Here is a 57,671-nt window from a genome sequence, read left to right on the forward strand (position 1 = left end):
AACACGTTTACATCGATAATTTTAACTCAAGCACCCCAAATTGAGCCTCAATCGCCCGGTTTATTCCGAGATCCTATGAAGTGTTTTACATGCCTCATGATTATGGTGGAATAAGTTCTTTTCTTAACCGGCGACTTTCCCGGCGTGTGTTGCGGCGCACATGGTGGGTCGTCAACCCTGTGCTGTAAATTTTATGCGATTGCGTGGCTGCCGATTAATTGTGAAAACCAGGATAGTACAAAAAACTGCCCGGTTCGCGATTATAAGGAACTTCAGACACCTTATTTGGTGCAAAAGGAGCCTTCTGGCAAACTAACGAACCTGGATAAACTTATTTTATAGGAACCGTGAGCAATTAAACCAATTCGGCTGAAATAAGTTCGTCTAGTTTCCTTAAAATTAGCAAACAGCCTATTTTGAGAGAATAAGGTTTCTCAGTTTCGTTACAACCGCATATGCTGTAGAATTGTTCGACTTTACCGCCGACACGGACCCAACATCCCGTCATTCGACTTGGCACACATAATGGGCGCTGTTTTGCTCAATACGGTACGGTCCAAGCCCCGCCCTCGGTAATCGACACGACTTTTTATGTATCAGGTTTAATCTTCTTCCTCATCGTCATCGTCGTAAGTTAATTGAATATCGATGAACTGGACAACGATCTGGCAAATGGCTCCGGTTTCATCGTAGCCCCAATAGACAGGGTAAGCGCCATCGCCAAAACCGCTCTGAAAAATCGGCAAATGGTATTCGGTGCCGGGAATCTGCCAGTTCAGCCAATCGCCGCCCTCCCGTTGATATTGGGGATTCTGCCGGAAGCTCTCGGCAAACAGAGCGGCAAAATAATGATCGTATAGGTTTTCACCCGGATGTTCTTTATGCCAGTTTTCCTTAAAGTCGCAGAAAGCGTGATGGAGCTGCTTATCACAGATACATGCGAGACCGGCATCCACATTGAATCCGAAAAATTCGCCTTCGCCTAAGTCCGTAAGGTCTTCATATCCGATGAGAGCCTCTTCGAACCGAACCGCAGGCGCATCCGCAAATTTCACCCGAACAGCGGCATATCGGGCACAGTCCTCTTCGTCCGGTTTTACCACACAGACTTCGGTGCGGTAGGTTCCGGCGGGCACCGTTTGGAAATAAGGCTGTTCCTGACGATTTCCGAGGTAATACAGCGGATCACGAACCAGTATCTGGCCGGTAGGAATTGAGCAGGGCCCGATGTCCATGACCGCCAGCTCTTTGCCCGCCATTTCAGGAAGAGAGAAATAGGTGTTCAAGTCTACGGGACATTCCAGTATTTCGCGTTTCTGTTTCCATTGGGACAGCCATTCGTTCGTTGGCGCCATTATTCTTTCCCTCCCGAAAGTCTCTTAAAAAGGTTTATATGTAAAACCGCCTGCGCTAACCGCATATGCAAGTACCTTGAAAATCCGTCTATTCCACCGTCTGCTGGTGCCGTTGCAAGCGGTATGGCGCGTCTAACTGTATTTTATACAGGTAGATTCAAGCGAATAGGCGAAAATGATCAAACTAGCTGGAAAAACTACAGTTAGAATGGGCAATTTGGGCGAAACGGCTGTTTTTGCGCAAACTAGCTGTAGGTTTTCCATTTAGTATTCATACTTCTCCCGAATATAGAAATCTAACTGTATGAAATCCATTTAGAATATATGGAGGAGTCTTAAAGTTTCACCATTTTTCCATTAAATGTAAGTGCGATGCAAGAAAATCCCTATTAAACGGAAACCTGACGCACATAATCCTCACAAAATGGAATAAAATGGAACACCGACGCGTGTAATCACTATAAAACCGAATCTCGACGCACAGAATCGCCATAAAACGGAAACCTGACGCACGTAATCCCTAATAAACGGAACCTCGGCGCACAGAATCCCCATAAAATGAAAAACCGACGTACGAAATCCTCACTAATTGGAAATTCCGCCCAAGCATGTCCCCATCATACTTCCCCGCATAATTGCTTGATGCAGGAGACCGCTTCTTCCACCAGCTCCGGCAGAGAGACGGGCTTCACGCCCACGACATGCAGGTGACAGCGGTTGAAGGGGATGAGCACCTTGCGGGCGGGGCTTTCCGAGATGGCCTTGGCCATTAGCGGGGTCAGCTCGCCAAGCATCGAATTGGCCCCGATGATTCCTATGCCTCCGGCGATGATCTGGACCCGGGGGGCGTTGAAGACAATGGCATTCTCTCCCGAGGCGCCTTCATTGGCCCCCGCTTTTAACATAAGAGAGGTGGCCAGCGCATTCGTTCCCAGAGCAATGACGTGAATATCCGGCAGCTCCTGCTTCAGCTTCTCGACAAGGGCTTTGCCGATTCCGCCCCCTTGTCCGTCGACGACTGCAATTCTCATGGTTCCTCCAATAATTTCGAAATAGGTATGTATCTGTCCGGAGCTTTTGCTTCCTGCGCCATGTCCGCACAATAGAATACAGCCAAGGCTCAGTCATATTCCGGGCAGGGAGTCTAGGACAGATGCCTCCCTGTCAGTCAGGTTCCATACCGATTATATCAGAAGCGGGGGACGGCGTCATACGCTCCTTCGGGTGATTCACAAGCAAGGAGGAGAACAGGCGGGCGGTACAAGGATGCCGATATACCGGCTCCTCCGCATTCTTCACTTCCTCGACGATCTTCCCTTTGTCCATCACGAGGATTCGGTCGCACAGCTTCCGGACGGCCTCTAAATCGTGGGAAATGAATAGAAGAGCAAGCCCGCTCTCCCGATTGAGCTGCTTCAACAGCCGGAGCAGGGAGGCTTGGGAGGTCACATCCAGACTGGAGACGATTTCGTCGCAAATGAGCAGCTTCGGCTCAAGCAGCAGGGAACGGCAAATGCTGATCCTCTGCTTCTCACCGCCGCTTAATGAACGGGGATAACGGTTTAACAGCTCTGTACGGAGGCCGACCTTATCCATAAGGGCGCTGATTTTCCGATTTTTCTCGGCCCTCGTAAGAGAGTAATAATTGTCCAGCGGCTCACTCAACAAAGTTCTGATTTTAAGAGAAGGATTCAAGGAAGATGCCGTATCCTGAAAAATGAGCTGACAGCTTTTACGGAAATCCTTAAGAGCGGCCCCCCGCAGGGGATGGATCCGCTGGCCCTCGAAGAGGATGTCGCCTCCCGTCGGAGGCTCCAGCTTAACCAGAAGTCGGCTCAGCGTAGATTTGCCGCAGCCGCTTTCGCCCACCAAGCCAACTAGTTCCCCCTTGCGGATATGGAAAGTAACCCCGTCTACCGCTTTTTCCCGCCTCGCCGAAGGCCGAAACAAGGACAGGGACATGTCATTGCGATACATTTTCGTCAGGTTCTTCACTTCCAGCAGCATCGGCAACCACCTCCTCGCCGTAGGATGCTTGCAGCAGAGCCCGGGTGTACGGATGCTCGGGCCGGTCAAACAGGGAGAATACGTCATTCTGTTCAACGATCGTGCCGTCCTGTAGAACGAGAACATGGTCAGCCAGCTCGGCCACCACGCCGAAATGGTGTGTGATCAATAGAATGGCCGTGCCACAACTGTCCCGGATCAGCCGGAATTGCTGCAGAATTTCTTTCTGAATGCCGGGATCGAGAGCGGTCGTCGGCTCGTCTGCGATCAGCACCTCCGGCCGGGTCCAGATAGCCAGCCCGATCAGCATCCTCTGCAGCATGCCTCCGCTTAGTTGAAAAGGATACTGCTTGAGTCGCAAGGCAGGCTCCGATATATTCAGCTTCTCGAGGATGCGAATCATCTCCGCATAGAAGGCGGATTTATCCGCCTGACCGTAGCTGCGGGCATAAGAAAACAGCTGCTTACCCATTGGGATCGCCGGATTGAAGGAATTCATCGGGTTCTGGAAAATGGTGAAGATTCGTTTTCCCCGGATAAGATTCCGCTGTTCCTGAGGCAAGCGAAGCAGGTCCTCCCCATGAAAACGCACCTCCCCCGTGAGAACGGCTCCGGAAGGAACCTCCTGAACGAGCGAGAGGGCGGTCATCGTTTTGCCGCTGCCGCTGCGGCCCACGAGACAAACGATTTGGCCGGCTTTCAGGTCGAATTCAAGCCTGTTCAACAGGCGAACCTTCTGCCCGGACTTGCCCGGAAGCGTAACGGTTAAATTTTTAACTTGAAGAAGAACATCGTTGTCGTTCATAAGGCATCCTTTCCCGGTTATCCTCCCCTGTAGCCGAATTTTCTTTTTAACGATTCCCCGATGAAGTTGATGGACAGCAGGGTGAGGACGATCATCAGCCCGGGAAACAGCGCCACCCACCAGGCTCCAAGCAGAATATCCTTCTGTGCAAAGCTTAGCATATTGCCCCAGGAGGGCATCTCCGGAGGGAGTCCGATCCCGAGGAAGGTCAGGGAAACCTCGGTAAAAATCGCACCGGCACATTGAAACACCGTAATGACAAAAATCCCGGCCAAGCTGTTCCGCAGTAAATGGATACTAAAAATTTTCCAGGCCGGGGTTCCGAGCAAATAAGCCGCCTGCACGAAGCCTTGACCCTTCAGCTCCAGCACCTGGGAGCGGACCACTCTCGCCGCGGGCATCCATCCGGTCAAGCCGATGATTAAGATCAGGCTCCAGATTCCGCCTTGAACGAAGGCCTGCATGGCCAAAATAATAACCAAGGTAGGAATCGCCAGCAGAGCCTCAAGGATTCGCATCATAAACTGATCGATCCATCCTCCGATATAGCCGCTGATCCCACCGTAGACAACTCCTATTATGGAAGAGATAAGGACGGACACGAACGCCACAGCGAGGGAAGCCCTGCCGCCGTACAATAGTCTGGACCACACATCTCTGCCCAGATGATCCGTACCCAGCCAGTGGTTACTGTCCGGGGGAGAGAACACCGAATGAAGATCCACCTCGACCGGATCGTAACGGGTGAAGAAGGGAGCCAGCAGAGACAGCATCAATACGGCCAGCAGCAGGCCTCCCCATAAGTAAAGTCCCCGGCTATTGAACATCATTCGCGCCCAACCTCCTGAGCTTAGGGTTTAGGTAAAAGGAAACGAGATCCGTGATCAGGATACTGAGTACGACCAGGAGACCGATCAGCATAATGGCTCCCATCAATAGCGGATAATCCCGGGTTAGGGCGGATTTGGCGAGCAGGTCGCCGAGACCGGGCCAGGCAAACACCGATTCGAGCAGGACCGTGCCGCCGAAGAAGGAAGGGACGGTTAGTCCCAAGTAATTGACATAGGGAACGAGAGCATTGGTCACTATGCCGCGGACGATATCTTTAGTCCGCATTCCATTGACTCTGGCGGCGAGTACGTAGGGGCGGTTTTTCTCTTCGATCATTTTCTCCTGTAGAAAACGCGCATACAGTCCGGTATGGGTTACGGTCAATACCGACACGGGAAGGACAAGATGCCTGAGCCTGTCCAGGAAGCCTCCGCCTACCTGCAGGCTGGTCATTCCGGAGGAAGGGAGCAGGCCCCCGTAGACAGAGAAAATATAGATTCCCAGAATCGCCAACCAGAAGGAAGGGATGGAGGCGAAGAAGATGCCCGCCGTGGACAACCCTTTGTCCCAAAGTGAGTTTTCGTGCAGCCCGCCCTTGATCCCCCAAATCATGGAAAATAAAATGATCAGAGGCATGGAACAAGCGAACAAGAGAAGGGTATTCGGAAGCCGTTCCTTCAGAATGATAGAGACATCCCGGCCTTCCCGGTAAGATTTCCCGAGATCGCCCTGCAGGACCTGCCTAAGCCATTGGGTATATCGTTCATGCAGGGGCCGATCCATGCCGAAGCTCCGGTTCAGCCGTTCTCTCTCCTCCGGCGTCAGCTTCTGAGCCTGATTCCCATATAGGGCAAGAGCGGGGTCGCCCGGGATCGAGTCCATAATGAAAAATGAGACCACGCTCACAATAAACAGGACCAGAATCCCTTGCACCAGGCGACTGAGGAGAAACCGGTTAATCATGCAGGGTCCATTCCTCCAGGTTCCACAGGAATCCGGCTCCATGGTGCCCCAAGGTCTTGATCTTGATTCCTTTCACTTTATGATTAACCCCATACAGAGCATGCTGGTAAGCGATGAAAATATATGGAGGGTTATCGGCCAGAGCTTGCTGGAACTGCTTGTATAATTCCTCCCGCTTCGCGGTGTCCGCCGTCGTCCGGGCCTGCTCCAGCAGCTTGTCCACGGCCGGATCGGAATAAGAACCGTAGTTGGTTCCCGAGCCGATCTCGCTGGAATGGAACAGTCTGTACGTATGGTCATCCGCGTCGAAAGGGCTGCCCCAGCCGAGCATGAAAGCTTCCGTCTTCGAAATATCGATGACGCTCCAATCCAAGGCGGCCGCATTGACGTCGGCCCCGATTTTCTTCAATTGGGAAGCGAGGTAGGTCGCCAATTGGACGCGAACCGGGTCGGATGAAGGTGCCGTAATCGTAAAGGCCAGCCGCTTGCCGTCCTTCACCCTTATCTGATCGCTGCCCGGAATCCAGCCGGCTGCCGTCAGGTATTCATCCGCTTTGTCTAGATTGTATTCGTATTTTTCAATTTGTTCGTTAGCGAATTTATTCATTTGCAGGGGGGAATAGGCAGGCTCCCCGTAGCCGAGCAGGATTCCATCCACGACGGCGGCCCGATCGACAGCGTAATTTAAAGCTTTGCGGACATTGACGTCCTGAAACAATTCAAAGTTCATGTTGTACATCATGGCGCGGTAGTCGGCGGACGGAGATTTATAGATGGCAATCTTGTCGTTTTTGGACATTTTCTCGACCGCGCTAGGCTCCAGATAAGCCATGTCGACCTCTCCGGTCTCGAGCTGCAGCATTCGCACGCTGCTGTCCGGGACGAACTTGACGATGACCCGGTCGATGGAGGCCCTTTTGCCGTAATATTCGGGGTAGGCCTGCAGAGTGACGCTCTGGCCTCTATCCCATTTCACGAACCGGTATGGGCCGGTGCCGATAGGATTTTGATTGAAGTCGGCCGTATTCATATCCTGACCGTCCAAGGCATGCTTCGGCACGATGCCGATGGTCAGCTTGTCCAGAAGCGGCGGGAAAGGCTGCTTAAGGGTAATTTTCACTTCATGGTCATGGACGGCTTCAATGGAATCGATTTGGACAAATTCCGAGCGAACGACCGATTGAACCTGCTCATCCAGAATGCTGCTTATCGTGAAGACGACATCTTCGGCGGTCAGTTCCTGGCCGTCGTGAAACCGGATTCCCTGCTTAAGCTTGAATTGATACACGAGGCCGTCCGGGGAAATCTCGTAGCTTTCGGCCATATCGGGCTGGGGAGTGTTCGTTTCGTCGAAGCGCATCAATCCTCGGAAAATAAGGTTATTAATATCTACGGTATCCTCCAGCACCGGATTGATCTTGTCAAACTCCGTTTCCGCCGCGTAAATTAACGTGTTTCCTGCCGATTCTGCGGGGTCGGCTTTTCCGTTGGCGGGGTTGGCAGAATTTGCAGGCTTCCCGTCCTCCTGCCCGCAGGCCTGCAGCAGCATGGCTAGAGCCAGTAAAGCGATGACAATCCATTTACTCTGTTTTCTCACAGTCAGGTTGCTCTCCTTTGTGTTGTTTCTATCCAATTTTAAACAAAAACTTTGATGACATTAGGTAGCTTGTCAAAATAATGCCGTTTCCGACACGGCTGTAGCGGCAATCTTGAAAATAAGCCCACCCGTTTCCATTATTTGGATAACCCTGCGCACCGTTCCATGCACCGTCGTGGCCATCTAACGGGGTAATTCCGTACACCGTCATGGGCATCTACCTGGATAATTCCGCGCGCCGTAGTAGGCATCTACCTTGAAAATCCGTCTATTTTCATTTTCTGCTGATGCCGTGCAAACGGAATGGCGCATCTAACTGGATTTCCTCCATTTAGATTGTTCTGCTAGAGCGAAAGAACGGAAACTAAATGGAAAAACTACAGCTAGTTTGGACGAAAAGGGCGATTTCAGCAAAAAACCACGATTCTAAATGTACTTTTTCCATTTAGTTCAATCATTTTCGCCATTGGCTTGAATCTAACTGCATAAAATACAGTTAATTCTGATTCTCGGGGGGGTTCCTTTCAAGCCAGTCCAGGCCAGTCCAAATAAAAAGCCACGAATGGCCGTCGGTCCGCTTCTGCGGCTCCTCAACCTTCGTGGTATCTTTACAATCATTCAAGTCCAATAGTCCGTCGCAAGCCTTCGTGGCTTGATTATACCGATATTATAAAGGAGAAGAGGGGGATTGTCTATAAAATTTGGTCATGGTTGGCTCCGGCTGCTTGCCTGCCTCCCAGGTCTCGAAAGTGGGCAAATAAAGGCAATATGGCATTTATTTTCCCGTGTTCTGGCTGACTTGGCCAATTAAAAGCAAAAGTGCACTTATTTTTCCGAGTTTTAGAAATTTTGGCCCAATTAAAAGTAAAAGTGCATTTATTTTTCCATGTGTGGAAAGTCGCCTCGATTAAGGGGAAAAATGCACTTATTCCGGGCAAAAACGCGAAAAGCGGCCATATTAAAAGTATTTTTACATTTTTTCAACTGGAAGGGGATCTTCCTAAATACCATCTTGCCTCATCAGGGGTTTCGGTTATCGCGACCATCCGTTAACTCTGTTTTTTCGCATTATTCGTTAAAAAATTGACATAATACATTGAATAATTTCGTCCGCGAGAAGTTACCTCTTTTGCTCCCCCTCAGTCAAGGCTTCTAAGATCGATTTGATAGACTTCCTTGTCAGCCGAATTCTCGTCTGCTATGAATTCCAGCCGATAGGTGTCTAAATCATAAATAAAATAATAGCCGCCATAGGATTCGCTCCAATATTCCTCGTCAGGTTCTCCTAAAGCTTCCTTGACATCCTTCCCGTTCATTTGGATATTAAAAAGCTCCGGAGTGACGGAGATTTTATTAAGCACCGTGCCCTGCTGCAGCCGATTAGGCTCATGGGCACCGGAGCAAGAATCATGATCATAATAGAAAATAGCATCGATTGCAGGATGACCATACGAATATGTCCAGCATTCCTGATTTCCGATTCCCTCTTGTTCCCCGTATGTCTCCACGATTTCCTGAAAGGTAGACCCCAATGCGGTTCCCACATCTTTCATTCGTCCGTACAAAGCTTCTTCTTTAATGCCTGCTATAATTTCCTTTTCCTTATCCGGCACGACCTTACGCTCTGTTAAGTCCTCCGGGAGTGGTTCCCCTTCGGTAACCGGCACATGATTCCGGTTTAAAGTATTTTGCTGAGCTGTTTGGTATGCGGAATCTGGAAGCTCCACAGATGTCCCGGGAGCCATGCATGCTGTCATCAACCCGGTAATGATCACAACGAAGAATAGAAACTTAATCATATACAATCTCAACCCCATTCCATTCTTGCATTCGTTCGATGCTTCTATTGTTATAGACAATGTGAAAAACAGCTTAATCACACCGCAGACCTAAGATGTTTTCCAAGGCGACCTGCACCCTGCTTAAAATGGAATTGACAAAAAACACAAACTAAAAATATAATTAGGTTGCCTATTAAATTAGTTACGAAAATATTTAGTTACTAAATTAAATGGGCGGGACTAAAGTTTCTGCAGGATGATTTGGGGCGGCTCGTCACTTTGACATTGGGTCCGTGAGCGCCGGCCGCGTTTTTTTACCCGTCTATTTTTCAAGTGGAGGTGATCCTATGGAACCCGGAGAACTGACTACGGAGAGGAAGCTGCTACGGGCATTTATGAAATTTAAAAGAGCGGACTGGCATGAACGCTCTGTCCTCGGATATAAACCGAGCGAAATCAAGTTGCTCTTCTGCCTGAGATTTGGAAGGATCGAGGGGCTGGAGGAGATGAAGGTGTCGGAAATCAGCAGGCGGCTTCATGTCACCTCCCCTACCGTTACGCAATTAATCAACGCCTTGGAGGCTAACGGTCTGGTGGAACGGAACATCGACTCCACGGATCGGAGGGTGGTGCAGGTTCGATTAACCGAACAGGGGGACGAGGTAACCCGGAAAGCGAAGGAAGTGTTCGCTGCTTCTTTTCGCGGTTTGGTGGAGTTCTTGGGGGAAGAAGACAGCGAGAAGCTGGTGGAGCTATTGACCAAAGTGTTTGCCTATTACAATGAAAAAGACACGATTTTATCCCCATCGAAGGGAAGTGCAGAATAAATGCTGAGGCTGTTCAAACTGTTGAAGCCGTATCGTCTTCCGATCGCTCTAGTGCTGGTGCTTATTTTCATTCAGACCTTGTCGGAGCTCTACTTGCCTACGTTGATGGCGGATATCGTCGATGTCGGGATCGTTCATGGGGATACTTCTTATATCTTGAAGATCGGCGGTTATATGCTGTTAGTGGCGGCCTTTGGCGTGGTTTGTTCCATAGCTGCCGGGTTTTTGTCCTCCAAAGTTTCGGTTGGCTTCGGACGCCGGCTGAGGGGCAAGATTTTCGCCCATGTAGAGAGGTTCTCCCTGCAAGAATTCGATAAAATCGGAACCGCCTCGCTGATTACGAGGACGACCAACGATATTAATCAGGTTCAGCAAGTGCTGACCATGATGCTGCGAATGATGATCATGGCCCCAATGATGTGTATCGGCGGAATTATTATGGCGGTATCTAAGGACGCTCAATTGTCTTTGGTTCTCGTCTTCGTTATTCCCATTCTGGTAACGGCCATTGTGACTATCGCGGTTAAAGGTATGCCGCTGTTTAAAGCGATGCAGGTCAAGCTGGACAAGTTAAATCTGGTCCTTCGCGAAGGGCTGACCGGAATTAGGGTCATCCGTTCCTTCAACCGGATCGATCACGAGACCCGGCGTTTTGACGAAGCCAACCTGGATCTTACCCAGACCGCAGTTAAGATCAATCGATTAATGGCTTCCTTAATGCCTATCATGATGCTGGTGCTGAATTTCTCCACAATCGCCATCCTTTGGTTCGGCGGACTCCGGATCGGCAACGGGGATATGCAGGTGGGGGCGTTGATGGCTTTTATCCAATATGCCATGCAGATCATGTTCTCCCTGCTCATGGTTTCCATGATGTTCGTCATGATTCCCCGTGCCTCCGCCTCTGCGGCGCGCATTAACGAGGTGCTGGAGATGACTCCCGAAATCAAGGATCCCGAGCAGCCCAAGACGAGCCGGGGGCGGCAAGGATATATCGAGTTTAGGGATGTTACGTTCAGCTATCCGGGGGCGGAGAAGCCTGCGCTCTCCAATATTTCCTTTCACGCTAATCCGGGAGAGGTCACGGCGATTATCGGCGGAACCGGTTCGGGCAAATCGACGCTCATTAACCTGATCCCCCGTTTCTACGATGTGGACAGCGGGCAAATTCTGGTCGATGGGGTGGATGTTCGCGAGATGTCGCAGGAAAGTCTTCGGGAGAAGATCGGCCTCGTTCCGCAGAAGGCGCTGCTGTTCACCGGTACCATTACAGACAACATCCGCTACGGGCGGGAGACGGCTACCGATGAAGAGATCCGGCATGCGGCGAGGATAGCTCAAGCGGAGGAGTTTATAACCGGGATGAAGGACGGCTTCGATTCGGTCATCGCCCAGGGGGGAGCGAATGTGTCCGGCGGGCAGAAGCAGCGTCTGTCCATAGCTCGCGCCTTGGTGCGGAAGCCGGAGATTTATGCGTTCGATGACAGCTTCTCCGCGCTCGATTTCAGAACGGATGCCAAGCTTAGGGCCGCCCTTAAAGAAGAAACGACGAACTCCACCGTCCTGCTTGTGGCCCAGAGAGTCAGTACCGTTATGGATGCGGATCGGATTATCGTGCTGGATGAAGGGGAAATCGCGGGAATCGGAACTCATCGCGAGCTGATGGATACGTGCAAGGTCTATCGGGAAATCGTCTCTTCCCAGTTGTCAGAGGAGGAAATCGCATGAGCGGAGAACGCAGAGGACCCGGTCCGGGTCGGCCCGGGCATGGACATGGAGGCCCGCGGATAGGGATGCCGGTCGAGAAGGCCAGAGATTTCAAGGGGACGTTAAGAAGGCTGATCGGCTATTTAAAACCGCATAAATATTCGTTGATGTTTGTTTTCGCAGCGGCTGTGCTCAGTACGGTATTCAGCATTGTCAGCCCGAAAATATTGGGAAAAGCGACCACCGCCCTGTTTGAAGGCTTTATGGTGCCGGGGGCCGGGATCGATTTTGACTACATTCTGCAGATTCTGGTCGTCCTTGGGGGACTCTATCTGGTCAGTTCCTTGTTTGCATACATTCAGCAGTACATTATGGCCGGAGTGACGCAGAGAACCGTGTATGATTTGCGCAAACAAGTCAACGCGAAGCTTGCGCGGCTTCCTCTAAAATATTTAGATTCCCGGACGAACGGGGAAATTTTAAGCCGTGCCGTCAACGATGTGGATAACCTCAGCAGCACCATCCAGCAAAGCTTGACGCAGTTAATTACGTCGGTAGTCACCTTCGTGGGAGTCATCGTTATGATGCTGACGATTAGCCCGCTGCTTACTCTGATCGTTTTTCTGACTTTGCCTCTGAGCTTCCTGGTCACCAAGTCGGTCGCCAAACGTTCGCAAACCTACTTTAAAGACCAGCAGAAGTCACTCGGAGAGCTGAACGGCCACGTGGAAGAAATGTTTACGGGCCACCAGATCATCAGGGCTTTCGGGCATGAGGACAAGTCGGTGGAGAAGTTCGAGGAAATTAACGGCAAGCTGTACGAAGCAGGCTGGAAAGCACAATTTATATCCGGAATCATCATGCCGCTCATGAGCTTTATCAGCAATATCGGGTACGTGCTCGTCAGCGTGATTGGCGGCGTGCTCGTCACGAGACGGGCGATCGAAATCGGGGACATTCAGGCTTTCATTCAATATTCGAGACAGTTTGCCCAGCCTATCACCCAGTTGGCCAATATCGCCAACGTCATCCAGTCCACGATGGCTTCGGCGGAGCGGGTTTTCGAGCTTCTGGATGAAGAGGAGGAAGTGCCGGAAGCGGCAGATGCCATATCCATCACTGCTCCGCGCGGCGAGGTACAGTTCAGCAACGTCCGGTTCGGGTACAAGGAAGATGCCCCGTTGATCAAGAACATGAACATCGATGTGAAGTCGGGCCAGACCGTTGCGATTGTGGGGCCGACCGGTGCGGGCAAGACGACGCTGATCAATCTGCTGATGCGGTTCTATGAGCTGAACGACGGCCGAATCACGATTGACGGTGTCGATATTACAAAGCTCAAGCGCGGACATCTGCGCGGAATGTTCGGAATGGTGCTTCAGGACACATGGCTGTTCAACGGCACTATCAAGGAGAATATCGGCTACGGGCGGGCGGGAGCTACCGACGAAGAGATTGTCGCGGCGGCCAAGGCTGCTCATGCCGACCATTTCATACGGACTCTGCCTGACGGGTATGACACCGTTCTGAATGAGGAGGCCTCGAATATTTCTCAGGGGCAGAAGCAGTTATTGACGATTGCCCGGGCGATATTGTCCGATCCGGCTATTCTTATTCTCGATGAAGCGACAAGCAGTGTCGATACCAGAACGGAAGTCTATATTCAGAAGGCGATGAACGAGCTGATGAAGGGAAGAACAAGCTTCGTAATCGCGCACAGGCTGTCCACCATTCGCGACGCGGATACGATTCTGGTGATGAATGAAGGCAACGTCATCGAACAGGGCAATCACCAGGAGCTGCTGGAGCAGGGCGGCTTCTACGCCGATTTGTATAACAGCCAGTTTACCGGGGGAGCTAAGCAAGAGGCGGTATGAGGGGGCGCGGATAAGGTGTGGGGCTTGCGGGTCTAGCCGGAGCAACATGCCGTCGTCCGGCCGGTTGGTATCTGCGGGATAAAGCAGACGTCCCAGCCCCGGATTCGAGCGGTACAAGGCGAGGCTTCCGAGTCGAATGATCGTTCTTCACGGGGCTTCCTTGTGAGGGGACGCCTTCCGGGGTGAAAGGACCGGCAAAAGTGCAGGTCTTTCGAAGGTATTTGGCTGAAATCGCCTTTTTTGTACAAACTAATGACATGCAAAAGTGCAGGTGAATTTAACGATTTTGACTGGTTTTCGGCTTTTCGAGGTAAAAGACCTGCATTTTCGTTCGTCTTTCTCGCGATTTAAGGAAATGCAGCAAAAAGACATGCACAAATGCATGTCTTTTTGCTATATCTGGGCCATGGGGCGGCAATATGGATATAAGTTCCGAATTCTTGCTATCTGGAGGGCCGCAAGTAAAAACCGAGTTAGAACTTCAACCTCAGTCAAACTAAATTTCCGCAGGATTATAAGGATACTCTTGCCAATCTATTTATGTACAGGTAAAATACTTGTAGATATTACTGCATGATTGTCTTCTTCACCTTTTATAGGGAGGAGGGATACTTTTTAGAAGGCGGGTAATTTTGACCAAAAGAAATGAAAGCGCTTTACAACAAGACTTATACTCAATATACGAAATGTTGTACGACTCAAATGTCCACTATCAAATCCAGTGAAGGGAGATGTTGAATGAATGCTGCGCAGATGGACGGCGTTGGTGCTCATTGGCTTGTGCAGTATGTTGGCGGTGATGCCTGTTTTTGCAAATAGTTCGGAAAGTTTGGGGGGGATGCATAATGAATTGGCGGAGGGGAAAATTCCGCAATCGATCAAGATTGTTCCCCAAGCGCTTAACCTGAAGGAAGGAAAATCGAAGGAGGTCCGGGTCATCGCGAAATTTCACAAGGGAGGGAGCGAACAGGTTTCCGATGTCATCCTTACAGTCAGCGACAAGACCGTACTCTCCGTATCCGGCATGACTGTGCGGGCGCTGAAGGAAGGCGAAGCGACACTGAAAGCCACCTATCGAGGAGTGTCGGATGAAATCCGTGTGAGGGTTAAGGGCGCAGGTGCCGGGGAAGACCGCCGCTCTACCTATCGCTTTCAGTATGACCTGCCTGAAACCGCAGGAGCCGGACAATACCTTCAGGTCCCGGTTACTTTGGAGACAGAGGAGCTCGGGAAGGAAGGATACGAGGATGTGACTATTACCTTCGAGAAAATAGAAGGACCCGGCGATTTATTGTTCCGGGCAGAGGATAGCTCAGGAGTGGTTCATACCTTCATGAACAAGGGAGAGTGGGCGCCGGGGAAGGACCTTCCCGCACAATACCGCCAGACGGAAACCTGGACGCTGAAGTTTTCCAGGATAGGAACCTATACGTTTGTCTACCGGGTCGTTGATGCGGAAGGGGCGGTTATTGCGGAAACTCCGCAAGTGGTCGAGGTCACCCCTTATATGGAGGATTTAGGCGTACAGATTGCCAATCTGACCATCATGACGGGAGCGTTCGGACAGGACACAGCCGGTAAAGATGTCGGATATACCGTTATTGTAGGGGACCCTGGCCAATTCGCCATTGTCGATACGGAATCGGAAGAGGTCGTCCGAACCTTCGACCTTCCGGGGGCAACCGGATCGTGGTCTATCGTAACGGCAGAGGACGGCACGGTCTATATTGGCAGCTATCCGAACGGGCACCTCTATAAATATACTCCCGGCGCGGATCTAGTGGAGGATTTAGGCCAGCCGGTTGCAGGGACTACCGTCATTTACGGTATGATTCCAGGCAAGGATGGAAAAATCTATGGGGGAACTTACCCGGGCGGTAATTTGTTTCAATATGATCCTGCCAACGGAATGACCGATTACGGCCAGATGAAGCCCGGGGAGCAGTATGTTCGCGGTGTCGCTTACGATCGGGAGAAAGAATTGCTCTATGCCGGGGTCGGGGCCCATGCCGCACTGATCGAATTTAACCCTGCTACGGGAGCAAAAAGAAACCTGCTGCCCGATGAATATGCAAAATACAGCTTTGTTTACGATCTCAATCTGGTGGGCGGAAAGCTGTTCATCAAGCTGGATCCGGGATATAACATGGTTGTGCTGGATGTGGCTACCGGAAGTGTAGATGCGGAATTCACAGCCCACTCCCGGGGAATTATTGCCGATCCGACAAGAAATGTCGTCTACTACACTAACGGTGCCCATCTGTATGAGTATAATCTGGACACTAAGACAACCGGCCAGGTAATGATTGGGGGCCATCCCGCCGTGCTCGGCCAGACAGCGATCGGATGGAGCTTCGTCCGATTGAATGATCCCGATTACCCGGGGCCGACCTTATTCGGTTTCATAGGCAATTATGAAGGCAAGGCGTTCAAGTACAATTTGCAGACTCAGAAGCTGAAGGTCTTTACATTGCCGCTTCCGGCTCAGCCAACAGATATATTTAACGTCGCAGCAGGTCCGGACGGGAATATTTACAGCAACGGATACATTTCCGGAGGGGTGGGTATCTTCAATCCCGACACCAGAACGATTGTGCAGCAGACCGGCATTGGGCAGTCGGAGTCGATCTTGACCTTGGGGAATAAGATGTATTTCGGCGTCTACCCCGATGCGAAGATTTTCGAGTACGATTTGAGCCAACCGTGGAAAAGCAAACAGAACCCGCGTCAATTGTTTACCATGGGGAGCGAGAATCAGAATCGGCCGGTAGCCATGGCTGGGTCGGAGGAGCATCAGAAGCTGTTCATCGGATCTTCCCCGCATTACGGAATGCTGGGCGGGGCCTTTACGATTTATGATATCGCTACCGGGCAAGCGGACATCCGCCGCAACCTGATCCCCGACCAGAGCGTCATTTCATTGGCCTATAAGGACGGGAAAGTATATGGCGGTTCCAGCATCTATGGCGAAAGCTCGCAGCCCGTTGCTCAAGAAGCGAAGCTGTTTATATGGGATATCTCTGAAGGAAGAATTACCTTCGAAACGGTTCCCGTACCCGGACTTACGGCCATAGGCGCACTGCTGGTCGGTCCGGAAGGTCATATTTGGGGGCTTGCTCAAGGGACGCTGTTCATCTTCGATCCGGAGAAGCAAGAGGTGATCTACCGTGAAGAGAAATTACCAGGTCTGCATTATGAAAGGGGCGGAGTCCAGCTGGAGCTGGGCAAGGACGGATATGTATACGGGACGGCACATGGCAAACTATTCCGAATGGACCCGGCAAGCAAGGAGATGACCATTCTCCGGAATCAGGACTCGCATCGACTGGCTCAGGATGCTTATGGCAATCTTTATTTTAAAAATGGTCCGGCCGCCTCTTACGGCAACACTTTGTGGCGCTATACGGTTGAGGATCGTACCGTTTCGGTCACGAGCGTGACATTGGACCGCACGGAGCTTCATCTGGCTGCAGGGGAATCGGCTGTACTCAAGGCGGAAGTAGCCCCGGTTTTCGCCAGCAATCGGAACGTCATCTGGGAATCGGATAACATAGCAGTGGCGACGGTTAATGCTGCGGGCCAGGTGAAGGCGATGGCCGCGGGAACCGCGACGATAAAAGTGACTACTCAGGACGGCGGTCTGATCGCTGTCTGTCTGGTGTATGTAAAATAAAGGAAAGGGTGCGGGAAGATGGGATACATATGCTTTCCGCACGATTTTCCAGTGGCCCGCCATTGTGCGGTAAGTGCTGCCTTCGAATTGAACCTTCCTGTAAGCCTCGGGTTTGCAGGGAGGTTTTTTTCCGATACGCAGCATTGCGGCCATGTGTTCAGCGAGATGCAGCCGTATGATCCTGCGACGGCGGAGCAAGAAGCCATTGCTCTCGTTGAAATGATCCGCCAGTACTGGATGGATCGGGCCGCAGCGCTCGAAGCAGAATCACAAAATACAGCATCGGAAGAAGAAGCATCCGAAGACGATTCATCCGGCATCTTCAACGGATTCGTTCTGCTCAATTCGCCGGAATGCGATCTGGAACAAATCAAAGCAAATCTGCTGCAGGATTGGAACATCACTTGTCCGCCTCCGGAGGAAGAGGGGCAAGATGCCGCTAAAGAAAAAGGCGGAACCCTTGTTTTTGATGTAGACGGCTTCATGTTGGCGGTCAGCTTTGTCGATGCCCCCGTACCGGATGGCGAAGCCGAATATTTTGCCCAGGCCAACTATTTGTGGAAGGATGCCGTCGAAGTTACCAAAACACATGTCGCCCAGATCATATTGGCCGTCTTTACCCGGTCCGGTTCCCCGCTCGACAGCGCCAAACTGTACACGAAGCTTGCGGCCAGTTGTTTGAAACTTCCGAACGCCGTCGGAATTTACACTTCCGGTACCGTCTTTCAGCCCGAGCTTTATCTGGAATTCGCGAACCTTATGAAATCCGATGATATGCTGCCCTTGTTGAATCTCGTACATTTCGGCCTTATCAGAACGGAAAACGGTATGGGCGCATATACTTACGGACTTCGAGCCTTCGGCAAAGATGAGATCGAAATCCTGGACTCTCTCAAGCGAGTCCGAGTGAGCTGCGCGATTTTCTGATTGAGATTTCCGGATATATCCTGGAACAGGACGTTACGTTAAGGGACGGGGAAACCATTGGTTTCTCGGCTGAACAGAGGCTGCCGATTACCCGTTCCGCAGGCGTGTATGTCAACGGAGACAGTCTGAAAATACAATTTTAGTTCTAGCAACCCTATCCAGGCAGATTCAATGCTAAAGGACCTCAAATTCCGCAGTCTTGCGGGGGATGCGGTCCTTTCTGATTTTGGTTTTTAATTTCTCTTACTTTGTATTCTTGAATTAAATTACAGATTTGAATCAATAAATTTAAATTTTCGAGTAGTTACAGGATAATCTATATTTTTGAAGTAATCCCTATACTCTTCTACAACTGGGAAGGGGGCAGGTCGGCCATCTTTTTCGTCGCGCGCTGGCCAACCTGGCAATCAGATCTGAACCGCAGCTGGAGGCAAGCCGTACCGGAAGAACCTACTGCTGCCAAATTTCCAACTTCCGTCGGCGGAAGTAAACGGCGAGCGTAACCCTCATTTAACAGGCTATTTTTAGCTTACGTATTTTGCGTTATCGAGAACCTGACCTATAGTATTCAATTTCCGCCCAGACTAAGTACAAGATCCCCAAAATTAAACAACCTATTCCAATATTAATGCCCTTATCACCAATGAATTCATAAATCATCCTATTCGATAAATCGTAACTTTGATTACCTGAAATAGCGATAGCCCAAGCTAGTAAATTTGAACTGATGAAAATACAAGAAATGATTAAAAGTACAATACCTGTTTTTCGCTTGTCCATGATCCACCATCCTCAGTTAAAGTAATCTCCTTAATTATAAGTGTTTTATTAAGCCGAGTCGCGTATAATCAATATTTTTGAAAACATTTAAAAATCAAACAAGACATGCATAGCATGTCCCTGTTTGATTGGAAATTACATACTGTATAGATATTGTTGAATGATATAACCTATTGGTTTCCAAGCACTACCGGTACCTTTTTTTCTTGTGTCTGGAACCTCTAGGCCGCCATACATTGCACATTGCCATTCCTCAAAATTTTTCACTAAGTAGTTCGTGAATATTTTGACGTTTAACTTTTTACCGCTTGGAACGGGATCTGTAGGAAAGTCTCTTGATATTTCATGACCTTTAGCAACTTCGAAGCCGACTTTTGCTGAAATATCGCTGGTAGAAAAACCAAATTCAGTACTATACCCTGCATTTATAGTATCCTTTAAATTGTAAGTTATTCCGTTAGGTAACGGCCCATTCAACCAGTCACTATAGAGTGGTTGGTCTGCATAATATCGTTCTCCAACAGTAGTTACATCCCCAAACCAATATTTGATCCAGAGTGACATTGGTGTATTTTCGGGGGAACCTAGAGAATTGTTCAGTGTATTATTTTGCTCAATCGCTGGATCCGTATAATATACTGTAGTTTTTACTGATTCCAATTTGTATCCTTCTGGAACCTCAATATTATCTTTTTCAATAAATTTTTTTAGACTTTCTTCATCGTTAAGAATATACTCCTTTTTGACCGAGTCTTGATATTGCAAAGACCCAAAAAGGTTATTGTGTTCAAATGGTACATGGTTACCTGGAGCCTTTTCTTCTGCCGATACAGAACTCATCGAGAAGCTCAGAACAAGAAGTAAACTCATAAAAATAGATAAGATACGACCTGATTTCATGACGACACCTCCATAATATGATTTTTTACTACCGAGTAAATACTTTTACTAGAAACAGTCAGTATTACGATTTCAACCCTCCTTCTGAAATTTTAATATATGATAGCTGGCCAGCTTATCAACAGGTTTACATTGCGCTATTGCATTAAATTAGAAACAGTCGAGTTCTTGCACTAGGTGAATTATTTACTTCAATTTAATGACGCTTAGACCTAGTGGAAAATCACGGTAAATTTGAAAAAAATATATAAAATTTTTTGATTCGCACAAAACACTTTAAGAATGTCCCTTCTGTAAAGTGTTTTGTGGCAGAATGGTTTAATCAACATTGCTAAGGAGGGGCAAAAGTGAGACAGAACACTTTACGGAATAATGAGGCCAGACAAACTTCTATTTTCCAGAGCAGAAAAAGACAGCTTGGCGTATTGGATTGAACAATACGTGAAGCTTGCCATTCTTTTGGGAATACCCCATCGTTTTTCGTACATAAAGCTGTTAATCATATCAGTAAGGATTGAGCGACGTTTCGATCTATCAATTTAATTTCTTATGCTAAAGGATTCAAAGCCTTAGAAGAAGAGCATTTTCAAAGTTACATGAATTATTTTGGTATCGAAGCAATGAAGCATAAGGCCGAAGATCTTTTTACTTTGATTAAGGAAGTCAAGGGTAATGGCCTTATTCAACCTAGTTAAGTGATTTCTTTGTCGAATATTCTATTCCACAAATTATAAAAGGCGTTTTGGCCCGCAATATCGCCGGAAAGATCGAAATGCTAATTAAACTCACAGATAAGATAGGAACCAATAAGGAGATCGTGGCTTTTATCATAAACTTATTTAATATAAAGATTACGAACCCCAATAACCCAAATATAAAATATAAAAATATCACTCTCCAGTACTTCAATTCAGCGAAATCTTTGGCCATCTACTTGGAACAATTACACCGGGTCCAGTTACTACTCGTTAACCTAGGATAAATACTCAATAGGTCGAAGAAACGCCCATAAAGTTATTGGACAAGAGTTTGATAAAGTTACTGCTGTCATAAACCAACATTTTTTCTACGATGATACTGGTAAGTTGAGATCTAGGCGAGAGAAAGGTTCGTCTGATTACCGCTTAGACAAAATGCTGTACCAAATTTTGACGCGAGCCCGACAGGATATTATCGTTATAATAAGGATATGTTTGATACCTGTTTGAAGATATTGAGCAAATGATAACAGTCAACGTTTGCGAGGAAAGAAATAGGAAATCCTTGACGATACTTTCGCTTAAGATGTAATCAATTTATTTGGGGGAATCTGCAGCAAATACAGACACTTCATATCTTCCCGGAACAGAAACCATTTTGCAAAATAACCTGGATGTCCAAAAGGACTTTCAGGTTTATTTTTCCACATCAAGGTATTTAGTTCTTCGCAGTGTTAATGTAATGCATCTATTGGCATAAAAAACTTCCGCTGATACCGGTTATTCATCTCCAGTTCCGGGGCTCCCCGCAAAGTACTGTATAAACCTTTATCGAAGCAAAGCAGGAAGAGCGACCGCGCCTAGAGGAAGGTTTGAGCACTAGCCCCGATAAGGTACAGGCCAAAATACGTTCCGAAGGTAAAAATTCCTGCGATAATACATCAATTTTGATTCGATTATGAACATTCTAGAGAAAAGCCTGCGATAATACATCAATTTCGCTCTCAACTCACCTGATCACCCCTGGAACGAGAAAAAAGATGTTTTTTTTCAGGCTTTTCGGCGGCTGTGCAGCTAAACGGCCAAAAGGATGCAGATTTGCAGGCTTTTCAGAGGCCGTGTAGCAAAATTGTGGCGGCCGTGGCAGTGAAATGGGTAAAGCGCTGCAGGAATTTCAGGCTTTTCGGCGGCTGTGCAGCTAAACGGCCAAAAGGATGCAGATTTGCAGGCTTTTCAGAGGCCGTGTAGCAAAATTGTGGCGGCCGTGGCAGTGAAATGGGTAAAGCGCTGCAGGAATTTCAGGCTTTTCGGCGGCTGTGCAGCTAAACGGCCAAAAGGATGCAGATTCGCAGGCTTTTCAGCGGCCGTGTAGTGAAATTGTGGTGGCCGAGGCAGTGAAATATGCAAATCCTGCAGATTTGCAGGCTTTTCAGCCCCCGACAAGCAGCGCTTACGGATGATCCCGCTTCACGATTTTCCCTTGCCCGAAGAGGATATGACGGATAAAATGTGGAACAGCAAGGATTGGACTTTACACAGGGGAAAGAAGGGACTCTCATGAACTGGTTTCGCCCGCTATCCATCAAGAAGAAGTTAACTTTGTTTTTTCTCGTTTTTTTCTGTATCCCCTTTCTTATTATCGGAGTGATATGGTATAACAAAACGACCCAGACGATCGAGAACAGCGCGGTCTATTACAATGCGCAGTGGATCAGGCAGTTGAATAAGCGCCTGGACGAATATTTTGCCAGAATCAAGCTGGATACTCAGACGCTTCCGGGCGATCCCAGGATACAGCAGTTTGTCAAATACGATCCTAGCGACGCTTATAGCTTGTATTTGCTGAAGTCGGAAATCAGCCAGGAGATCTACCCGAAGATCGCCTACGGCAATAACGAATTCGCCGGATTCTATATGTATTCGGTTAAAGGCGCGGTGCTTGGCGATCAGATCGCGAACCGGTTGGGCGTCGACATTCGGGATTCGGTCGAACCGGATGAAAGCTTCAAGGTCATAGGCATTCAGAAAGTAGGAGGAGTTCCCGTCGTCATGGTACAGCGGAGCATCTTCGACAATATTACCTTCGGCTTCGCCGGAGCGATGATCTATGCTTTCTCGCTGGACCGGCTGCTGGATATGGATGACGGCCGAAAACCCGGGGAGGATGACCATATCGCTATTATCGATACAGCCAATCATCAGTTTCTGTATCATTCCGATTTTGCCAAATGGGGGGAAGAGGTCCCCGGTGTCTGGAGGGAGCAGATGCGGGAAACGAGCGGATATTTTATCGACCGCACTGCGGAGGAGCATAAAATTATCGTGTATGAAACCTCCAAAGCTACCGGAATGACGCTTCTGTCCGAGGTTCCTATGAACCAGCTGGTAGGTACGCTTCCCAATTTACGAATGATTACAGCGATTGTCGGGCTGATTATTCTCGCTCTCGCCTTCATTACCTTCAATAAAATTTTGTTGGAGGTCAAAAGATTGGTCGAGGTCATTCATCTCTCCCGCATCGAGCACAAAGACATGGAGCTTAAGCAGAGAGAAGCCCGTCTTCAAGCGCTGCAGTCTCAGATTAACCCGCATTTTCTATACAACAGTCTGGAAATTATCAATTCCTATGCGATCGAGGCCAAGGTCAGACCGATCAGCCAAATGACGGTCATGCTGGCCGGGATGTTTCGTTACAGTGCGAGTGATCCCCGGCATCCGGTACCGCTTCGCGAGGAAATTCACCATATTCGCAACTACTTAAGAATACAGCAGGAGCGCTATGAGCAATTACGGTTCGACATCGCCGTAGAGGAGAAGGATCTGGATCAAGTTCAACTGTTCAGGATGATCCTGCAGCCTATCATTGAGAATGTGATTATCCATGCTTACGAAAATCACGGACTTCATCCTGGCGAAGTACTCATCGCAGGACAAGCGGAAGATAGCTGCTTCAAGCTGCAGGTGATCGATAAGGGGAGGGGAATGGATCCGGGCACTATGGCGAAATTTAATAAGGCCTTTGCGTCTGAAGATGTGGAGTCGGCCGGGAAGACCATCCGGCAAATCGGCCTCTGGAATGTTCATAGCCGGCTGCGGTTGGCCTTCGGGCCCCCTTACGGGCTGCATATTCTGCATTCCGGTGAAGAGGGAACCTGTTTCGAAGTCCGGCTTCCCTATCGTCCGGCGGACGAAATAAATACATGGTCATAGCCGCCAGCAAGGAATTGACCATAATTTCCTTAGTTAGACCATATAGGCCGAGCACGGCCATTGATATAATCGATTGCAAACATAGAAAGGGAGGTAGACCGAACATGAAAGGACGGTCAAAAGCAATAGGTTCCGTATGTCTTCTTGCTGCAGCGCTTACATTGCCAGCTTGCGGAAGCGGTGCCAAAGAAACGAAGGGGGCAGGCCCGGAACAGGAGGCGAAGCCGGTCAAGCTTCACATTCTGACGACGGACGGCGGAGGAATGTTTGCCGCACAGGCTCCGGCGAGTGAGAAAGAGAAATATATCAAGGAACTCAGCCGGCTGTCAGGCTATGATCTCGAGTATGAATTGATGACCTGGGGAGGCGGTGCGGACTATAATCAGCAGTTGGCTCTCCGCTTTGCGTCCAGAGATTTGGGCGATCTGGTGATGACCAGCGGAATCAGCTCGAACGTACATGCCGGCGCTGTCGATCAGGGGGTCTTCCTGGAGCTGGACGAGCTGTTGGATAAATACGGGCCCAATATTAAGAAAAATATTCCCGAAGAGGCCTGGAAAAGTCCGCGCGTACTGAAGGACGGGAAGACATATGGCATCCCGATTCTGGCAGCGGCTCCTGCCACCCGGATCATGTTCATCCGCCAGGATTGGCTCGATAAGCTGAATATGGATGTGCCGACGACCCTGGACGAATTTCTGCAATTTGCCGAAGGCGTGAAGCAGAATGATATGAACGGCGACGGAGATCCGAATAATGAATATGCCCTAGCCATTACGGACAACATCGGCTGGAGCGACGTGTTTACCGGGTCCTTCGGCGTGCGGCCGGGCGCGTGGCAGATGCGCGACGGGCAGATGGAGCCGGATATCATTCAACCGGAAATGAAGGAAGCAATCGCTTTTTATAAGAAGCTGTATGACAACGGTTACATTCATAAAGATTTCGTCACCAAGAAGCAAGCCGACCGCATCACTGAAATTTTCAAGGGCTATGTTGGTTCCTATGGGGCCGCCGTCAATCAATATGGCACTTTCACCGATATCACCAAGTACATTAACCAGCCGGATGCGAAGACGACCATGATCGTTCCGCCGAAAGGACCGCGCGGAGAATCCTATTTCCAACCGCAATCGGAAGGAATTGATTTCGTATGGGTTATTCCGTCCACAACGAAGAACCCAGAAGAGGTGATCAAATTTCTGGACTGGGCATGGGGAACTCCGGAAGCAGAGAAATTTTTCGCTTTCGGGATAGAGGGCCACAATTACACGGAGAAGGACGGCAAAATCGAGTATGACGCCGAAGCCGCGGTCAACGTAGATAACCAGGCCAGCGGATTCCACCGCAAAACCATCAATGTACGGGGCTCCAGCCGCTCTGCCGTAATCAAGTACCAGCCGGAAGAGGAGCATATCATGAAGGGTTATGAGGATGCGGAGAAATCCGTATATAAGCACGATTCGCTGGGAATGCCGCCATTGGAATCTCTGGTGGGACATCCGGAGCTTGCCGTGGATCTGTCGGCCGGAAGCATTTTCTATGATACTTTCGTGAAGCTGGTCGTGGGCAAGGAAGACCTGGATGAAGGCTTCGACAAGTTCGTCAAGGAATGGAAGAGCCGCGGCGGGGACCAAATGATCAAGGAAGCGACCGAATGGTATACATCTTTCAGACAGGGACAATAAGGTAATGGCGTCTGGAACACCACTTTCCATTTCATCACGAAAGGAGACGTACCATTGCTTCGGAAAATCAAATGGACGGACCCTGTTGTCCTGTTTCTAATCGCGCTGCCCGGACTGCTTCATTTTCTTATCTTTAAGTACATTCCTCTGGCGGGGAACATTATAGCTTTTCAAGATTTCAATTTGTTCCAGGGCTTTCTGCACAGCAAATGGGTAGGCTTGAAGCATTTCATCTATATGTTCAACTACCCGGAATTCTTCATGGTCTTGAGAAATACGCTGAGATTCGGATTGTATTCCATTCTGTTCGGGTTTCCGGCTCCGCTGCTTCTGGCGCTGCTGTTGAATGAAATTCGCATGGAATGGTTTAAACGGACCATGCAGACCTTGCTTTATCTGCCCCACTTTCTGTCCTGGGTTATTGTCGGCGGAATCTTCGTTGAAGTTCTGGCCAATGAGGGGATTGTCAACACGATTCTTGGCCGGTTTGGCTTCGAGCCCGTATCCTTCCTGACTGAGCCCAAGTATTTCCTCGGCGTTGTCATTGGCGCAGGAATTTGGAAGGAAATCGGATGGTCGATGATCATCTATCTGGCCGCCATGACCTCCATTAACCCTAACTTGTACGAAGCGGCTATGGTGGACGGGGCAGGGCGCTGGAGAAGAATGTGGAGCATTACGCTTCCTTCGCTAATGCCCACGATCATCATTCTGTTCCTGCTGCGCATCGGCCATCTGATGGACGCCAATGTGGAGCAAGTGCTATTCTTCCTGAACCCGCTCGTAAGGGAAGTAGGCGAGGTGTTCGATACTTATGTATACCGGGTCGGGTTGACGGGAGGCCTCTACAGCTATACAACGGCTATCGGTATCTTCAAAGCGGTGGTCAGCGTCGTTCTGGTCGTCTCGTTGAACAAGCTAAGCAAGAAGACGACCGGGGAAACTATCTACTAGAAATGGAGGGACTAATATGAACATGGAGCGTTCGGATAAGCTGTTTCAATGGACCAATGGTGCTGTCATCCTCCTGATTAGTCTTTCCATGATTGCTCCGATGATCCACCTGCTTGCCGTGTCCTTGAGCGATCCGGTATATGCCGGGGCCAAGCTGGTTTATTTGTGGCCGAAAGGATTTTTCCTGGATGTGTACCATACCTTGTTCGGCATGGCGGATATGTGGCGCGCCATGGGGGTCAGCATCTATATCACTCTCGCGGGAACCTTGCTGTGTCTCCTGCTGACTTCTTCCCTGGCCTACACCTTGACGAGACCGCGGATGCCCGCGCGCAAATGGATAGTGGGACTTATCCTGATCTCCTTTATTTTCCCGTCGCCGCTGATCCCCAGCTTCCTGGTGGTCAACGCGCTGGGAATGAATAATACGCTGTGGGCGTTAATTATTCCTGGTGCACTAGGTGCCTATTATATTATCATTATGAGAACCTTCTTCGCAGGGATCTCCAAAGAGCTGATTGAAGCGGCCAAAATTGACGGCTGCGGGGAGTTCGGAGTTTTCGTACGCATCGTCCTGCCGCTGTCCAAGGCGGTCCTGGCTACGATTGCTCTATTCCATGCGGTGGGGCAGTGGAATTCCTACTTCGGCGCACTCATTTACATTCGCTCGGAGCATTTGTTCCCGCTGCAATTGAAGCTTCGCAATATGGTTCAGAACAGCAGCTTTGACTCGGGCTTCGACAGCAACATGTTCGATACGGATGTGCTGCAAACTCCGGAGATGATTAAGGCGGGCGCCATTATCTTCACGACGCTGCCTATTCTGCTGGTGTATCCGTTCCTGCAGAAGCATTTTGTCAAAGGAGCTATGCTCGGGTCTCTCAAAGAATAGAAGGAGTGCGCCTCCGATAGTCGAACGACGGCTTTATCCTTTATCAGGGGTGGGTAAGACATGCTAAATGTTATGCTGGTTGACGACGAGCGGGTCGTCAAGAAGACGATCCGCACATTGATCGAGACGGAAACGGAAGGGATACGGATTGTGGCTGAAGCGAGCGACGGGAGAGAGGCGCTGCAAGCTCTCGAGTTTTATACCCCCGACGTCGTAATAACCGATATTCGCATGCCGGGGATGAGCGGCCTTACCCTTATGCAGGAGATGAGCCGGCGCCAGATCCAGACGGACTTCGTTATCCTGTCCGGATACGGGGATTTCCAATATGCCCAGACGGCCATTCGCTGCGGGGCGGCGGATTATATTCTCAAGCCGATCGATCCGGATTATTTCGTTGCCATGCTTCAACAATTGAAGCACAAGAGGCAGAGCCGTCCGACACCCGTTGAACCGGTCCATGAGCCGCAGGCCACAGGAGAGAATAAGCATCCGATGATAAAGGAAGTGCTGTCGGTTATGGCATCGCGGTACTCTGACCCGAAGCTTTCATTGGGCGAGGTGGCTGACGATTTCGGGATAACCCCGAATTATTTAGGCACCCTGTTCAAAAAGGTGACCGGCGAATCGTTCATCCGCTATTTGACCCGGATGAGAATCGAGCAGGCCAAGCGCTATTTACAGAAGCCGTTCATCAAGGTGTATGAGATTGGCCATTCGGTTGGTTTCGAGGATTATTCCCACTTTGCCAAGACGTTTCGGAAGCTGAATGGGTGCTCCCCAACCGAGTATCGGAACGAAATGGTTAATCAATGGAACGGATAAGATCGCTCTCATAAAAAGCGAAGACAGCTAGATGCAAGCCTTCCCGGCCATGGATTTCTATAGTGATTCGTGTCATGGGAATAAGCAAATGTGCACCCTCCTGTTTTCCCTGCCTGGGGAAGCAGGAGGTTTCTATTTATTATAGAGAAATAGAAAGAATAATTTCCGCCTATATAAGCGGGCTGGGTATTTTGTCCTCTCACCGAGAATAATATTAATCATTTTTAGTAAATCCTTCTTATTTTTTATATTATTTGGAGGAATAGATCAAAAGATGTCGAAGTGTTTAAAACAGATGTATAATCTTCATAAGATTTAAACAATAGTTTAAATCCAAGAAGGAAGGTGGTTGTCGAATCTCTGATGATGTTTTCCTACATGATTATATGGTTCATATCAGAACAAAAAGATAGGGGAGATGGTATCGAAATCAGTTGCGACCATCATATGAGCAAATTGACAACGGATAAGAAAACGAATGGTTTTGAACATGTAATGCATAGTGGGAAAGATCGATACTGAACTGAACTTATACTACCGGTCTAACAACCACGATGGGAGGGAAACGCTTGAGTAGTACTCGCTTAACGAGGGCAAACAAATACAAATTAAAACAGTTCCTCGTTAAATTTTGTGTATTTTTACTCGTCATTGGGGGGTACTGCCGTTTGTTTCGCCTGCACCAATCCATGCTGCAGAACCCTTTTCGATTAATGATGTAGATTCCTATGGTGCCCAGGGAATGACCCTTGTTCAATTTGATGGAAATAACCCAACAACTACTGCCAAGGCAAGTGTCCCTATAACAGGCATCACTGTGAATAATTTAAACGGATTAGCGCTATCTTTGACCGAAAATGCTTTCTATGCTAGTGCCCTTGGATCAGCTAACTTTTACAGAATCGCTGCTGATGGGAAAGCAGAATATGTAACAACGTTAGATGGTATCGCGGGCAATGCTGTAATTTATGATGGGAAATATTATTATTCGTATGGAATTGGCGACAAAGCATTCCTAGGTTCTTATGATCTAAGTACCGGCAATAAGACTTCTACCGAAATAAAGGGCCTTGATAGCTCGGCCGCAGACTTAGGAGGCGATATTGTTGCCGATGGTGACGGCTACCTCTGGTTTTATAGAGCTAACTCAGTTATGCAGTTGGATCGAGAGACTGCGAATGTTTTACGCAGAGTCCCTATAACTAATTCAGATGGTGTAGCTATAGAGTGGGGGGTTAGAGGAATCAGCTTTTTGCCCAGCGGAAAAATGCTGCTGGCTGGCGGTAATCCTAATCCAAAATTCTATATAATTGACCCGGAAACTAATAGTACCACTTACCTAGGCGCTATGACAGGGGGTTTAATTTTTGACTTAGCATCAAGAGTTTTGCCGGAATTCGAACCCAATCGTCCAGTACTTGAATCTAAAAAAACAGCAGAGATTCTGGAAAAAGCGGAAGGTAACACCGATGTGGAACATCCGGAAGTAGGAGATACGCTTCTTTATACGATTCAGACGCGAAACACGGTCGAAAACAGTCTGGTGAAAAACCTCGTCATTTCGGATGAGATTCCGGAAGGGTTGGAATATGTATCGGGTACCCTGACTGTAGATGGTACAGTCGTCAGTGATGATCAAGATGATGATCAAGGCGAGAATGTCGGTGCTAAAGCAACCGGAAGGTTTGGAGATGTAGCGGATACCGAATGGCATACCCTTACGTTCCAAGTGAAGGTTACTTCTGGACAAGCCGGCCAGACCATTGAAAATATTGCCGCTATCACTGGCGACAATCTAGACACGCCAGACGAGCCGAACCATACCATTGACGTGTATCCGCCTGATCCGATAGAACCCCCAAACGCCTGTGCAGCACCAGTGGCGCTGATTAATGGTAGTTTTGAGGAACCGGATTTGTCGAATCTTCCTGATGATGCTATCAATCAAAGTGGTAAATCCTCTTGGATGTACATCTATGATGATTTTGTACCAGGCTGGAAAACTACCGATAGTACAGGAGTTATTGAATTTGGCTCTCCAACTAAACTTGGTATAGATCCTGATATAAATAGCAAATACCATCATATAACTGATGTCCCTGATGGAGAGCAGTATGTAGAATTAAACGCTTCTGAATCTAGTCAATTGTATCAGGATGTAAAAACAACTCCGGGACAAACGATTAGTTGGCGACTATCACACAGAGCTGCATACCATAGACATGTGCAAGGGTACGATACAATGACAGTTAGAATCGGTTCAAATACGACTGCTCCTGGTGATCTACCGGTTGTTGAAACGATAAGCACCCACACTTCTGAAGGGTGGGTAGAGTATCGTGGAACTTATACAGTTCCTGCTGGTCAAACTGTAACTCGATTTGGTTTTGAAGCAGTAGACTCGGTTCACGGGGAACCTCAAACTGGCAATTTCCTAGACGACATCTTCCTTGGCACTGAACCATGTGTTGTCGCAGAAAAAACAGCTTCTCCGGAGGGCGAAGTCTTCGCTGGCCAAGAGTTAACCTATGAAGTAACCATTAAGAACAATGGTGGAGACATTGCGGCTAATGCAGTTTTTGAGGACGCTATTCCTGAAGGTACAGTATATGTTCCAGGCTCGTTAAAAATTACAAACGGACCGGGGCAAGGCGACTTAACAGATGAAGACGATAGCGATGCCGGTCATTTCGACGGGCAGAAAGTTATTGTTAAGTTAGGAGACCTGCCAAACGCGAGCAATTTACCTGATGGAATTACCGTTCAGTTTAAAGTAAAGGCTTTAGTTAGTGATAGTATCAATCAAATTGTCAACAAAGCACAAGTAAGCTATGACAATCTATTAACAAATGAAGAAGAACAAGTCGATTCGAATGAGACGAAAACACCACTTACTTATCAGAAACCGGTGTTAGAATCGACGAAGACCGCCACCATCCAAGATAAAGCGGTTGGGAACACCGATTTGGAACATCCGGAAGTCGGGGACACGCTGCTGTACTCGATCAGTACGAAAAACACCGTAACAGACAGCTTGGTCAAAAACCTGGTCATCTCAGATGCGATTCCAGAAGGCTTGGAGTATGTAGCTGGAAGCCTGAAAGTCGATGGTCAAACCGTCACCGATGCAGAAGACGATGACAACGGCCACTACAAAGAAGGCACCGTCATCGGTCAATTCGGTGACATTACGGATACGGACGAACACACATTGACCTTCCTCGTCAAAGTAGGAGCGGGACAAGCTGGAGCAGATATTAAAAATATCGCCACTGTCGGTGGTGACAATACGGAAGTTCCAGATAAGCCAGAAGAAGAAGTACTGGTATATCCAAGAGATCCAAAGTTTGCATCCGAAAAAACGGCAGCCAACTTGGATCAGGCTAAAGAGAAATTCGAAGTTGGCGATACCGTTGTTTATACCATCAGAGCTCGAAACGCTGTATCTGAAAGTATCATTAACAACTTCACGATTACAGATAGTCTGATCGAAGGACTGGAATATGTCGAAGGCAGCTTGAAAACAAATCCGGAAGTAAATGCAACATTTGAGGATGGTACATTTACGGCAAACTTCGGTGAAGTAAAAGATACCGAGTGGCGTACACTGACCTTCCATGCCAAGATTCAGTCTGGACAATTAGGCAAGGAACTGAAAAACATTGCGACGGTGGAAGGTGAAGATGTCCCACCAGCAAAACCAGAAGTTCCGATCAAGGTTGACCCGAAAGATCCGAAGCTGGAATCTAAGAAGATCGCTAGTATCCACGAAAAAGCGGATGGCAATAAAAATGCCGCTCATCCCGAAGTGGGCGACACCATTCGTTACACCATCACAACAAGAAATACGATCGCAGATAGCTTGGTCGAAAACCTGTTCATCACGGATATGATTCCAAAAGGCTTGACCTATGTACCAGGCAGTCTCGAAGTAGATGGTGTGAAAGTATCGGATGCCGAAGGTGATGATGCAGGCCATGTCGTTGGAGGCAAGGTCACAGGAACCTTTGGCCATGTGACGGATACCGCCGAACATACGGTTACCTTCCTTGTCACTGTAGACAAAGGGCAAGCTGGAGCAGATATTAAAAACATCGCCACTGTCGGTGGTGAAAATGTTCCTGAGCCAGACAGTCCGGAGGAAGAAGTACTGGTATATCCAAGAGATCCCAAGTTTGAATCCGAAAAAACGGCAGCGAACTTGGATCAAGCTAAAGAGAAATACGAAGTCGGCGATACAGTAGTTTATACCATCAGAGCTCGAAACGCTGTGTCGGAAAGTATCATTAACAACTTCACGATCTCGGACAAGCTGATGGAAGGACTGGAATATGTCGAAGGCAGCTTGAAAGCAGATCCGGAAGTAGACGCAAAATTTGAGAATGGTACCGTTACGGCAAACTTCGGTGAAGTGAAAGATACCGAGTGGCGTACGCTGACCTTCCATGCCAAGATTCTGTCCGGACAATCCGGGAAGGAACTGAAAAACATTGCGATGGTGGAAGGTAAGGATGTCCCACCATCCCATCCAGAAGTTCCAATCACAGTGGATCCGAAAGATCCGAAGCTGGAATCTAAGAAGATCGCTAGTATTCATGAGAAAGCAGATGGAAATACGGATACCAACAACCCAGAAGTGGGCGACACCATTCGTTACACCATCACAACAAGAAATACGATCGCAGATAGCTTGGTCGAAAACCTGGTCATCACGGATATCATTCCGGAAGGCTTGACCTATGTGCCAGGCAGTCTCGAAGTCGATGGCAGCAAAGTAACGGATGCCGAAGACAATGACGCCGGTCATGTCGTCGGAGGCACAGTCACAGGAACCTTTGGCAATGTGACGGATACCGCCGAACATACGGTTACCTTCTTAGTGACCGTAGATCAAGGACAAGCAGGCGCAGATATTCAAAACATCGCCGTAGTCGGTGGTGACAATACGGAAGAGCCGGATGAGCCGTCGACGACAATCGAAGTATTTCCGCGGGATTCGACGCTGGAATCGGTAAAGACGGCGGTCAATCAGGAAGCCGGCAAGAGCGTGTTTGAAGTCGGCGATACCGTGATCTACACGATTAAGGCCCGCAATACGGTAAGTGACAGTCTGATCCGCAATTTCGTCATTTCCGACGTCCTACCGGAAGGCTTGGCCTACGTGCCGGGCAGTCTGAAGGTCGATGGCGAATCGGTCACCGATAGTGTGTACGCCAATCGAGCGACAGTTACCGGCAGTGTATACGGCGAAGACGGTGCAGTCTATGACGATAACGGCTACTTCGCAGACGGCCGGGTCGTTGGACTCTACGGGGATATAACGGATACAAATTGGCATACGCTGGAGTTCAAAGCGATCATCCAAGACGGCCAGGACGGTCGTAAGATTGTGAATGTCGCTGAAGTCACCGGAGACGACATGGACAAGCCGGGTCGACCGACGGTAGAAATCGGCGTGGAGAACAAACCGCCGACGGATCCTGGCGATGGGACGGATCCTGACGATGGAACCGATCCAGGAAACGGAACCGACCCTGACGACAATCATCCGCCAATCGTACCGGACTATAAAGTAACTACACCGAAGGATACGCCGGTATCCGGCAAAATCGAAGGTGAAGATCCGGACGGCGATGATCTTACGTATGAAAAAGGCAAAGATCCGAAGCATGGCAAGGTGGAAGTAGACAAAGATGGTAACTGGACCTATACGCCAGATCCGGGCTTTGTCGGCGAGGATAGCTTCACAGTGATCGTTGATGACGGCAAAGGCGGCCGGACAGAAGTCACGATCATCGTCGAAGTGAAGGAGCCGAATACTCCGCCAACGGATCCTGGAACAGACCCAGGAAACGGAACGGATCCTGATGACAATCGTCCACCGACTTCACCGGATGTTAAAGTAACGACACCGAAGGATACACCAGTATCCGGCAAAATCGAAGGTGAAGATCCGGATGGCGACGAACTGACGTATGAAAAAGGCAAAGATCCAAAGCATGGCAAGGTGGAAGTAGACAAAGATGGTAACTGGACCTATACACCGGATCCGGGCTTTGTCGGAGAGGACAGCTTCACGGTGATCATTGACGACGGCAAAGGCGGCCGGACAGAAGTCACGATCATTGTCGAAGTGAAGGAGCCGACAACTCCTGCGGAACCGGACGAGGACACCACCCCTCCATCCAGCGGCGGAGGAACACCTCCGACTGACTCTAATGATGAGGAAGACGAAACCTCCCCATCTGAGCCTGGAGAAGGATCCACATCCGAAGATGTTGAGATTCCTTCAGAACCAGAAGAGGTAACACCTCCGGCAGAACCGGAAGAAGAGACGGCATTACCTGCAGAGCCTGAGGAAGCAGTAACTCCAGAGGTGCCTGCAGATAACGCTTCGCCGGCCCAATCGCCGGCTTCAGAGCACAACCAATTGCCGAATACATCCACCAACTTGTATAACTTAGGAGTATTCGGAGCTCTGATTCTGCTTGCAGGCTTGCTGCTCGTGAGAAGAAGAGGCGGCAAGATGCAATAATCCCGGCCATGATTTCCATAGTGAAATCGGCTAATGGGAATACAGCATTGAGTAACCTCCTGCTTCCCCGCTTGGGGAAGCAGGAGGTTTTCTTTAAAATAAACGCGCTTGTCCAAAGGACGGCGATAGCCGTTTCTGCTTGTATGGAAAAGAAGGAATGACTTCCCTTATACAGCGGGCTGGGTATTTTGTCCCCCCTATCATAAATTTTTAGTTACTTTTTCCCGGTTTTTATATCATTGGAGGAATAGATCGGAAGATGTCGAAATATTTTAAAACATGCGTTTAATCCTGGCTGGATTTAAACGTATGTATAAATCTAGCTGTGGTGGTTGCCGAATACATCTACTAACTTGTATAACTTAGGATTATTCGGAGCTCAAATTCTGTTTGCAGGCTTGCTGCTCATAAGAAGAAGAGGCAGCGAGTTGCAATAATCCCAGCCATGATTTCCTTCGTGATCTCAGGTAATGGGATACAGCATTGTTTCCCTTCTGCTTTCCCCCTCCCTTGGGAAGCAGGAGGGCTTTTTTTGCTTAAGATGCGAGGTTTGGTCTAAACAATGCTTACGCCCGACAATATCGCTGAGAATTTAGATCTTGTTGCTTTTTCCGCTTTCTAGCGTTAGGCATCCTGGGGGTATGAGAAGCTCCCAAAAGGAGCTCACAAACAGATTGACAACAAGGAATAAAGAAGATATGATACAAGCATGATTAATACTAAGTAAATAGATAGGAATTATGCAGTTTCTTTAAAATATAAAAAAGTATAAGTTTCGCCTTATACTTGTTCTTATATTTCATCGGTAAACGCGCCTGTCCCAAGGACGGCAATAGCCGTTTATCCTTGTGTCACAAGTAGGGCGATCCAACGCCAAGCAGGATACATATGGTTTTGTACGAAGAAATTAAGATTTAATGGGTTAAAATTGTCTCGCCTGAGGTCGGTTTCTTGGGAAATAACGAACATTTTTATATATTAATTGACTATTATTCGTGTTTTGTATACGATGATAGAGGATTAAATAGAGGGGGAGAAACTTAGATGAAGAAAACATTTTTAGTACTGATTACATTGATTCTGTTCCTGGCTGGCTGTGCGGGAGGAGGGAAAGACAATAATAACCCGTCGGGCGGTTCAGCGAACAGCGATGGGGACAAGCCGGCAGACAAGAAGGTTGCCATGGTCCTTCCGGAAAAAATAGGAGTCAATCCGTTTTTTCAATTGATGGAAGAGGGGCTGCAGAAAGCCGGACAAGAGTTCAATGTGAAGGTTAAAACGATAGAATCTGCAGATCTGAATGCATTCGAGCAAAACATGCGTGCAGCCATCGCGGATAAATACGATCTGATTATAACCGCTACTTTCCAGGCGGAGGATGCTTTGAAGAAGCTGGCTGCCGAGAACCCGAATCAGGCGTTTGCGGTTGTCGATACTGTCGTAGATTTGCCGAACGTTCGCAGCGTAGTGTTCCGTGAATATGAATCTTCCTACTTGCTGGGGGCTCTGGTAGGTTTAATTACAGAGAAGAATACGGTAGGAATGGTAGCGGCGGATGACATCCCCATGATCAAGAAGTGGACCGTACCGTTCGAGCAGGGCTTGAAATCTACTAATCCGGATGCCAAATTCCTGGTGAACTACGTTGGAAACTTCAACGATCCTGCCAGGGCCAAAGAATTGGCTTTGCTGCAATTTTCTCAAGGAGCGGACTTCATTGTAGGAGCTGCCGCCGTTGGCGATCTCGGGGTATTCGAGGCGGCGAAGGAGAAGGGCTTCTATACTTCCGGCCAGGATATGGACCATACCGGCAAGGATCCGGAGCATATCATCATGTCGCAAATCAAAGGAACCGATACGGCGACATACGAGACGATTAAAGATTTCGTGAGCGGAGACTTCAAGCTGGGAACGACGGTAGACTACGGATTGAAGGAAAATGGAGTGGGCCTCCCATTCGTTACTCACGAGACCAAGACCGAGCTCAGCCCGTTCATCGGTCAGGAAAATATTGATAAAGTGAAAGCAATTAATGAAGAGATTATTTCCGGCAAGCTGAAAATCGATAATCCGTTGAACTAATCGTCTTTCCGATTGCCCGACCGGCTGCGTACCCGCAGTCGGTCTCCTCATTCTCTGGCGAATGGAGGCAACACATCTGATGCTATTGCAAATGGAGCGAATTACTAAGAAATACGGTAACTTTACAGCTAATAGAGACATTGATTTCTCCCTGCAGCCGGGGGAGGTGCATGCTGTCGTCGGTGAGAACGGGGCGGGTAAGACGACACTGATGCGCATTCTGTACGGGATGGAGAAGCCTGCCTCCGGGACCATCCGGCTTCGCGGCCAAGAGGTGGTGTTTCACAATCCCTTGGAAGCGATTCGCGGCGGGATAGGGATGGTGCATCAGCATTTTATGCTGTTTCCTTCTTTTACCGTAGCGGAAAATATCGTTGCCGGAGGAGAGCCGGGCAGAGGCCCCTGGTTCAACCGCAAGCAGGCCGTCTCCCAGGTTAAGCAGTTAGGGGAGAAGTATGGCATGCCCGTGAATCCCGAGCAGCGCACCGCAGATTGCTCGGTTGGCATGCAGCAGCGCATCGAGATTTTAAAAGTACTGTACCAGGGTGCGGAAATTATTATATTGGATGAACCGACTGCCGTTCTTACACCGCTAGAGGTGAAAGAACTGCTGAAGGCCATTCAGCGGCTGGCGGCTCAAGGCAAGAGCATCATTCTGATCACCCACAAGCTTCATGAGGTGATGGAAGTCGCCGATCGAATAACGGTGCTTCGCAACGGACAGGTAACGGGGGTTCTGAAGGCCGCAGATACGAACATTGAAGAAGTGTCCCGGCTGATGGTCGGCCGCGAGCTGGCTGAGAGGGTCAAGGGCAAGTCGCGGCCGGGTGAGGTTGTTCTCGACGTCAAGGATTTGACCGTGCTCGGGGACGGCAAGCCACTTCTCGATAAGGTCAGCTTTCAGGTAAGAGCCGGGGAAATCGTCGGAATTGCCGGGGTATCCGGCAACGGACAATCCGAGCTGCTTCAAGCGCTAAGCGGACTGCGCCGCGCGGATTCGGGTCAGATCCGGCTGCTCGAAGCGGATGTCCGTCAAGCATCGCCCGGCGAGGTACGGCAAGCCGGGTTGGCGCATATCCCCGAGGACCGGTATATGTGGGGGGCGGCCAGGGAGGCTTCTGTTGTTGAAAATGCGATGATGGGCCATCAGGACCGGCTGCACAAGTCCGGCTGGCTGCATAGACAGAAGATTTCCGCGATGGTTCGCGATTGGGTGGAGCGGTTTTCCATCAAAACTTCCTCGTTGGACGAGAAGGCACAGAATCTGTCCGGCGGTAATTTGCAGAAACTGATCGTGGCGCGGGAGCTGGCGCAGAACACCCCTTTTCTTATAGCGGCGGAGCCTACGCGGGGTGTAGATATCGGGGCCATGGAATTCATCCATGATCAACTGCTTCGCAAACGGGAAGACAGAGGAGCCATCCTGCTTGTTTCCTCGGAATTATCCGAAATTATGACATTGGCAGACCGGATTCTCGTTATGTTCGAGGGCCGTATCGTTGGCGAAGTAAGCGGCGAAGAGGCCGGCGAGGAGCGGATCGGTTTGTTGATGGCGGGGGGAGAAAGAACGTCATGAGCAATTGGCTAAAGAACGCATCATCTCTCCTTCATCCATTGATGGCGCTGGCTGCCGGCTTGGCCGTGGGAGCGGTAGCTATTCTGCTGGTGGGGGAATCCGTCATAAACACCTATGCAGAGATGTGGAAGGGCGCCTTCGGCAGCTTCTATTACTTGACCAATACGCTAGCCCGTGCTATTCCGATTCTGCTGATCGGCGTCGGGCTTTCTCTGGCGTTTCGTGCCGGATTTTTCAATCTGGGGGCCGAGGGCCAGATGGTGCTGGGGGGAATCACCGCAGCGCTCACTGCTCTTTATTTGCCCGGCCCGGGCTGGCTGCGGCTTATTGCCGCTCTGGTTGCGGGAATCCTGGCGGGAGGCGTCTGGGGAGCCATCGCCGGGTGGCTGGATGACCGGTTCAAAATCAACCTGATCATCTCTACACTCCTGATGAATTACATGGCCACTTATTTCGCTTCTTACCTGGTCAGCAGTCCTTTCAAGGATACGACCGGCTCGGCGGCGCTGCCGCAGACACCGATGATCGAGCCTTCGGCCTGGCTGCCCAAGCTGTTTCCCGGGTCGAGTCTCCACGCCGGAATCTTCCTGGCTGTAGCGGCCGCCATCCTGATTCATCTGCTCGTCAAATATTCTGTCTTCGGATATGAGGTCAACATGATCGGGCGTAATCCGTTATTCGCCTCTTACGGCGGTGTCCGCAGAGGTCCGATGATGCTGGCCGGGCTGTTTATCAGCGGCGGCCTGGCTGGGCTCGCGGGCTCCGTGGAAGTGCTGGGCATGCAGTACCGATACCTGGACGGTGCCCTAATTACGCCCAACTATGCCTGGACCGGACTGATGGCTGCTCTGATCGCCGGCTCCAACCCTATCGGTGCGGCACTGGCTTCCTTGCTGCTGGCAGCCCTGCAGACGGGGGCCATGGGTGTGGAGAGAAACACAGAGGTGCCTCTGGAAATTGCCAGCGTCATCCAAGCGGCGATCGTGCTGTTCGTGTCGGCCAAATTCGGACTTGCCTTATTCAAACGGAGAAAGGAGCGGAAAGCCAATGGATCAGCTGTTTGACCTTTCTCTATTGAATTCGATGATCCGCATGGTGACCCCGATTTTGCTCGCCGCTCTGGGAGGCATGCTGTGCGCAAGGGCCGGCCTGTTCAATGTCGGTCTGGAAGGCTTTGTGCTGGTGGGGGCATTCTCGGCCATCGTCGGCAACCATTATCTGGGGAACGTCTGGTTGGCCGTATTATTTGCCGTTGTATGCGTCGTCATGTATTCCTTGTTGTTTGCCTATACCAGCATCCATTTGAAGGCCAACGAAATTGTGGTCGGAATCTCGCTCAATTTTCTCGCTCTTGGTCTAACGACCTTCTGCTTGCGAACTATATTTCATGTAAAAGGCGCTTATCGCGATAACGAGATGATCGGGCTTCCCAAATGGGACATTCCCATCATCAGCGACATACCTGTAGTCGGGAACATTGTTGGAGGCCATTCTCCGCTCGTGTTCTTGACGTTCCTCTTCGTTATCCTGCTGCATCTGTTCTTCCGGAAGACGGTGTCCGGCTTCAGACTGCTTGCGGTGGGAGAGAACCCGGTCGCTGCCCGGAGCATGGGGATGAGCGTACCGCGTTATCAGTATTCCGCAGTCATTATGTGCGGAGTGCTGTGCGGTCTCGCCGGAGCGCAGCTGTCGCTCGGCCAATTGACGATGTTCGCCGAAGGAATGACCGCAGGACGCGGATTTATCGCACTCGTGGCGATGATGCTGGGCCAGTCCCATCCGCTAGGGGTCATGCTGGCCAGTCTCTTCTTCGGATTGATGGATGCTTTAAGCATTCGCCTGCAAGGATTTTCGCTGCCGACGCAGTTTACATCCATGATCCCTTACGTAGTTACTTTCGCGGCTCTCTTCTTCTTCAAGGGGAAGAAGGGGCTCGGCGATGCCGGGAAGTCAAGCGGAAGCTCCCGATAGCGGAGGAAGGACGGCAACCGCCGAACGGCTATATCTATTTGAGGAGGAACGATCTATGTATCTGCCTATTTTGCAAATTCATTCGGAGGACATGCCTCCTTATGCCATCGTATGCGGTGATCCGCGCCGGGCCAAGGCGATAGCGGATAAGCTTCAGAATGCCAAGGAATTGGCTTTCGCCCGAGAATATCGCACCTTCGTCGGGGAATATAATGGCATCCGGCTGGCCGTCGTCAGCCACGGAGTCGGTTCACCCGGAGCCGCAGTCTGCTTCGAAGAGCTTATCCGCGCAGGGGTTAAGACCTTGATCCGCGTCGGAACATGCGGCTCATATCATGCGGATATTCCTGCGGGAAGTCTGGTCATCAGCTCTGCTGCTGCGAGAGAAGAGGGATTGACCAAGCAGCTTGTGCCTTCCGGGTTCCCGGCGGTGGCGGACCCTGGGATCATTGCGGCGCTGGAGGCGGCCGCGGCGGAGGTCCCGGGGAGCGGCGTAGTGCGCACGGGCATTACGGTTTGCTATGACGCTTTCTTCACCGGGGTGGAGGAGCTGCCGCATCGGAAGTACAAGCAAGCGGGCATCCTCGCCGTGGAGATGGAGATCGCGGCATTATATGTGGTTTCCTCTCTGCGTGGAGCGCGGGCCGGCGCCATCCTGGCGGTGGACGGCTTCGCTGACGAAGATTTGTCGGAAGTGTACGATCCCCATACCGATGCCGTGGCGCAAGCGGTAGAACGGGAAATCGGTATTGCGCTGGAAGCCGTTGTCCGTTTGGCCCAGAGCGAATGAGCCAAGCCCATCTGTGGAAGCAAGCCGGATTAAGCCGACCCAGCAGAGCGGGTAAGAGGCAAGGTAAGGGCAGGCTATAAAATGAAGCGAAGCTTGGCCTGATATTCCAATAGAAAAAGACATGATCTATATTGAACGGTTAGCAACGCGCGCGGAAAACCGCGCGCGTTGCGGCGTTGTGTACGGAGCTCCAGCGTCTGCGCGGAGGAAGAAGCAGGCATTGGAGCCGCTCTTCCTTGGCCGGACCGGTCTTAACTATCGTTCTCCTCAAGGATCTAAAGGACAAAAAACAGGTTCTCAGGAGTGGGGGCGACCGTTTGCAAAAGCTGCCCATTCTGCCCCGGTTGTGATGCAACCTCGGGCTGTCCCGCAATGGGAGTTCCTCCGCCGTTGCCGCCGTTGCCGCCGTTGCCGCCACTGGCGCCCCCGCCGCCGCCAACGGTGATTATGCCGGTAACCCCGGGCGAGTTAGTCCCTCCCATGCCGCCATTCAGTTGGATCGTTCCTGTCACAATGGGCGGACTTGAGGAAATAAGGTGGACAATCCCTCCGCCTCCGCCTCCACCGCCGCCTTCACCATCTCCGCCGTTGCCATTCCAGCCATCGGCTCCATTTCCACCGCTCACGCTTAGCGTTCCTTCAACGGTGATACCCCCTTTGGCCAAGATTACAATTACACCGCCTGCTCCTCCGCCGCTTCCAACAATGCCTCTTCCGGGAATTTGCGGATTCGTTCCGTCGCTGCCGTTGGCTGTAATAACGGCTCCGCCGGCAATAAGAACTTGGCCTTTGGCCAGCAGAATCAAGCCGCCTCCGCCTTCTCCGCCGCTCCCCTGAAGCACCCGGCTTCCTGCACCGCCGGCAGCGGCCTCGGGAATTACCTGAGCAGCCTGCAGGGAAGCAAGCCCGATTCCGCCGTTATACGGTCCTGCGTCCGCAACCGATATGCCGAAGTTCGGGGTTCCGTTGCCTGAGTCCGCGGCCCCCGTAAGGACTTGAACCGTACCGGTAACCATAATATCTCCCGTCGACAGCAGCGTGATGCCGCTAGGAAGAATGAGAGTCCCGGCAATTTCAATTCTGGAAAATTGCAGGTTCAATCCTGCGGGCAGCGCAGCAAGCCCGCCGGGGGTGCTCAGGTCCAGCACTTGTCCGCTGGCGACAAGAAGCTCTCCGGCAGAGCCGTCCCCGTAAATGGCCAGCGCACCGTCAGCTCCTTGCGGCCCGGGCGCACCTATTGGTCCCTGTGGCCCTGGAAAGCCTTGAGGCCCCCGAAGACCTCGGCGCCCTCGTAAACCCCGCAGCCCCCGGAGTTTTCTAAGCCTGATCATTTTCAGCTTAAGAGGCTGGCATCTTAATTTCTTTGTCCTTGCTTTAACGGGACATCTTCCTCGAGGTGCGGCTTTCCTTCGGCAAACCAGGTTCTTTTTGCAGCACAACATATGACCATAACCTCCTCCCGCTATTTGACTCAGTGTATGCGCCGAAAGCAGACAAGAAGTGGTCACGTGACTATGAAGCAGCCTATTTACACCGATTTATGATCAGGGCCGGGGCGGGAATATTCCCTGCAAGGAAATACAGTAATTAAGCACAAGAAAAGGCTGCATATTATTGTGCGGCTGATTGCCGCCAACCGCAGCTATCGCGCTCGGACTCATCGGCGAGTTCCCGGATTGGTTATAAGTGAGGCTATCGGCCAATGCCCATGTGCTGTTGGCAGGAAGAACGGTATTAGCGGCCTCCGAGCTTCCAACCGCTTGGTGGGTATGGCTTGGCATTTCAGCAATAGTAAGAGTATGCAGCTCTTCTCCTCCGGCCTGGCCAATTTCATCCGTTGTTCTTCGATGGATGGCCACTCTGCGTCTCAAATCGGGCAGTGCAAAATGGGTGGTCCCATTACCGCCATACATGAATCCCAGCAGGGAAAACAAGGGCTGGTTTTGGTTGATCGGCAGCAACTGACCGTCACAGAATGCCCATCCTACGGGTGCATAGTTAAAAGCAAACAATCGAATTTCGCCTAAAAATGGATCAGCCATCTAAGTTCCTCCTATTCTTGTTGATTTCCATACCATTCCATAACGGCGTAAAGTTCCTTACTCCCTACCGGATAAAAACCTAAGCGTTCGTACAAAGAGACGGCGGGATTGGAACGGATGACTTGTAGCCGAACAGGCTTCCCGTGCGTTTCGGCTCTCTTCTGCAGCTCTTTCAAGAAAGCGGTACCGATCCCGGCATTTCGGTACTCCGGCAGAAGGGAAATATCGATCAGTCGTATCTCTTGAGGTGATTCGTTCAAGATGATTCTCCCTATCCTTACGCCTTGCTTGTAGAGAATGCTGTATTGGGCCCAAGGATACTGAAGCCTATAGGACCGCTGCTGCAGATCAAACTGCATGCGCAAGAACCCGTCCCGTTCCTCGTCCCCCCAGCCCCAGGCAGTTACTTCTTCAAGACGTGTACTGCGGTACACTTCGTAGAGAAATGCTTCGTCTTCCGTCGTGGCATCAACTAACGTCACCATTGACCAGCAACAATCCTTCCCCTGAGATTTGGTATAGTCTATGCGAGCCTATCCATGTGAGGCACAGGATGTCATACGGTGCGGGACAAAAATATCTGACCTTTTATCGTTCTTAAGTAATAGATAAAAATCGTGCTGGGAAGAATAGGAACATCGGATTTTTGCCCATGGAGGCGAGTCAGGAAGAAATGGTGCATTAATTGCGCTATAATAGAAAGAAAGTCGCAAGCAAAGGCAGGTGGTATTATGGCAAATACCCATGTATACACGAGGCGGGAGGAGATCGCTAACGCCGCTATTCACGGCTTCGGGGCTGTGCTCAGCGTGGCTGCTCTCGTTCTGCTGATTGTATTCGCCAGTTTACAAGGAACCGCGCTGCATGTCGTAAGCTTCGTTGTTTACGGAGTGACCATGCTGCTGCTTTACCTGAGCTCAACGCTCGTCCACAGCTTCCCGGAGGGGAAGGTTAAAGATCTGTTCGAAATCTTCGACCATTCGGCCATTTACTTGTTTATCGCCGGCACCTATACCCCGATACTGCTTCATGTCGTGCAGGGAACGCTGGGTTGGGTCTTGTTCGGAGTGATATGGGGCATCGCAGCTTTGGGAGTGCTGTTCAAGTCCTTCTTTACGAAGCAATTTTTGTTTACCTCCACGATTCTCTATATCGCCATGGGATGGCTGATTGTGTTCGCCTGGCAGCCTCTCGTTGCCAATTTAAGCGGAACGGGATTGACTCTGCTCGTTGTCGGAGGTGTATTCTATACCGCGGGGACGGTTTTCTACGTTTGGCGGAGCTTCCCTTACCACCATGCGATTTGGCATCTATTCGTACTCGCAGGCTCCATCTTCCACTTCTTCGCGATCCTGCTGCATGTTCTTCCCTAGTACATAAGGCGCTAACCGGTTTCCGATTCCATCCGGTTCGGATTACGGCAGCGCCTTATTTTAAGTTTCACCTATGCCTGTTCTTATATTTCATCGGTAACCGCGCCTGCCCAAAGGACGGCGATATCCGTTTATCCTTGATGGAGAAGCTGGCCGCTGTAAGTCATTCCCGTTTATTCCTCCGATTCCAGAGCATGCACCAGTCGGGGCCAATGGATTTGGAACGGCCGGTTTGATTGTAACGGAACCTAGAGACCTTAACTGCTCCAAAAAGGCCTTTCGCTACCGTTTAACGGACTCAGATGACCTTATTCCGAAGAAATACACGTGAAATTAGTAAGATTCTATGAAATAAGCGCATTTGTTTCCGTTAATTTAAAAAAACAGCTTATTTAGACGAAATAGGGTCTCTCATGTCCGTTACATTTTCAATGATCCTGTGCAAAACCATGGGGCCTTATCGCTAGAACAGTCACTCTATAGTTCGTCTTTTCTATCATTAATCGATAGCCAAATATATTGAGGTTATTCTATAGATTCTATCAAATGGAGGGGACGGGAAGAAATATGGTTATTATTATAGTTCAAGTGATTCTAATCGTTATGTTCGGGATATCGGTTACGATGAAGCTGCTGCGCACACGATCCATGGTTCAGCATTGGAAGGAATATCGTTATCCCATGTGGTTCATGAATGTCGTTGCTTTGTTGGAGTTAGCCGGTGTCATTGGACTCCTGGCGGCTTTCTAGGTTCCGGTCCTCCTGAAAGCTTCCGCTGATCTCCTGATCATTCTTATGCTGGGGGCTATTCACGCTCACCTGGTCAGGGCCAAACATAGGCCCATTATGGCATTGAATGCTTGTGCCATGCTAATATTATCTATTGTAATTATTGTACTGGAGGGTTCCGCCGGAATGTAAAATAATGGAACAACACCGTTCGGCAAACAAATTCGTAACTACAGAAAAGAGGGCTGTTTTTTGTCCAAATTTGAGCAATTGGGAATAGGCGCCGAATGGTGCGCAATATTACGGGCTAATGGAATCGGTCAGCCGACCCCGATTCAGGAGCGGGCCATCCCCGTCCTGCTGTCCGGGAGAGATGTGATCGCAAGGGCCCAGACGGGTACGGGCAAAACGCTTGCCTTCCTGCTCCCCATTCTTCAGCGGTTAAATCCGGAAGCGGAAGGCGTTCAAGCGTTAATCATGACACCGACACGGGAGCTGGCTCTGCAGATAACGAGCGAGGTCAACAAGCTGCTGGTCCATCAGGATCGTTCATCCGTCCTCTGCGTATACGGCGGGCAGGATGTGGAGCGCCAGCTTAGGAAGCTGCAGGGTAATATTTCGATCATCGTTGCCACTCCGGGCAGACTTCTCGATCATCTGCGGAGAGGAACCGTTCAGTTGTCCTCTGTGTCCATGTTCGTTCTGGACGAAGCGGACCAGATGCTGCATATCGGGTTTCTGAACGAGGTGGAGGATATTATCCGGCAGCTTCCCGCCCACCGGCAGACGATGCTCTTCTCCGCGACGATGCCGGAATCCGTACGGAGGCTGGCCAGCCGCTATATGCGCGAGCCTGTATCGGTGCAGGTAGAGGATCGGCAGATTACGGTGAAAGAAATTCGGCAGTCCGTGGTCGAAACGACGGATCGGGGCAAGCTGGCTGCGCTTCGTCAGCTGATCGATCAATACCGGCCTTACCTGGCCATCGTATTCTGCCGGACCAAGCGAAGGGTCAGCAAGCTGAATGCGGAGCTGCAGCAATACGGGTATGCGACGGACGAGCTTCACGGGGATCTGTCCCAGGCCAAACGGGAGCAAGTCATGGAACGGTTCCGCGAGGCCAAGCTCCAACTGTTAATCGCTACGGATGTCGCTGCAAGGGGACTCGATGTTGAAGGAGTCACACACGTATTCAACTATGACATACCTCCCGATACGGAAAGCTACATTCACCGGATAGGACGGACCGGCAGGGCCGGCGGGCAGGGAGTGGCCGTAACGCTGGTGACTCCCAAGGATCGGGCGGCTTTGTTGGCTATAGAACGGGGAGTACGGATGCCGATCCGCAGGACATCACTGGACGCTGCGGAAAGGCAGGAGGGTCGGAATGCTGGCCGGAGCGATAGGAAACCGCAGGCCGGTGGCCAAGAGGACCGGGCGCGGCCGGTAAGCAAGGGACGCTTGCGAAGCGGGCGTCAACGAACGGAGGCTAACCCGGGCGCGGGCGGAGCGAAAGCAGCCCGGTCTGACGGGCATCCCGGGAAGCGGGCCAAGGCCGATACCGGCTTAAGCCGCAGCCGGAAGCCGGGCTCTTCACGCACCGAGGCAAGGGGCGGCGCAGGTGGCCGTCCGCGTACCGCAGGCAAGAGGGGACGCCGCTAGAGCTTCAGGCGGCGCCCTCTGACAGGAGCGGTCCATCCACGGCCCGTTCCACATCGCTGGCTAGTGGGACAACTCCAGGAGCGGCCCGCCGCATTCCGCTCCCGTAGCAGTGAGCCGCCTGACGATGACGGGCTCCAGAAGCTTCGGCAGCAGAGAGGCGGCCGTTATTACCCTTTGGCCGCCTGTCCATACTGGCTCCGGTACTGTCCGGGAGTCATGCCCGTCTGCTTGCGGAAGAACCGGATAAAATTTTGCGGATTGTTATATCTGAGCTTCTGGGCGATGTCTTTAATCGGCATGTCGGTTCCGGTCAACCATTCCTTGGCCATATGGAACCGGTGCATCGATAAATAATCGCTGAAGGACATGTTCGTTTCCTTCTTGAACACGCTGCTTAAATAGAAGGCGTTATAGTGCAGGCGGGACGCGCATTCCTCCAGGGTGAGATCCTTGTCATAATCCTTATGAATCATATCGATAATCTGCTCGGACAGATTGTGATATTGAGAATCCCTGCGGTCCCCGAACACCTGGATCAGGGGGCGAATGACGCTCGACAGAAACCAGGCCTCAATTTCCGCGCTGACATAGAGCTGGAGCAGCTCATGGTGCAAAGATCGGCCCTCGGGAACGAATTGCGGCAGCCGGATTCCAGCCTCCTGCACGACGATCAGCAGATCGTTCAACAACCGGAGCAGCGAAATCTGGTATTCATGCGGCGAACGGTCCCGATGGAACACCTCGTTCAACCATTCCCTCAACAGCTCCGAGGCTTTCTCCTCATCCGCCAGTTTAATCGAATCGATCAGCTCGTTCTCAATCTGCCGGGGATACGAGTAGATCAGCGTATGTTTCCCCTGGTTAATGTTGGAATACGGGATAATGACCCCTTTGCCCAGCTTCATTCGATGCTTCAGAGCTTCCAAGCCTTCTCTATATGCCCTGGGCGCCTTGGACAGCAGCTTGAACGGAAGGCTCGTTCCAATGCTTACCTCCAGATCCAGGAAAGTATTGATTTTCTGCTGAATCGATTCCGTCATATCGTAAATATAGTTGTTAAACAGATCCAGATCGTTTATCTCGCTGCCAATGAGTGTTACTTGCGTCTGATCTACGATAACCGGCGCCAGTCTGTTCTCGGGCGGAACGATTTCCTCCACTATGTTATTGGCTGCGAACAACAGCAGATCCAGATCCTTCGCTTCATAACGGGTCTGCTCCCACAGATCGATCTGCAGAGTGAGAACGATCATATAATCCCATTCCTTGGCGCAGGCGGAGTAGCCGTACAGGTTCATTTTATCCTCCAGCTCCGCCCGGCTCAGATGCCCTTGATATAATTTATTGAGGAAAAGGGAGCGCATCTGCAGCAAGCTTTGCGACAGCTCATGCTTCAAATTGGAATTGGACTGAAATAAATCCTCGATATGATCATTGATCATTTGCAGCTCGTCCTTCTTCTTGACGGCCATTTCAGGCAGCCGTTCCGATATCGCTTTTATGATACCGCGAATCGGTGTATACATTTTGCGGCTGCCGAGCCAGACGAAGCAGACGGATGCAGCGATAATAGCCAGACAGACGTAGAACGTAAACCAGCCGATCGCCTTGGCCTCCTTCGTAATCTGCTGGATTTCGGTGAAAGAAACATAGATCCAGCCGTTGAAATCCGACTGTACGTAGGTTACCGTAAATTCTCCGCTGCCTGCAGCGGTCTTGAATTGCCCCACCTTGTTATCAAAAAAGTCCAGATCCTCGGGCTCAATCTGTTGGGTGGCGAGAACCGATTGCCCGATCATGGAATGATCCGGATGGATCAGAATGCGGTAGTCACTGTCCAGGATCATCATTTCCCGGGAACCGGAATTGTCTGATAGAATAGGGGACAAGCTGCAGCTCGGAATGTTGGCTATAGCCAGTCCCCGCTTATCCGAACTGAGATTGGGCAGCTTCTTAATAAGTGTAATAATTTGCCGGCAGTTATAGGATTCGGTGTCGGAAGACCCCAGTCCCTTGTTATCGAGCAGGACCCAATTCGAATTATATGGCAGGGACATGAAGTCAAGCAGCGTCTTCTGTTCCGGATACTCCTGCAGCTTGTACAGTCCCTGGTTGTTAATCACCCACTGATCGGCTGTGTTAACCAGAAGGATATCGGTGACCTTCGTATCGAAGGACTGCAGATGGCTGAGCTCCTTCCTCAGGCTATTGTATAGTTGAAAGTCGTAGAACGTAATAGGGCGGTAAAGCGCCTCCTGAACTAGAGTCGAGTTGATGACGTGATTCAGCGATTGATCCAATGTTTTAAGAATTTGCTCCATATTGCCGTTCATTTGCTTCATAAGCTGAATGTTGCTCTCGTTAACCTGCTGTTGAATGGAGTCGGCAGATTTGATGTATGAGAAGAAGCCGAGGAACAGAACGGGAATAATACATAACGCGCAGCCGAAAATAACCATTTTTGTATATAAGCTGTATTTGCTCAATGAAATCTTCTCCTGCCGTTCAAGTAGTATCCTCATTCTAGGTGAAAACGCAAACATTGGGCAATAATCATTTTTGAGAAAATAATCATTGGATTAGATTTCGATAATCCGGACTCGGTTCCTGAATAATCAGCAGATCATTTCCCCGGAACCTGTCCATTCGCTCCGGTGTAAAAGCCAATCTTATCGTATGAAGCCCCGATTGCCCCTTCTATCCGGCCTCTTCCCATACTCCCCCTTATGGCCCCTCCACTCAACGATTAACAGATAGGATCTTATTCGGGGATTATGTACGTAATTGCCGGTTTTCGTTATGGTTAGGAAAGCAAGGCTCCATCGTAAAAATTTATGTACAAGGAGGTCACATGAATTGGGAAAGAAAGCAGCAGTCTGGAAATATGGAAACGGTTTAATCGCTGCGGCTGCAGCCGTATCTTTGTTGGCGGGCTGCGGTGCCGGAGGAGGGCAGCAAGCGGGGGATAAGGAACCTGCGCAGCAGCAGGGTAGTGCCCCGAAAGGCCCCGTTAAGATCAGTATGATGGCGAATCTGCATACCCCTGAGGTCCCGTCCGACCTGATTGAAAAAATGGTAGAAGAGAAGACCAATACAGAACTGGACATTCAGTGGGTGCCGGACGGCAGCTATGAAGAGAAGCTGAACGCTTCCTTCGCCACCGGTACGCTGCCCCAAGCCGTATATATGAAGAATCAGAGCACTTTGATTCTGTTCAAGGACGCGATTCGGGACGGACAATTCTGGGAGATCGGTCCGCTGCTCAAGGATTATCCGAATCTGAGCAAATTGAATCCGGCCGTCCTGCACAATACTTCGGTAGATGGCAAAATCTATGCGCTCTACCAGGAGAGGCCTCTATCGCGGCAAGGGATCATCTATCGGAAGGATTGGGCGGATAAGCTGGGTCTGAGCGAGCCTAAGAACACCGACGAGCTGTACCAAATGCTGAAGAGCTTCACCGAAGGCGATCCTAACGGAAGCGGGAAGAAGGATACGATCGGACTGACAGACCGCAGTGATTTGATCTACGGTGCCTTCAAGACGGTCAGCTCTTACTTCGGAACGCCGAATAACTGGGGCGAAGAGGACGGGAAGCTCATTCCGGAGTTTATGCATCCCGGGTATATGGAGACGATGAAATTTTTCAAGAAGCTTCATCAGGAAGGGCTGATTAATCAGGATTTCCCTGTTACGAGCAAGACGGATCAGCAGAATCTGTTTATTACCGGTGTGGCCGGAATGTACATCGGAGCTATGGGAGATGTCGTCAGTCTGCATCAGAAAATGGTAGACATCAATCCCGACATTGAGCTGGAGGTGCATAACCGGGTGGAAGGACCGGACGGGAAGTTAGGCGTCTGGGCCATCCCCGGCTACGGATCGGCTGTCCTGTTCCCGAAATCTTCCGTGAAGACAGAGGAGGATTTAAGGAATATCCTGGACTTTTATGACAAGCTGATGGCCCCGGAGCTGACCAACCTGATTTATTACGGGGTGGAGGGCACGCACTATAACGTAGTGGAAGGGAAGGCGTCCGTCGTGGACGACACCAAGCTGACCGACCGCGAAGTGAAGCCGTATCAGGCAATCATGATCGGCGGCCCGAGCACGATTGACATGCTGGAGGGCTACTTCAAGCTGCCGGTCAAGGCGAAAGCGGAAGAGCTGACCGTCGATAACGAAAACTTCCTGATTCACGATCCGGCCGCTCCTCTCGATTCACCGACCTATACCGAGAGGGGGGTCCGTCTGCAGGAAATCATCAAGGATGCCACTTATAACTTCATCCTGGGCAAATTGGATGAGGCCGGTTTCCAGGGCGAGGTGGACCGATGGCTCAAGGAAGGCGGCAATCAGATTATAGAAGAGTTTAATGCATCTTATCAGATGGCCAAAAGCAACGGGTGATTTCTCCAAGAGGGGAGGATCGGCCCGATAGGCCAAAAACAAACATATGAATGGAATTTTAATTGAATGAGTTCTAAACAGGCTGTTGGAGAATTCGACAGCCTGTCCATCTTCTGGTTACGGGAAAGGAAGAATCGGTCATGAGCGAAGCAGCGGTGCAGAACGTCAAGACATCGAAGCCGGCGGCCAAGTCGGGCCTCATGAGGAGAATAGTCAAAAACCGTGCGATCTACCTGATGATTTTGCCGGGTTTAATCTATTTCGTTATTTTTAAATATATTCCCATGGGCGGATTGGTCATTGCTTTCCAGGACTACAAGCCCTACCTTGGGATGACCGGCAGTCCGTGGGTCGGTTTCAAGCATTTTGAACGGCTGTTTGCCGAGCCGATGTTTTTTACCATTTTGAAAAATACGCTGGTCTTGTTTTTATTGAACCTGCTGATTTATTTTCCGGTACCGATTCTGCTGGCACTGATGCTCAATGAAGTCCGGCTCAATGCCTATAAGCGGTTCGTCCAGACATTGATTTATATTCCCCATTTCATGTCGTGGGTCATCATTGTAGCTATTACCTTCGTTATGCTGTCGGTGGACCGGGGAATTATTAACGAAATCTTCGCCATGCTCGGCTATGAGAAAATCAATTTTCTTATGAGCAGCGGCTGGTTCAGGCCTCTTTATATTTTGCAGGTCATATGGCGTGAGGCCGGCTGGGGGACCATCATCTATTTGGCAGCCATGGCTGCTATCGATCCCCAATTATATGAGGCGGCCCGAATGGACGGAGCCAACCGTTTTCGGCAAATTTGGCATATTACCCTGCCTTCGATCCGCAGCGTCATCGTCGTCCTGCTGATTCTCAAGATCGGGGATGTGCTGGAGCTCGGATTCGAGCATGTCTATCTGCTCCTGAATTCGATGAACCGGGAGGTTGCGGAAATTTTCGATACGTTCGTATATACGGCCGGTTTAAAGCAGGGGCAGTACAGCTTCAGCACGGCGGTAGGCTTCTTCAAATCGTTCGTCGGATTGATCTTGGTCGTCCTGGCGAATTGGCTGGCCAAAAAAGTAGGTGAGGAAGGAATTTTCTGAAGATTCGAAAGGATGGGGCTGTCGTTTAAGTCGAGACGAAGCCGCATTTCCTTGATTCTAAAGCATATGGAGGATTGGACATCATGCTTCAAGACAAATCGTGGGCCAGCCGGCTGTTCGATGCCGTCAACTACACGCTTCTGTTTATCATTGCGATGATTACGGTCATCCCTTTCTTGCATGTCATCGCCGGTTCATTCACTACGGTGCAGGAGCTGGCGCAGAAACGCTTCGTGCTGTTTCCGACCGTATTCTCGCTTGATGCTTACCGCTACATCTTCTCGACGAACGTGCTAGTCAAGGCTTTGGGAGTATCTGTCGGCGTCACCTTGTTCGGGACGCTGTTCAGCATGTTCCTGACATCCCTGATGGCCTACGGACTGGCCAGACGGAATCTGGACGGGCGCAATCTGATCATGTTCCTGGTCGTCTTCACGATGCTGTTTAACGGCGGGATGATTCCCACTTTCCTGATTGTCAAAGGAATGGGGCTGATCGATTCCTATTTGGCCCTGATCATACCGAGTGCCATCAACGCGTTTAACCTGATCATCATGCGGAATTTCTTCCAGAACCTGCCGGATGGTCTGGAGGAATCCGCGAGGATAGACGGCTGCAGCGACTGGGGGATTCTGTTCCGCATCGTGATTCCCTTGTCCATGCCGGCTATCGCGACCATTTCGCTGTTCTACGCGGTCACTTATTGGAACACCTACATGACGGCGATTCTCTACCTGAATGATGCCGCGAAATGGCCTGTACAAATCATTCTGCGGCAAATCGTCATTCTCGCCAGCGGAATATCCGCGGATACATCCGGCTTCGATGACGGCTTCATCGCCCCTCCGGAGCAAACGGTCAAGATGGCCGTAATCGTCGTCGCCACCCTGCCGGTGCTTCTCGTTTATCCGTTTCTGCAGAAGCATTTTGCCAAGGGGGCGCTGTTGGGATCGATTAAAGGCTAGAACGTGCATCTAAGCAGACAATAGAGGAGTGTAGTTTTACTATGAACAAGCTTGATCCAAACGTAACGCGTACGGATTATTCTCCCATTCAGTGGGCCGGGGCGGCCTGTGACGCCTTGATGGCGGCTTATCGCCCGGAACGGCTTCCTCCGGAGAATCGCTGGCATTACCACCAGGGTGTGTTCCTGTACGGAATGCTCCAGGTGTGGCGGCAAACCGGAGAGGAAATCTATTTGACCTATCCTAAGGAATATGTGGATCGACTGATCGATGAGGAAGGCAATTTCTACTTCGCGAGAGATGAATTGGACGCCATCATGCCGGGCTTGCTGCTCTTCACGCTGGATGAGCGGTACGGCGAAGCCAGATACCGGATAGCCGCCGACAAGCTCAGGCAATTGTTCACGACGCTCAACCGGACCTCCGAAGGAGGGATCTGGCACAAGGATAAGTATCCTTACCAGATGTGGCTGGACGGGCTCTATATGGGCGGCGTGTTTGCGTTAAAATATGCCGCGCAATACGGGGATGATACGCTAATCGATTTGACGCTTCATCAGGAGAAGCTGATGCGTAAGTATATGAAAGATGAAAGGAGCGGGCTGCTGTACCATGCCTGGGACGAGAAGAGAAGCTTTCCCTGGGCCGACCCCGTAACCGGATGTTCTCCGGAGTTCTGGAGCCGGTCTCTGGGCTGGTACGGGATGGCGCTGGCCGACTTCCTGGATCTCGTTCCCGCGTCCCATCCGGGGCGTGCAGAGCTTGAAGCGGCTTTAAGCTCCTTCGTAAGCGCCATAACCCGATATCAGGACCGGGAAAGCGGGCTCTGGTTCCAGGTGGTGGACAAAGGGCAGCTTCCCGATAATTGGCTGGAGACGTCAGGCACCAGTCTGTTCGTCTACACGATCGCCAAAGCGATCAAGCACGGCTGCGCAGGCAGAGAGCAGCTGCAGTCGGCATGGGCCGGCTACGAAGGGCTGCTGAGCAGGCTGCGGTTTAATGATCAGGGTCATGTGATCATTCCCGATATTTGCATAGGAACCTCCGCAGGCGACTATGCCAACTATGTGACCCGTCCGGTACAGGACAATGACCTGCACGGGGTCGGCGCGTTTATTCTGGCTTGTACGGAGATGGAGAGTCTGGATAGGCCTTGAAAAGCCCTGAAAAGCCTTGAAAAGCCTTGAAAAGCCTTGAAAAGCCTTGAAAAGCCCAAGGTGGCAGGATGGTACAGGACGGAAGCCGCCTTTCTTGCGAAACATAGCAACGTTATTGGGGGGAGATGAAGCTCCCCTTACCAACGGAACATCGAAATCGCTGTTCAGCCCCATGGCCGTTCCATTTCTAACGAAACATAGAAACGCTATTTGCCCAGAAGGAGCTCTCCTTTCCAACGAGAACATCGAAATCGCTGTTCAGCCCCATGGCCGTTCCATTTCTAACGAAACATAGAAGCGCTATTTGCCCCAAAAGAGCTTTCCCCGTTTTCTAACGAAACTACCGATCGCTATTCATCAAAATAGAGGGTTATGGGGCAGTCTTTCACCCTAATAACGATTTCGAGTTTCGTTAAATTTTTGAAAAGTATCGTTTTTGACGGAATAGCGGTCCATAAGAGGCTGTCGATTCATTGTTGGAAAGGCGTTTAACAGGATGTTGCACTTAGTGAAAAATCCAACAGTGAAAACGTAACGGATCTGAAAGACCCTATTTCGTCAAAATAAGCCGTTATTTTAGACTAACGGACCTAGACGCCCTTATTTCATTGAAATCCTCATACTTTCGCCTGCATTCTTTGGAATAAGGTCATCCGATTCCGTTAAAATGACCGAAAGGCCCTTTTGGAGCGAATAAGGTCTCTGGGGTCCGTTAAAACCAAACCGTGCAGGATTTTCGCATGATCTTTGGTTGAACAGCATTAATCGACAGTCTCCATAAGTTCGTTAGCGAGCCTGAATCCGGCTAATCCTTTCTGCGTCGTGCTTGGCAAATGTAAGCCTTGGGTCGGGGGCTTCCCCACACAAATGGCCAGGGAGAATACAGCGAGTGTTAGTGGGAATTTACCCACTAGCCTCGCTTTTTTTCTTTCGTGGTTTGTTGGCTAAGCCTCTCAATCGGTTTGAAACTAATTTTAAGATACTCCGCCCGGATGTTAAGAAAAAAATGGATGTCCAGGGGTAGCGGAAGAGGCTGTAGAATGTTATGTTTCATAAGAGGAGCCCGAATCCATTTTTTAGCGTAACAAGGCTTACGATGATCCGGAACTGTCTCTTATACGGGCTGAAAATGAAACCTAAGATTTATACCTTATATTAACAGGGAGAAGGTGTGGGTTATTCTACTATTATTAATCATAAGCCTCTTTTTGATCGCCTGCCTGGTTACCGGCTTGCCTGTGCTATTAATCTGGATATCGAAAAATGCCATTTTGCGCTGGACCGGGTTTCTTATATTGCTGGCGATAGGGTATGCCGGGTTCTCCATTATGTCCCGTATGACCTTGTCCACATCGAGCCGATTATCGAACGGGAATCCGGCCCTTCTTTTTCTCATGCTTCTTTTCGTTCCCTTACTGACACTGGCTGTTGTCGTTGCTTATCATAGCTATCGCTTTCTTCAAACTCGACATAGGCTGCCAATGACCTGCGGCTTTATCATCTTATTGCTGGTTTCGATAGCCTTCTTATGGTTGAGGCTTCGCGCCCGTGGAATTCATTACGTAAATGATCATCTGGGCGGATTACCTTCCAATCCCGCATCCGTTATCTTTAACAAAGGATGGTTTAATGAATATACCTACAACTTGTTTTTTAACGGCTATTCCTATATTCTTTGTATTTGCATTTTCCTGTTGGCCGGTTGTTTAATGGCGGTATCGCGGGTACTGAAGTCGACAACTTAATGTTAGTGAGAAGCCCGGTAAAAGCGAAAATCCATAACCGACTAACCGGTGGAACCTATATTGCTTTAGGATTACTTACTGCCCTTGCCAAGCCGCAAAAATGATATGATTAAGCCTCGTCGACCCCTTCGAGCTCGGGCAACCCCGCCTTTCGCCGCTGCTCGATGATATACTGAACGTACCATTCGGGATTTTCGGTGTTTCGCCGGATGGAACGGATGGTGCGCAGCCAATCCTCGTTCCAGCTCATTCCGTTGGACAACTTATGCCCCCGTTTCTCCATTGCAATAGTCTGGTCATAAGCAAAAGCCGCATCCGCCCGCATTCGCGGTGTATCCAGCAGGATAATTTTCCCCTGGGCATCTCTCTTGTAATCGAACTCCTTATAAGCGCTGCTCTTGAGTATGCGATTCGTGCCAAGACAGCCAAGATCCCGGCAGCCGCAAGCCATACCCACAATCCTCCGCCCATCATTCGCACCTCCAATAAGGAAATGGATGTACCGCATTTACGGTCTAAGCACTTCTATTTTATTTTATATTTTACCGGAGATGTGGAAAAAAGTTTTTTAGTTTTTTTTTGATTATTCCGCTTCTTTAAGGTTGATGGTATAGTAAGCTTTTGGGTAAATTAGGATAAAGCTTCAATTTTATTTTATTACGGGAGTCGTAGTCTATGGAGAATTCAACCTCGCTCACATCTTTAATGATCGTTGTGGCCATCGCTTTTCTCGTTCCCATCCTGCTGCATCAGTTGAAGCTGCGGGCGCTGCCCGTTGTGGTTGCGGAGATTGTGGCGGGCCTTGTCATCGGCAAAAGCGGATTCGATCTCGTAACCGAGGATCAATGGCTCAGTTTGTTGTCGCTGTTAGGTTTTATCTATTTAATGTTTCTTAGCGGAGTCGAAATCGATTTCTCTTCTTTTCGCAAGACGGGAGGCCGCGGCAAGGAGCCCAATCCGCTGGTCATCTCCATTCTGATCTTTGTTCTTATTCTACTGCTGTCTTACGGCTTGTCTTACGGACTTATGCTGCTGGGCTTTGTTACGGAGCCTTATTTGATGACGCTCATTATCGCTACAATTTCTCTTGGTGTTGTCATGCCGGTGCTGAAGGAGAAGAAAATGATGGATACGGGTCTGGGCCAAACGGTTCTGCTCGTGACGGTCATTTCCGACTTCGTGACGATGATCCTGCTTGCCGTTTATTTGAGCGCACTGGCTCACGATGTGACGAAAATGCTGC

At 50.1% G+C, this 57,671-nt stretch carries 46 protein-coding genes (1 of these 46 running past the window's edge); 28 read left to right on the plus strand and 18 right to left on the minus strand.

All coding sequences use genetic code 11. The features are described from left to right. Positions 1-602 precede the first annotated feature (602 nt). The 7 genes from FS806_RS09030 to FS806_RS09060 all read right to left on the minus strand — a co-directional run bounded on the left by FS806_RS09030 (position 603) and on the right by FS806_RS09060 (position 7,558). Positions 603-1,355: a DUF4241 domain-containing protein gene (locus FS806_RS09030; RefSeq protein ID WP_144934787.1), complete on the minus strand. Its 753-nt coding sequence runs from the start codon at positions 1,353-1,355 to the stop codon at positions 603-605. 617 nt (positions 1,356-1,972) lie between these two features. Further along, positions 1,973-2,386, minus strand: coding sequence for a DUF3842 family protein (locus tag FS806_RS09035; RefSeq protein WP_144934790.1), 414 nt, complete (start codon positions 2,384-2,386; stop codon positions 1,973-1,975). Positions 2,387-2,519: 133 nt separating this feature from the next. Further along, positions 2,520-3,362 (minus strand): ABC transporter ATP-binding protein, encoded by an 843-nt coding sequence (locus tag FS806_RS09040; RefSeq protein WP_144934793.1) that lies wholly within the window; start codon positions 3,360-3,362, stop codon positions 2,520-2,522. Next, entirely contained in the window at positions 3,319-4,167 is an 849-nt protein-coding gene (locus tag FS806_RS09045) for an ABC transporter ATP-binding protein (RefSeq protein ID WP_144934796.1), read from the minus strand. Before FS806_RS09045 ends, FS806_RS09040 begins: the two co-directional genes overlap by 44 nt. 17 nt (positions 4,168-4,184) lie before the next feature. Next, positions 4,185-4,997 (minus strand): ABC transporter permease, encoded by an 813-nt coding sequence (locus tag FS806_RS09050; RefSeq protein WP_260982036.1) that lies wholly within the window; start codon positions 4,995-4,997, stop codon positions 4,185-4,187. Continuing rightward, entirely contained in the window at positions 4,984-5,961 is a 978-nt protein-coding gene (locus FS806_RS09055; protein WP_144934799.1) for an ABC transporter permease, read from the minus strand. The genes FS806_RS09050 and FS806_RS09055 overlap by 14 nt, the downstream gene beginning before the upstream one ends. Further along, positions 5,954-7,558 carry an ABC transporter substrate-binding protein gene (locus tag FS806_RS09060; protein ID WP_144934802.1) on the minus strand — a complete coding sequence of 535 codons (1,605 nt, stop codon included), beginning with the start codon at positions 7,556-7,558 and terminating at the stop codon, positions 5,954-5,956. Before FS806_RS09060 ends, FS806_RS09055 begins: the two co-directional genes overlap by 8 nt. Before the next feature lie 849 nt (positions 7,559-8,407). Here FS806_RS09060 and FS806_RS26100 point away from each other — a divergent pair. Then, positions 8,408-8,611: a hypothetical protein gene (locus tag FS806_RS26100; RefSeq protein ID WP_222126622.1), complete on the plus strand. Its 204-nt coding sequence runs from the start codon at positions 8,408-8,410 to the stop codon at positions 8,609-8,611. Positions 8,612-8,697: 86 nt separating this feature from the next. On the opposite strand, the gene FS806_RS09065 is transcribed toward FS806_RS26100, so the two are convergent. Beyond that, entirely contained in the window at positions 8,698-9,357 is a 660-nt protein-coding gene (locus FS806_RS09065; protein ID WP_144934805.1) for a hypothetical protein, read from the minus strand. Between the two features lie 329 nt (positions 9,358-9,686). Here FS806_RS09065 and FS806_RS09070 point away from each other — a divergent pair, with 329 nt between their 5' ends. The 6 genes from FS806_RS09070 to FS806_RS27075 all read left to right on the plus strand — a co-directional run bounded on the left by FS806_RS09070 (position 9,687) and on the right by FS806_RS27075 (position 18,493). Next, positions 9,687-10,166 (plus strand): MarR family winged helix-turn-helix transcriptional regulator, encoded by a 480-nt coding sequence (locus tag FS806_RS09070; protein WP_144934808.1) that lies wholly within the window; start codon positions 9,687-9,689, stop codon positions 10,164-10,166. After that, positions 10,167-11,894: an ABC transporter ATP-binding protein gene (locus FS806_RS09075; RefSeq protein ID WP_144934810.1), complete on the plus strand. Its 1,728-nt coding sequence runs from the start codon at positions 10,167-10,169 to the stop codon at positions 11,892-11,894. Further along, positions 11,891-13,750 carry an ABC transporter ATP-binding protein gene (locus tag FS806_RS09080; RefSeq protein ID WP_144934813.1) on the plus strand — a complete coding sequence of 620 codons (1,860 nt, stop codon included), beginning with the start codon at positions 11,891-11,893 and terminating at the stop codon, positions 13,748-13,750. The genes FS806_RS09075 and FS806_RS09080 overlap by 4 nt, the downstream gene beginning before the upstream one ends. A gap of 742 nt (positions 13,751-14,492) precedes the next feature. After that, complete coding sequence (locus FS806_RS09085; protein WP_144934816.1) at positions 14,493-17,423, plus strand: Ig-like domain-containing protein; 2,931 nt, start codon at positions 14,493-14,495, stop codon at positions 17,421-17,423. Positions 17,424-17,441: 18 nt separating this feature from the next. Further along, complete coding sequence (locus tag FS806_RS09090; protein WP_370451791.1) at positions 17,442-18,350, plus strand: hypothetical protein; 909 nt, start codon at positions 17,442-17,444, stop codon at positions 18,348-18,350. A 20-nt stretch (positions 18,351-18,370) separates the two neighbouring features. Continuing rightward, a complete protein-coding gene (locus tag FS806_RS27075) occupies positions 18,371-18,493 on the plus strand; it encodes a DUF4261 domain-containing protein (RefSeq protein ID WP_397347120.1) in 123 nt (40 codons plus the stop codon). 400 nt (positions 18,494-18,893) lie between these two features. Here FS806_RS27075 and FS806_RS09095 read toward each other — a convergent pair whose 3' ends face one another. The 3 genes from FS806_RS09095 to FS806_RS26105 form a co-directional block, all read right to left on the minus strand. Beyond that, positions 18,894-19,130, minus strand: a complete 237-nt coding sequence (locus tag FS806_RS09095) for a hypothetical protein (protein ID WP_144934819.1) — start codon at positions 19,128-19,130, stop codon at positions 18,894-18,896. A gap of 135 nt (positions 19,131-19,265) precedes the next feature. Next, entirely contained in the window at positions 19,266-20,030 is a 765-nt protein-coding gene (locus tag FS806_RS09100) for a hypothetical protein (protein ID WP_144934822.1), read from the minus strand. A 1,931-nt stretch (positions 20,031-21,961) separates the two neighbouring features. Then, positions 21,962-22,171, minus strand: coding sequence for a hypothetical protein (locus tag FS806_RS26105; RefSeq protein WP_222126623.1), 210 nt, complete (start codon positions 22,169-22,171; stop codon positions 21,962-21,964). Positions 22,172-22,285: 114 nt separating this feature from the next. On the opposite strand from FS806_RS26105, the gene FS806_RS09105 reads away from it, so the two are divergent. From FS806_RS09105 to FS806_RS09160, 12 genes are all read left to right on the plus strand, one after another. Further along, on the plus strand, positions 22,286-23,938 hold the full coding sequence (locus FS806_RS09105; RefSeq protein ID WP_144934824.1) for a cache domain-containing sensor histidine kinase: 1,653 nt from the start codon (positions 22,286-22,288) through the stop codon (positions 23,936-23,938). A gap of 104 nt (positions 23,939-24,042) precedes the next feature. Further along, entirely contained in the window at positions 24,043-25,626 is a 1,584-nt protein-coding gene (locus FS806_RS09110) for an extracellular solute-binding protein (RefSeq protein ID WP_186328290.1), read from the plus strand. A 54-nt stretch (positions 25,627-25,680) separates the two neighbouring features. Continuing rightward, positions 25,681-26,580, plus strand: coding sequence for an ABC transporter permease (locus FS806_RS09115; RefSeq protein ID WP_144934830.1), 900 nt, complete (start codon positions 25,681-25,683; stop codon positions 26,578-26,580). A 16-nt stretch (positions 26,581-26,596) separates the two neighbouring features. Then, positions 26,597-27,472 (plus strand): carbohydrate ABC transporter permease, encoded by an 876-nt coding sequence (locus FS806_RS09120; protein ID WP_144934833.1) that lies wholly within the window; start codon positions 26,597-26,599, stop codon positions 27,470-27,472. 60 nt (positions 27,473-27,532) lie between these two features. After that, complete coding sequence (locus tag FS806_RS09125; RefSeq protein WP_144934836.1) at positions 27,533-28,297, plus strand: response regulator transcription factor; 765 nt, start codon at positions 27,533-27,535, stop codon at positions 28,295-28,297. Positions 28,298-29,039: 742 nt separating this feature from the next. Then, positions 29,040-34,832, plus strand: a complete 5,793-nt coding sequence (locus tag FS806_RS09130; RefSeq protein ID WP_144934839.1) for an isopeptide-forming domain-containing fimbrial protein — start codon at positions 29,040-29,042, stop codon at positions 34,830-34,832. A gap of 332 nt (positions 34,833-35,164) precedes the next feature. After that, a complete protein-coding gene (locus tag FS806_RS27080; RefSeq protein ID WP_186328291.1) occupies positions 35,165-35,269 on the plus strand; it encodes an LPXTG cell wall anchor domain-containing protein in 105 nt (34 codons plus the stop codon). Positions 35,270-35,876: 607 nt separating this feature from the next. Continuing rightward, a complete protein-coding gene (locus tag FS806_RS09140) occupies positions 35,877-36,914 on the plus strand; it encodes a BMP family lipoprotein (RefSeq protein ID WP_144934841.1) in 1,038 nt (345 codons plus the stop codon). A 79-nt stretch (positions 36,915-36,993) separates the two neighbouring features. After that, on the plus strand, positions 36,994-38,490 hold the full coding sequence (locus FS806_RS09145; RefSeq protein WP_144934844.1) for an ABC transporter ATP-binding protein: 1,497 nt from the start codon (positions 36,994-36,996) through the stop codon (positions 38,488-38,490). Further along, a complete protein-coding gene (locus tag FS806_RS09150; protein ID WP_144934847.1) occupies positions 38,487-39,554 on the plus strand; it encodes an ABC transporter permease in 1,068 nt (355 codons plus the stop codon). The genes FS806_RS09145 and FS806_RS09150 overlap by 4 nt, the downstream gene beginning before the upstream one ends. Further along, positions 39,538-40,461 (plus strand): ABC transporter permease, encoded by a 924-nt coding sequence (locus tag FS806_RS09155; protein ID WP_144934850.1) that lies wholly within the window; start codon positions 39,538-39,540, stop codon positions 40,459-40,461. Before FS806_RS09150 ends, FS806_RS09155 begins: the two co-directional genes overlap by 17 nt. Positions 40,462-40,516: 55 nt before the next feature. Further along, complete coding sequence (locus tag FS806_RS09160; protein WP_144934965.1) at positions 40,517-41,251, plus strand: nucleoside phosphorylase; 735 nt, start codon at positions 40,517-40,519, stop codon at positions 41,249-41,251. A gap of 275 nt (positions 41,252-41,526) precedes the next feature. Here FS806_RS09160 and FS806_RS09165 read toward each other — a convergent pair whose 3' ends face one another. The 3 genes from FS806_RS09165 to FS806_RS09175 all read right to left on the minus strand — a co-directional run bounded on the left by FS806_RS09165 (position 41,527) and on the right by FS806_RS09175 (position 43,778). After that, positions 41,527-42,582 carry a hypothetical protein gene (locus FS806_RS09165; protein WP_144934853.1) on the minus strand — a complete coding sequence of 352 codons (1,056 nt, stop codon included), beginning with the start codon at positions 42,580-42,582 and terminating at the stop codon, positions 41,527-41,529. 213 nt (positions 42,583-42,795) lie between these two features. Next, entirely contained in the window at positions 42,796-43,293 is a 498-nt protein-coding gene (locus FS806_RS09170; protein ID WP_144934856.1) for a phage tail protein, read from the minus strand. Positions 43,294-43,304: 11 nt separating this feature from the next. Then, positions 43,305-43,778 carry a GNAT family N-acetyltransferase gene (locus FS806_RS09175; protein WP_144934859.1) on the minus strand — a complete coding sequence of 158 codons (474 nt, stop codon included), beginning with the start codon at positions 43,776-43,778 and terminating at the stop codon, positions 43,305-43,307. Between the two features lie 246 nt (positions 43,779-44,024). On the opposite strand from FS806_RS09175, the gene trhA reads away from it, so the two are divergent. The 3 genes from trhA to FS806_RS09190 all read left to right on the plus strand — a co-directional run bounded on the left by trhA (position 44,025) and on the right by FS806_RS09190 (position 47,057). Further along, positions 44,025-44,666, plus strand: coding sequence for a PAQR family membrane homeostasis protein TrhA (gene trhA / locus FS806_RS09180; RefSeq protein ID WP_144934861.1), 642 nt, complete (start codon positions 44,025-44,027; stop codon positions 44,664-44,666). A gap of 567 nt (positions 44,667-45,233) precedes the next feature. Further along, entirely contained in the window at positions 45,234-45,416 is a 183-nt protein-coding gene (locus FS806_RS26985; RefSeq protein WP_313960573.1) for a DoxX family protein, read from the plus strand. Positions 45,417-45,647: 231 nt separating this feature from the next. Then, the gene (locus FS806_RS09190) at positions 45,648-47,057 is read left to right on the plus strand and encodes a DEAD/DEAH box helicase (RefSeq protein ID WP_144934864.1); all 1,410 of its coding nucleotides are present in this window, start codon (positions 45,648-45,650) and stop codon (positions 47,055-47,057) included. A 4-nt stretch (positions 47,058-47,061) separates the two neighbouring features. Here the strand turns inward: FS806_RS09190 and FS806_RS26110 are convergent, their stop codons facing one another. Both FS806_RS26110 and FS806_RS09195 read right to left on the minus strand, forming a co-directional pair. Next, positions 47,062-47,247 (minus strand): hypothetical protein, encoded by a 186-nt coding sequence (locus FS806_RS26110; RefSeq protein WP_222126624.1) that lies wholly within the window; start codon positions 47,245-47,247, stop codon positions 47,062-47,064. After that, positions 47,225-49,543 carry an AraC family transcriptional regulator gene (locus tag FS806_RS09195; protein WP_144934866.1) on the minus strand — a complete coding sequence of 773 codons (2,319 nt, stop codon included), beginning with the start codon at positions 49,541-49,543 and terminating at the stop codon, positions 47,225-47,227. The genes FS806_RS26110 and FS806_RS09195 overlap by 23 nt, the downstream gene beginning before the upstream one ends. A 370-nt stretch (positions 49,544-49,913) precedes the next feature. On the opposite strand from FS806_RS09195, the gene FS806_RS09200 reads away from it, so the two are divergent. The 4 genes from FS806_RS09200 (at position 49,914) to FS806_RS09215 (ending at position 54,683) form a co-directional block, all read left to right on the plus strand. Next, a complete protein-coding gene (locus FS806_RS09200; RefSeq protein ID WP_225312791.1) occupies positions 49,914-51,467 on the plus strand; it encodes an extracellular solute-binding protein in 1,554 nt (517 codons plus the stop codon). A 140-nt stretch (positions 51,468-51,607) separates the two neighbouring features. Continuing rightward, entirely contained in the window at positions 51,608-52,561 is a 954-nt protein-coding gene (locus tag FS806_RS09205) for an ABC transporter permease (RefSeq protein ID WP_144934872.1), read from the plus strand. A gap of 83 nt (positions 52,562-52,644) precedes the next feature. After that, a complete protein-coding gene (locus FS806_RS09210) occupies positions 52,645-53,526 on the plus strand; it encodes a carbohydrate ABC transporter permease (protein ID WP_144934874.1) in 882 nt (293 codons plus the stop codon). 41 nt (positions 53,527-53,567) lie between these two features. Further along, complete coding sequence (locus FS806_RS09215) at positions 53,568-54,683, plus strand: glycoside hydrolase family 88/105 protein (RefSeq protein WP_144934877.1); 1,116 nt, start codon at positions 53,568-53,570, stop codon at positions 54,681-54,683. Between the two features lie 1,150 nt (positions 54,684-55,833). Here the strand turns inward: FS806_RS09215 and FS806_RS26115 are convergent. Next, positions 55,834-56,079, minus strand: a complete 246-nt coding sequence (locus FS806_RS26115) for a hypothetical protein (RefSeq protein ID WP_222126625.1) — start codon at positions 56,077-56,079, stop codon at positions 55,834-55,836. On the opposite strand from FS806_RS26115, the gene FS806_RS26120 reads away from it, so the two are divergent. Next, a complete protein-coding gene (locus tag FS806_RS26120; protein ID WP_222126626.1) occupies positions 56,078-56,428 on the plus strand; it encodes a hypothetical protein in 351 nt (116 codons plus the stop codon). The two genes, FS806_RS26115 and FS806_RS26120, sit on opposite strands and share 2 nt — an antisense overlap. A gap of 109 nt (positions 56,429-56,537) precedes the next feature. Here the strand turns inward: FS806_RS26120 and FS806_RS09225 are convergent, their stop codons facing one another. Next, entirely contained in the window at positions 56,538-56,879 is a 342-nt protein-coding gene (locus FS806_RS09225; protein WP_225312790.1) for a hypothetical protein, read from the minus strand. Positions 56,880-57,103: 224 nt separating this feature from the next. Here FS806_RS09225 and FS806_RS09230 point away from each other — a divergent pair, with 224 nt between their 5' ends. Continuing rightward, positions 57,104-57,671: the start of a cation:proton antiporter family protein gene (locus FS806_RS09230; protein ID WP_144934883.1), read on the plus strand. 1,268 nt of this gene lie beyond the right edge of the window; only the first 568 of its 1,836 coding nucleotides appear in the window; it begins with the start codon at positions 57,104-57,106; the stop codon falls past the right edge of the window.

The sequence above is a fragment of the Paenibacillus sp. 32O-W genome, assembly GCF_007679495.1.
Classification (GTDB): Bacteria; Bacillota; Bacilli; order Paenibacillales; family NBRC-103111; genus Paenibacillus_L; species Paenibacillus_L residui.

Coding starts and splice junctions, on each gene's coding strand:
- FS806_RS09170 (WP_144934856.1), bottom strand. CDS start 43,293: ATGGCTGATCCATTTTTAGGCGAAATTCGATTGTTTGCTTTTAACTAT.
- FS806_RS09165 (WP_144934853.1), bottom strand. CDS start 42,582: ATGATCAGGCTTAGAAAACTCCGGGGGCTGCGGGGTTTACGAGGGCGC.
- FS806_RS09150 (WP_144934847.1), top strand. CDS start 38,487: ATGAGCAATTGGCTAAAGAACGCATCATCTCTCCTTCATCCATTGATG.
- FS806_RS09070 (WP_144934808.1), top strand. CDS start 9,687: ATGGAACCCGGAGAACTGACTACGGAGAGGAAGCTGCTACGGGCATTT.
- FS806_RS09155 (WP_144934850.1), top strand. CDS start 39,538: ATGGATCAGCTGTTTGACCTTTCTCTATTGAATTCGATGATCCGCATG.
- trhA (WP_144934861.1), top strand. CDS start 44,025: ATGGCAAATACCCATGTATACACGAGGCGGGAGGAGATCGCTAACGCC.
- FS806_RS09225 (WP_225312790.1), bottom strand. CDS start 56,879: ATGGCTTGCGGCTGCCGGGATCTTGGCTGTCTTGGCACGAATCGCATA.
- FS806_RS09080 (WP_144934813.1), top strand. CDS start 11,891: ATGAGCGGAGAACGCAGAGGACCCGGTCCGGGTCGGCCCGGGCATGGA.
- FS806_RS09125 (WP_144934836.1), top strand. CDS start 27,533: ATGCTAAATGTTATGCTGGTTGACGACGAGCGGGTCGTCAAGAAGACG.
- FS806_RS26985 (WP_313960573.1), top strand. CDS start 45,234: ATGGTTATTATTATAGTTCAAGTGATTCTAATCGTTATGTTCGGGATA.
- FS806_RS09085 (WP_144934816.1), top strand. CDS start 14,493: ATGCTGCGCAGATGGACGGCGTTGGTGCTCATTGGCTTGTGCAGTATG.
- FS806_RS09055 (WP_144934799.1), bottom strand. CDS start 5,961: ATGATTAACCGGTTTCTCCTCAGTCGCCTGGTGCAAGGGATTCTGGTC.
- FS806_RS09140 (WP_144934841.1), top strand. CDS start 35,877: ATGAAGAAAACATTTTTAGTACTGATTACATTGATTCTGTTCCTGGCT.
- FS806_RS26120 (WP_222126626.1), top strand. CDS start 56,078: ATGCTTCTTTTCGTTCCCTTACTGACACTGGCTGTTGTCGTTGCTTAT.
- FS806_RS09105 (WP_144934824.1), top strand. CDS start 22,286: ATGAACTGGTTTCGCCCGCTATCCATCAAGAAGAAGTTAACTTTGTTT.
- FS806_RS09065 (WP_144934805.1), bottom strand. CDS start 9,357: ATGATTAAGTTTCTATTCTTCGTTGTGATCATTACCGGGTTGATGACA.
- FS806_RS09110 (WP_186328290.1), top strand. CDS start 24,043: ATGAAAGGACGGTCAAAAGCAATAGGTTCCGTATGTCTTCTTGCTGCA.
- FS806_RS09160 (WP_144934965.1), top strand. CDS start 40,517: ATGTATCTGCCTATTTTGCAAATTCATTCGGAGGACATGCCTCCTTAT.
- FS806_RS09100 (WP_144934822.1), bottom strand. CDS start 20,030: ATGAAATCAGGTCGTATCTTATCTATTTTTATGAGTTTACTTCTTGTT.
- FS806_RS09210 (WP_144934874.1), top strand. CDS start 52,645: ATGCTTCAAGACAAATCGTGGGCCAGCCGGCTGTTCGATGCCGTCAAC.
- FS806_RS09120 (WP_144934833.1), top strand. CDS start 26,597: ATGAACATGGAGCGTTCGGATAAGCTGTTTCAATGGACCAATGGTGCT.
- FS806_RS09205 (WP_144934872.1), top strand. CDS start 51,608: ATGAGCGAAGCAGCGGTGCAGAACGTCAAGACATCGAAGCCGGCGGCC.
- FS806_RS09035 (WP_144934790.1), bottom strand. CDS start 2,386: ATGAGAATTGCAGTCGTCGACGGACAAGGGGGCGGAATCGGCAAAGCC.
- FS806_RS09090 (WP_370451791.1), top strand. CDS start 17,442: ATGGGATACATATGCTTTCCGCACGATTTTCCAGTGGCCCGCCATTGT.
- FS806_RS09040 (WP_144934793.1), bottom strand. CDS start 3,362: ATGCTGCTGGAAGTGAAGAACCTGACGAAAATGTATCGCAATGACATG.
- FS806_RS09045 (WP_144934796.1), bottom strand. CDS start 4,167: ATGAACGACAACGATGTTCTTCTTCAAGTTAAAAATTTAACCGTTACG.
- FS806_RS09130 (WP_144934839.1), top strand. CDS start 29,040: ATGACCCTTGTTCAATTTGATGGAAATAACCCAACAACTACTGCCAAG.
- FS806_RS09145 (WP_144934844.1), top strand. CDS start 36,994: ATGCTATTGCAAATGGAGCGAATTACTAAGAAATACGGTAACTTTACA.
- FS806_RS09175 (WP_144934859.1), bottom strand. CDS start 43,778: ATGGTGACGTTAGTTGATGCCACGACGGAAGACGAAGCATTTCTCTAC.
- FS806_RS26115 (WP_222126625.1), bottom strand. CDS start 56,079: ATGAGAAAAAGAAGGGCCGGATTCCCGTTCGATAATCGGCTCGATGTG.
- FS806_RS09050 (WP_260982036.1), bottom strand. CDS start 4,997: ATGATGTTCAATAGCCGGGGACTTTACTTATGGGGAGGCCTGCTGCTG.
- FS806_RS26110 (WP_222126624.1), bottom strand. CDS start 47,247: ATGGACAGGCGGCCAAAGGGTAATAACGGCCGCCTCTCTGCTGCCGAA.
- FS806_RS09030 (WP_144934787.1), bottom strand. CDS start 1,355: ATGGCGCCAACGAACGAATGGCTGTCCCAATGGAAACAGAAACGCGAA.
- FS806_RS09215 (WP_144934877.1), top strand. CDS start 53,568: ATGAACAAGCTTGATCCAAACGTAACGCGTACGGATTATTCTCCCATT.
- FS806_RS09075 (WP_144934810.1), top strand. CDS start 10,167: ATGCTGAGGCTGTTCAAACTGTTGAAGCCGTATCGTCTTCCGATCGCT.
- FS806_RS09095 (WP_144934819.1), bottom strand. CDS start 19,130: ATGGACAAGCGAAAAACAGGTATTGTACTTTTAATCATTTCTTGTATT.